This window comes from Planococcus versutus (assembly GCF_001186155.3).
GTDB lineage: Bacteria > Bacillota > Bacilli > Bacillales_A > Planococcaceae > Planococcus > Planococcus versutus.
The window spans coordinates 632,763-690,433 of sequence record NZ_CP016540.2; the positions used below are offsets into that span (position 1 = coordinate 632,763).

A 57,671-nucleotide genomic window follows, 5' to 3' on the forward strand; every position below is an offset into this window, starting at 1 on the left:
GAGTAGATGCTAAAGGAGATAAATTCAATCTGATGGAAGTTCAGTATGGCGGGCTTCCCGGAAGACCAATTGGTGATGGATTGGATGGTCACTCATGGTGGCCGGCATTTGTAAATATCCCTACTGAATATTTGGAAACATATTATCCGTTAATTGTAGATTCATATAAAACAGGTACAGATTCTGGAGGCGCTGGATTCTACCGTGGCGGAAATTGTAACGAGAAACTTTACACAATTTTAGCAGACGGCATCGTTTCTATTCACGATGACCGTGCATTAATCCAACCTTGGGGAATTAATGGTGGAGAGCCAGGATCATGTTCTTCGAAAACATTGATCAAACAAGATGGAAAAAGAATTCATCTTGCTTCAAAAATTGATGATGTAAAAGTAGAGAAAGGCGATCAAATCTTATTCATCACTGCTGGAAGTGGTGGATGGGGAGATCCTCTTGATAGACCGGCTGGAAAAGTACAGTCGGATGTCAGAAGAGGGCTTGTAAGTAAGGAGAAAGCTCTAAAATCTTACGGAGTTTATCTTAATGATTATCTTGAATTGGATGAAAAACAAACAGAAGCTATTCGCGCGAAAATCAAAGTTGACAGAGGTACTTTGGAATCGTTCAACTTCGGAGAAAGAAAAGAGCAAGTGCACGCGTAAAGAACATTTGAATGAAGCACTTGTGCGTAATAACACAAGTGCTTCACAAGTGTATAATGCGAAATATGAAATGTTATTGGAGGACTACTTATGACAGATGATAAAGAGAAATTACCATTAGAAGGTGTACGTGTTTTGGAGCTCGGTACATTATTAGCCGGACCTTTTACTGGTCGTTTGCTTGGGGATTTCGGTGCTGAAGTAATTAAAGTAGAAGCGCCTGATAAGCCAGACCCAATGAGACAGTGGGGACAGCAAAAAGATGGAGAAGCTCTTTGGTGGCCTATTCAATCCAGAAATAAAAAATCGGTGACGTTGAATTTACGAACTGAAGAAGGACAACAGATTTTTAAGGAATTGGTCAAAGAATCGGATATTATTATCGAGAATTTCCGCCCAGGCACAATGGAGAAGTGGGGGCTCTCATACGAAATATTATCTGAGATCAATCCTGGAATTATCATGACAAGAACTTCAGGCTTCGGCCAGACGGGACCTTATAAAGAAAGAGCAGGATTCGGAAGTGTAGGAGAAGCAATGGGTGGACTGCGCTATGTAACTGGTTTCCCGGATCGTCCGCCATCAAGAATCGGTATTTCAATTGGCGACACATTAGCAGCACTTTTCGCAACGATTGGTACATTAACAGCATTACAGGAAAGACATAATTCAGGCAAAGGACAAGTTGTTGATACTGCGATTTACGAGTCGGTATTCTCTGTTATGGAAAGTATTATTCCCGATTATTTATTGGCTGATTATGTACGTGAACGGATGGGGAATATTTTACCTGGAGTATCACCGTCTAATATCTACATGACACAAGATGAAACGTATATTGTAATCGGTGCAAATGCTGATGGTGTGTTCAAGCGTTTGTGTAAAGCAATGGGACAACCTGAATTAGCGGAAAGTTCGAAGTATGCAACGCATCACGCGCGGAGCGATAATATGACGGAACTCGATGAATTAATTGAAGTATGGACAAAAACACAGACAGCAAAAGATGCGTTATCTATTTTGGCTGAAGAAGGCGTGCCGTCAGGTTTGATCTATTCTGCTAAGGACATTCTTGAAGACCCTCAGTATGAAGCGAGAGAAATGATCATTACACGTGAACACCCAGTATTGGGCGATTTCCCTATGCCTGGTGTTGTTCCGAAACTGAGCCGTACTCCTGGTGAAGTGAAAACTGTAGGCGCGGAAGTGATTGGCAAGCACAACGAAGAAATTTACGGTGGCTTATTACGCTATGATGCAGAAAAACTAAAAGCGTTAAAAGAAAATAACGTTATTTAAATTGAGTTAGGTGGGATAGTCGTGGGACAGACTCTATATCAAAAACTCTGGAATCAGCATCTTGTGGTAAAGGGAGTTTCGCAGCCTGATATCGTCTATATCGATCTTCATCTTATCCATGAAGTTACGTCTCCCCAGGCATTCGATGGTCTGAGGGAAGAAAACCGAAAAGTACATCGGCCGGACAGAACACTTGGCACGATGGATCATGGTGTTCCGACAACCGATCGTAGTTTACCGTTTGAAGACGATATTGCAAAGAAACAAGTGGATGCACTTCGAAAGAATTGTAAAGATTTTGGTATTAAACTATATGATCTATTTAGTATAAATCAAGGTATTGTTCATGTAATTGCACCTGAATTAGGTTTTACACAACCTGGTCAAACGATCGTCTGTGGAGATAGCCATACGGCAACACACGGTGCATTCGGTACACTGGCGTTTGGAATCGGTACAAGCGAAGTGGAGCACGTTTTGGCAACTCAAACGCTAAAGCAATATCAATCAAAATCGTTAGCTGTAAATTTTGATGGTGAACTTTCTTTAGGTACGACAGCGAAAGATATCATGCTTGCGCTGATTGGTAAGTTCGGTCACGATTTCGCTACAGGATATGTTATTGAATATCGTGGAGATATCGTGCGCAACTTAACGATGGAAGAACGTATGACGATTTGTAATATGTCGATCGAAATCGGTGCTCGTGCCGGCTTGATGGAGCCTGATGAGACAACATTCACTTATGTGAAAGGTAAACCTCATGCACCAAAGGAAAGCGAATGGGATGAAGCACTATCTGAATGGAAAAAGCTCTACAGTGATACGGATGCAATTTTCGATTTGGAAGTCAGCTTGGATTGTAGCGTAGTGGAGCCACAAGTGACATGGGGTACAAATCCTAGTCAAGTTGTATCGATCAATGATTGTGTTCCTAGTGCAGAAGGATTGTCTAAAGTACAAGCTGAGATGACTGCTAACGCATTGGAATATATGGCACTTGAAGCAGGTACACGAATCGTTGATATTGCTATAGATACAGTATTCATAGGTTCATGTACAAATAGTAGAATTCAAGATTTAAGAGAAGCCGCGCATATAGTACGCGGCTATAAAGTTGCGAAGGGTCTCAGGGCACTCGTTGTACCTGGATCACAAAATGTTAAAAAACAAGCTGAAGAAGAAGGCTTGGCAGAAATTTTCATCAATGCCGGCTTTGAATGGCGTGAAGCAGGATGCAGTATGTGCTTGGGAATGAATCCTGATGTAGCACAACCTGGCGAACGAGTTGCGTCTACTTCCAATAGAAACTTCGAGGGAAGACAAGGACGTGGTGCAAGAACACATTTGGTGAGTCCTGCAATGGCAGCTGCAGCTGCAATAGAAGGACATTTTGTAGATGTGCGTAACTGGCACGTAAAGCTTGAAGAGGAGGTAGTTGAATGAAACCTTTTCTAACACAAACGGGTATCGTAGCACCGTTAGAGCGTTCTAATATTGATACGGACGCAATTTTGCCAAAGCAGTTTCTGAAGAGAATCGAAAAAAGTGGTTATGGCCAATTTCTATTTTATGACTGGCGGTATACAGGTGACGAAGAAAATCCGGATTTTGTTTTGAATAAGCCGCCTTATCGGAATGCCAGCATTTTATTGACTGGTGAAAACTTTGGCTGTGGTTCTTCTAGAGAACACGCACCTTGGGCATTGAAAGATTTCGGATTTGAAACGATCATTGCTTCTTCATTCGCAGATATTTTTTATAACAATTGTATTAAAAATGGAATACTACCTATTAGAATGTCAAAAGAGTATATCCAAGAGCTTTTTAAGAAAGTTAATGGACATGAAGGATACGAGCTAACTATTAATCTTGAGTCCAAAACAATTGTAGGTGATAGTGGAGAGTCAGTATCTTTTGAGATAGATGATTATATGAGAAATATGTTGTTGGAAGGTTTGGACGAAATCGGATCTACAATCAAGCATATGCAGGAAATTGAGAAGTTCGAAGAAACGCATAGAGTTTTTTATAGTATCACATAACCTGGACTTGAATGATCCAGCTAAATACGAAGGGGTGGATTATAGTGACACATGAATATTTGATAGTTGAAACTGAAAATAACGTCATGACGATTACATTAAATAGAACAGATGCAGGAAACGCAATTAATATACCATTTGCTAAAGAGTTATTTGAAGCTGCGTTATCAGCTACTCATGATTCTGAAGTGGATGTTGTAGTCATTCAGGGGAGTGGAAAAGCCTTTTCATTTGGAGGTGATTTGAAGAGCTTTAGTGATGCAGGAGATAAAATTGATTCCAGTTTAAAAGAAGTTACAACGTATCTTCATAATGCAACTAGTTTGTTAGCAAGAATGAAGAAAGTCGTTATTGCATCAGTCAATGGTACTGCTGCAGGAGCAGGATTGAGTTTACTTTGTGCATGTGATCTTGTTATTTCAAGTGATAAGGCGAAATTCACATCGGCTTATACAAATGTCGGATTAACGCCGGACGGCTCCTGCACATACTTCCTACCACGTCTTATCGGCCTTAGAAAAACACAGGAACTTCTGTATACAAACCGAGTATTATCTGCGCAAGAAGCAGCTGACTGGGGAATAGTCACGCAAGTAGTGGCGGCAAATGAATTACAGCAAAAAACAAAAGAGCTAGCAGACAAAATCGCAAACGGATCTACATCAGCGAATGGAACGACGAAGAAGTTGCTAAGCAGTAGCTTCTTAGATCGATTGGATTCACACATGGCATTAGAATCTGATTCAATTTCCGATATGACCGTAACAGCTGATGGTAAGGAAGGGATTGCAGCATTTTTAGAAAAAAGACGTCCTAACTTTTCTAATTGAAGACAAATAACTTAGTAAGAGAAACAGTTACTTCATATTGAATCCATTTTATAACTCTGATACTTAAATAGTTTCCCGTGTAAAAAAATATTCTAAACGATTCTGACAATACATGACAATTTATATTCCATACATTGACACGCCTGCTACATCAACATCGCGGGTGTGTTTTTTCATTTTACTCATCTCTATAAATTGTATGGGAATTTTGCGGAACACAGGGAACAATTGGGAAGTGCTGGAGATTTTTCAGGAGCTGGGAGACCAGGAAGCGGTCGAAGCATTCTTTGCGCGGCACCATGGCTATTCAGCAATCCGTAAGGCGCAGATTCACCAGACACTGGATGCCGGTGAATTGAATAAATCGCGTCCCAGGTAAAGAAACAATTCTAAACGATATTGACAATACACTTCAATTTATACTGTATACATAGCAACAACGTCTACATTAACATTTCGGCTATGGTTTTTTCTTTTTATTAATCCGTATAAATTGTTGGGAAATTGTATGGTTCCTAGGGAAGCGAATTAATGAAATTGCTGATTATTTTGACTACTGTACATAAACTGCTATTCTAGATTCAGAGGGTATGCTAATAAGCCCTAAAGAGGAGGAATCGGAATGACAAATTTTCAAGGGAAAGTAGCGATTGTAACAGGAGGGGCATCCGGAATCGGATCTGCGATTACGCACCGTTTGCTGGAAGCGGGAGTAAAGGTGGCCGTGGCTGATTTAAATGAAGCGAAACTGAAGGAAATGGAAGACGCAAATGCCGGCAATTTGATCGGCGTCGTAGCTAATGTCACCAAAGAAGCTGATATTGAAGCATTGGTAAAGAAAACAGTGGAAGCTTTTGGTAGCCTCGACTTTGCGTTTAATGTGGCCGGAGCTTCAAAAGCTGGAGCAATCACCGAGCAAAGTGAAGAAGACTGGGACTTTACAGTAGATTTATGCTTGAAAAGTGTCTTTCTTTCAGTAAAACATGAAGCCAAATACATGAAAGAGCATGGCGGCGGAGCAATCGTCAATATCGCATCATTAAACGCACATGTGCCGATGTTTTACGGAGCGGCTTATTCTTCTGCAAAAGCGGGCGTGGAAATGCTGACGAAAAATGCAGCACTCGAACTTGCACAGCACCAAATTCGGGTCAATGCCATTCTCCCAGGACTGATCTCAACACCGCTGACAAGTGATTTGACGAAAGTGGAAGCGATTAATGATGCTTACATGGACCGCATACCGATGCGCCGCGCGGGGGAAGCGGATGAAATGGCCGGTCCGGCACTGTTCCTGGTCAGTGAAGACGCCTCTTATGTGAACGGCGCAAGTCTATTGGTTGACGGGGCGTGGGCTGTTTCTGGTTACCCGGATCTGAGTAAGTTTATGTAAAGCCATCATCAGCATTCTGAGAAATGGTTAAAATCACGTTCCTGGGAAACAAACAAATCTAAACGATTTTGACAATACACTACAATTTACATTTTATGCATGGCCACGCCATATAACGTAGCATTCCGGAAGTGGTTTTTTCTTGTTATTCATCCGTATAAATTGTGTGGGAATTGTGTTGCTCTCTGGGAAGCAAAGCTCAAAATATAAAACACCCCGACCGTGAGTCTCTGATTTACCAGACTTTCTCACAGGTTAGGGTGTTTTTTTTTATACATTTTTCACTCCATTTTGTTATACATTTTTGACACAGGGAACATTTGGGGACTGCTGGAAATCGAACTTTAATTCACTGCGGCTTTCTTTAAAAGCCTTTTAATCTCTCCCAATTTAATCTTGTTCCTCAAAATCTCCTGACAAATACTTCCTAATAATGCTGAACTGAAAAGAAAGAAAACGCTTGGAACGAGCATGAAATGGAGGACATGATGTCCTACTGACTTGAGCATTCCAAAGCGTTTGCTCGGCTGCACCAGAAGTTCCATCAATTCAACCCGTTAAAAGTGTTACGGGTGAATCAGTTTAAAATGGGACGAAGATGATGAGAGTTTCCATGCCCGCATGCCGCATCAATATTTCGGTCCTGGTTTTTTTATTATATTCAACTATATAAATTGTTTGGGAATTGCGTCGCTCCTAGGGAAGCGGAATTAATAACGAGCTTGCCGTCAGGAAAACGCACCTGGTGCACTGGATCTTCTTCCCGCAACCGGGTATAAGTCGAGTATAGATTCTTTGTGAATTCCAGTGTGAACAATTCCATTTCATCAGCGTCATGGAAAGCCATTTAAACGACTCCTTTCCAGTTTATACCCTGAGCAGGATTGGACTTTCTTGTTCAATCCGTTTATTTTTCAGAAAGTTCTTGCAATAATTTATTGATATATTTAAACTGGTATTACCAGATGGATTATTGGTAATACCAGTTTAGAGGTGGAAGTGTGAAAGCGACCGATCGAATAGAAAAGATATTCATACAAAAAGTGTTGAAAGGGGAATTGCCGCCGCAGTCATTGCTTTCATCCGAACGGGAGCTGGCTTTGGATTTCGAAGTTGGCAGACCCGTAATCCGGGAAGTGATGCAGCGCCTGGAAAGGGACGGTTGGCTGACAATCCGCAGCGGCAAGCGAGCAGTGGTCAATGATTACTGGGAACAAGGCAATTTAATGACCTTGAATCATTTGCTGACAGATGAAGAACATATACAGGAAGAATTTATTGTTTACTTGATGGAACTGAGAAAAAACCTTGCTCCTGCATATACAAAAGATGCAGTGAATCACAAAGCTTTAACGGTGGCTTCGTTATTGAGTGAAAGTGAAAATATTGCCGATGAGCCGCAGGGTTTTGCCGAATATGACTGGCATCTTCAAAAAGGGCTGGCGGCCGCTTCGCCAAATCCGATTTACTTATTGATGTTAAACAGTTTTCAGCAGCTTTACATCAAAACGGCTGTCCATTATTTTCAAGATGGACAGTCTCGTCAAGCGACCAGAAAATATTACCGCGATTTGATGGAAACTGCGATGGCGAAAGACGGTAATTGGGCGGAAATCCTGGTGAAAAAAGAAATGGAAGACAGCATCAAAAGGTGGAAACAGCAATTGACTACGAAGAAAAAAGGAGAAGATTAACATGAAAAAAATCTACAAAGAATTCTTTTTGTTTCCGGATATCGCTGTTCTTCTGGTTATTCTCGCTGCCAGTATCTGCGTTCAGGTGTGGCACGGCTTGACTCTGCCGGCAATCGGCTTATTCGCTTTCGGTATGCTGGTCTTCATGTTCAGTGAATATTTGTCGCATCGGTTTTTCTTCCATTTAAAAGCGCCGAAAAACTCTTTTTTTCTGAAATTATTAAAGCGCTTACATTATGACCACCACAAAGATCCGAATAATCTGCACCTGCTGTTTTTGCCATTATGGTACAGCCTTCCTCAAATTTTGCTCATCTCTTTGGTTTTTTATCTGGTATCCGGGAGCTTTTGGCTCACCCTGGCTTTTGCGGCAGGATTAAAAACGATGCTTCTGCTGTATGAATGGAAGCATTACGTGGCGCACCGGCCAATAAAACCGAAAACCAAATTCGGCAAAAATGTGAAGAAATTGCATATTCTCCACCATTTTAAAAATGAAAATTATTGGTATGGCGTCTCAACGCCCTTTGTGGATGTCTTGTTCGGAACGTTGAAAGATGAAAAAGATGTGGAAACGAGCCGAACGGTAAAAGATCTGGAAAAACGGCTGTAGATGAAAGTTTGCGTTTTGCTGTTGGTACTATTTAAAAAATCGCGCCCCTGTGTAAGAAACAATTCTAAAAGATTCTGACAATCCATACTTCATACAAAGTCACACCTGCAGCAACATCGCGGGTGCGGCTTTTCCAGTTTATTCATTTCCTCATCCAATAAACGCTTGTGTAAACAGGACCAAAACAGGGAACTCTTATATCAATAGGTTAATCACCTGACTTGATCAGAAAAGGAGCAGTTCACCATGGCAGAAAAAAGAGATGAAATCATCCTGAGAGGGTTGCAGGAAAACAATTTGAAGAATGTCGATTTGAATATCCCGAAAGAAAAGATAAATGTGTTTACCGGCCTGTCGGGTTCAGGTAAAAGCTCGGTTGTCTTTGATACGTTAGCGACAGAAAGCAGAAGGCAAATGACGCTGAACTACCCGCTGTATATCCGGCACCAGATGCCGAGGTACGAGCGGCCGCATGCCGACTTGATGCAGCATTTAAGTCCGGTGGTCGTTGTCGAACAGAAACCGGTAAGAGGAAATTCGCGTTCGACTGTCGGCACTTATATGGATATCGATCCGTTGATCCGCTTGCTGTTTTCGAGGATCGGCAGCCCGCCGATCGGCTCAGCCGCCGAGTTTTCGAGTGACAGTTCTTTCGGCAAATGTCCGGAGTGCAGTGGGCTCGGCGAAATTATTGCGCCGGATGTTCACAAACTCATCGATCATACAAAGTCGCTTCGGGAGTCTGCGGTGAGATTCAGACCGCTCGCGCCGCCCGGCTGGCAAGGCAGATGGATGGTGGACGGTGGATTGTTTGATCCCGATCTTCCCATCAAGGATTACACGGAAGAAAAATACAATCTTCTGGTCTATGGTCCGCGGGAAGGCGAGCGGGCATTTAGCACTTACTACTACAAAGTAGGTAATCGGGACATCGAATGGGACGGCATCCTTCCCCGGTTTATTCGCTTGTACATTAACCGCGACCTCTCGAAACTGAAAATAACGTCACAAGACGATGTGCTGGCGGTGACGGCACGTACACCGTGTCCGACCTGCGAAGGATCTGGGTTGAATCCAAAAGTGCTGGAAAGCAAAATCAACGGATTGAATATCGCGCAATACGACCGGCTTGAAATGACGGATTTGCTGGGTGAACTGGCAAAAATAAACGATCCGGTTGGTACATCGATTGCGCAGCAGGTGTTACCGGGTGTCAAGCAGCTGGTTGATTTGGGACTTGGTTATTTGTGTCTGGCGCGAAAAGTGGGCACTTTGTCTGGAGGGGAAGCGCAGCGCGTGAAAATTGCGCGCCATCTGGGCAGTAGCCTGAACAACATCACGTATATATTCGACGAACCAAGTGCGGGTCTGCACCCGGAAGAAATCGAGAAGCTGACGCACATGCTGAAAAGTTTGAGAGACAATTACAATACCGTCGTCGTCATCGAACACAATTTGGCCGTCATCCAAACAGCGGATGAAATTATCGAAATGGGTCCGGGCGCAGGTGTGACCGGCGGTCGAGTGGTTTATCAGGGAGCGCAGGAAGGCTTGCAGAAAGCATCTGCGATCACCGATTTGAACCATAAAGTCGCTGTCAATAAAAACCCGCGACAGACAAAAAATAGTTTTTCGATTAACAATGCGTTTGCTAATAACTTAAAAAATGTAAGTGTGGAAATCCCAAAAAACGTGCTGGTTTCCGTATGCGGTGTGTCGGGTTCCGGGAAGAGTTCGTTAATGTTCGACGCCTTTACTGAGAATTATTCCGAAACCATTTCGGTGAGGCAAAGCAGTATTGGAACTTCAAGCCGTTCGACACTCGCGACCTATATGGGAATCATGGATGACATTCGTTCGATTCTTGCCAAAGAAACAGGGCAGCCTGTGGGCTTGTTCAGCTTTAATTCAATAGGAGCCTGTCCTGTTTGTGAAGGAAAAGGCGTCACCACGCCGGACGTGGCATTCGCAGATCCCGTTACCGTTACTTGCGAAGCATGCAAAGGAACACGCTATTCCGATGAGGCACTGTCGTACCGCTATTTAGGAAAAAATATTGTAGAGATTTTAGAACTGTCGATTGACGAAACCAATCACTATTTAAAAATGCCGAAAATCGTTAAAAAAGTGGATACTTTAAAAGATGTCGGTTTGGGCTACCTAACACTAGGCCAAACGACCAGTTCCTTGAGCGGCGGCGAAGTGCAGCGGCTTAAACTCGCCAGTCACCTGAAAAAAGAAGGCCAGATTTACTTGCTCGATGAACCCTCATTGGGGCTGCATACAAAAGACAATGCCCATCTATTAGTTGTATTCCAGGGGCTCGTTGACAGAGGGAATTCCGTTATCCTCATCGAGCACAATCTGGACTTTATCGCGGCAAGCGACTGGGTCATCGAAATGGGTCCAGGTGGCGGTAAAAGAGGAGGAGAAATCCTATTTGAGGGAACACCGGAAGCGATGCTTGAGTCGGATACGGTGACAGCGAAGTGGCTGAGAAAAGATGCGGAGAGATGAAAAAATTTTCTGTGTGAGGCGGTATAAAATCGCGCTCCTGTGAAGAAAACAATACACGACAATTTGTTTATACATTGCTGCACCTATCACATGAAAAATAGGGGTGCAGCTTTTTGATTTTATTCCCCTCTATAAACTTGTGAGAATTATGCGGAACACATCGAACACAACATACTGAAAATGCTTCATTTATGCTAAATAAATCGGTTTGTTGGAGTGGTTTTAAGGGAAAGTTGGTATATAAGGGAGTTTTTAGCCATAATATGCAATCCTTAACCGATTTTTGGTAATTGGCTTCTGGTAACTGAATCTACTAGTGATTCAGTTAAAAAATTTAAAAAAAGGGAGGAAAAATGATGACGAAAACTTCGTGGTCTAGATTTATGTTCGTTACAATGCTGATGTTCGTATTAACTTTGGCAGCGTGTGGCAATGATGATACATTAGACAAAAAATCAACTGATGACTCGGATGCTGCAACAGAAAAAAGTACTGAAGAGAGCACTAATGAAAGTGCAGAATCTCAACCAAAAGTTACGGAGTTTGAACCAGCATTTCCAGAACAAACACGAGCACCTGCAGTAAAGACTGAAACAGAAATTGATACGGAAGTGGTTGTTGAGGGGCTTGGCGTGTCTTGGGGGATGGTAGAGTTTGAACCCAATCGCTTACTTGTAACGCAACGAGATGCAGCAGAACTTTTGATTGTAAACCTTAAAGACGGCGCTGTTTCAGATCCAATCAAAGGGACACCGGAAGTAAATAATGAAGATCAAGGTGGTTTACTTGATGTCGCTATTGCACCTGATTTTGACGAATCTAGATTAGTGTTTCTGACGTTTGCTCAAGATGTTGAAGGGGGTACGGTAACGGCTGTCGGTAAAGGTGTTTTGTCAGAAGATGAAGCCTCACTTGAAGATTTTAAAGTCATCTTCCAAGCGACACCGGCATATGAAGGTACTTTACATTATGGCGGACGGATTATCTTTGACGAGGATGGCAACCTATTCCTAACAACGGGTGAGCGTTCAGATGACGAAAGTCGCGATCGTGCACAAGACTTGGATGCTTACCTAGGTAAAGTCATTCGCATTACACAAGACGGAGAACCCGTAGAGTCGAATCCATTTGTCGAAGATGAAAAAGCACTTGATGGTGTTTACAGCTATGGTCATCGTAATATTCAAGGGATAGACTACAACCCTGCAACAGGAGACTTATGGATTGTTGAATTTGGTCCGCAGGCTGGGGATGAACTGAATATTATTAAACCTGGTAATAACTATGGTTGGCCCATTGTTTCTTATGGCATCGAGTACACGGGTGAATTGATCAATGGGGGTGTTTCAGAACACGAGGCGCAAGGCTTTGTGGAACCGCGCTATTATTGGGATCCAACAAGTGCACCAAGCGGTATGGCATTCTATGACAACGATGCCATTCCTGAGTGGGAAAACAACTTGTTTATTGGCGGTTTAGTGTCGAGCTATATTGCACGTGTCGTTATTGAAGGAGACACCATCGTTGGAGAAGAACGTCTGTTAACTGATGAAAATGAACGTTTCCGTGATATTCTTGTAACGGAAGATGGCGCGCTTATTGCCATCACGGATGGCGGCAAGGTTTATAAGCTTACTGCAGCAGGTGAATAAGTTATGATTCTTTAACATCACTTAAGCTTATGTCAATGTTATTAATTTAAGGTGCACGACACTATTGAAGAAGCAGGCAATCATGAATTCTCGTGATTGCCTGCTTCTTTTTTTTCTCTAAACATTTTGGCCACGCAGTAGATTCCAGCATCTCCATTTTGCAGTTCTTTTCTTGCTGTCCTCACTGAACATCGCTACGATTAAAGAAAAGATATAGAAGCAATCGGAAAATGCGGGAGGGGAAGAAGTGAAGAAAAACTTATGGATGGGAAGTTTGCTGATGCTGATGCTGTTGTTGTTATTGGCGGCTTGCAGTGAAGATGACAAAGACGCGACAACTGAGGAGGCAAATTCAATGGAAAAAATTACAGGAAGTTGGGAAGGGGCCATTCAAGTTCCCAACCAGCCGCTGCCGATACTTGTGGAGTTCGAAAAAGATGGTGGTACATTGAGTATTCCGCTGCAAGAACTTAGTGCTGCTCCGTTTTCAACCGTGGAATTTAATGATCCGGAGTTGGTTTTTGAACTGAATCTTCAAGGACAGGTGCTTGTTTTCGATGGGAAACTTGAAGACGGGAAAATTCGAGGTGATTTTACACAACAGGGCCAGGCCTTTCCTTTCGAGTTGATACCGCGGACGGCTGAAGAAGCGGTTGATGAGAGTGAATTTATTGAAATTGAAGTGGCAGGTGGCCTGATGAAAGCGGAAGTTGAAATGCCGAAAGGAGAAGGACCATTTCCGGTCATGGTGATTTTAGCGGGTTCTGGGCCAACAGACCGCGATGGCAACTCGGTAATGATACCTGGCAAAAACGACAGCCTGAAGATGGTAGCAGAAGAAATGGCGGCGAATGGCATTGCCAGTATCCGCTATGATAAGCGCGGTGTCGGGATGAACCAGGCACTGGGTGGTAACGAAGCGGACTTGCGTTTTGACGATTATATCGCTGATGCGGCTGCCTGGGTAGACCATTTAAAGTCGACTGACCGGTTTACGGATGTCGGAATTATCGGCCACAGCGAAGGTTCGTTGATTGGCATGGCAGCAGCAAAACGTGCTTCAGCCGATCTGTTCATCTCCATTGCGGGAGCAGGGCGCCCCATTGATGAAGTGCTAATGGAGCAGCTGGCAGCACAGCTTCCGGAAGATCTCATGAATGAAGCCTGGGAAATTATCGACCAGTTGAAAAGAGGCGAGCAAGTGGCGACGGTCAGCCCCCACTTGCAAAGTATTTTCCGTCCATCAGTCCAGCCCTATTTGATTTCCTGGCTGGCATATCATCCTCAAGAAGAAGTGGCGGCACTTAACATGCCGGTTCTGATTATTGGGGGCATGGCTGATTCGCAAGTGCCGGCATCCGATGCTGAAAGTTTACATGCAGCGCATCCAAAATCTCAACTCTTGATTATTGACGACATGAACCATGTGCTGAAAATGGTATTGGATAAAAGCGAAAATGAGGCAGCTTACAGTAATCCTGATTTACCGCTGGCGGATGGATTGATGGAAGGGATTGTTGAATTTTTGATTGATTGACCAAAACGTTTGGAAAGGGGTGTTCCATTGGCTAGTCAGCATGATTTTACACAAGGGCCGATTGCCCGGCAGCTGTTCTATTTCTCAGGGCCGATCATTTTGGCGAACCTCTTACAGGTTTCCTATCAGCTGATCGACAGCTTGTGGATCGGTAATCTGATCGGAGCCAATGCACTCGCGGCTGTCAGTTTATCGGGGACGGTGCTGTTTACGGTCCTGTCGTTTGTCATCGGCTTGAATAATGCGGCGCTGACCATCTTGTCCCAGCAAAAAGGGCGGGATAGCGGAGAAGGGCTTCGCCATTATTTGAACGCATTCGTTGTCCTGCTTGCAGGGATGTCGATTGGTCTTGGTATGATCGGTTTTATCTTCGCTGAACCATTGCTCCGGCTTATAGGAACGCCGGAGGAGATTATGCCCATGGCTGTCGCTTACTTGAAGATCAACTTTATCGGCATGCTGTTCTTGTTTGGCTACAATTTCATCGGCACCGCACTCCGATCAGTCGGCGATTCCAAGTCTCCGCTTTATTTTGTGGCGATTGCGGTTGGCTTGAATACAGTGATGGATCCGCTTTTCATCTCCGTCTTTAACTGGGGCGTCGAAGGGGCGGCTTATGCAACCATCATTTCGCAAGGCGCCGCATTTTTTATCGGTTTCTTCTACATACGTCGTAAACGGATTCTTCCATTCACGCGTCCGACAGTACCTGCAAAACGCGAGGTGCTTGATATTCTGAGACTGGGCATACCCGCAGGACTTCAGATGAGCGTCATTTCTGCCGGGATACTCGCCATCATGAGTGTCGTCGCTTCGTTTGGTCCCGCAGTGGTTGCCGGATACGGTGCGGCACAGAGACTCGACAGCCTGATTATGTTGCCGGCGCAGGCACTCGGCACGGCCATCAACTCGATGGCCGGACAAAATATCGGAGCGGGGCAATGGGACCGTGTGGCGCTTGTGACGCGCTATGGTTTTTTCTATAACCTGGCCATTATGTTCGTCATTGCAGCCATCCTTTACATCTTTGCTGAACCCGCTGTCCGGCTGTTCCTAAAAGAAGAAGAAGCCGTGGAATTCGGCACCCAGTATTTACGAGGCGTCGCATTCTTTTATCCATTCCTTGGCATTAATTTCATCTTGAACGGCACCGTCCGGGCAGCTGGCGCCATGTTCCAAGTGCTGATTTTGAATATCCTGTCCTTTTGGGTGCTTCGCTACCCGCTCACTTATTTATTCGCAGAATGGTACGGACAGAGTGGCATCGCGCTCGGTATAGGTGTTTCTTTCGTTATCTCCAGCAGCTTCGCGTTCCTGTATTACCGTTACGGGAAATGGCGAGAAATCAAGGCGATTAGTGAGAAATGAGAATGAACTCTATTACATTTTATATTTTATAAATTGCCACATCCGCTAGATGAACTTTGCGGGTGTGGTTTTTTCATATTACTCATCTGTATAAATTTTGTGGAAATAGTGCGCTACACAGGGGTGATCTGGGAGCTTTGAATTGAGATGAGGGAAACGGTGACAAAAACAGTTTTTTATTTACACGCTTAATCATTTTGTCCTCTATTAAGCATGCGCTTTTCGAATAAGAAGTGTAAGAACGAAGTATAGCATGCGAAAAGTAGATGAGTTAGTTTAAATTAACTCTTCGATCTTAAAATACTAAATATTCACACTTTTTTAATCTTTTGACTGGTAATCGAACGTAAGTTCTGGTATATTAAGTGCATACCACTATGGAATGAGGTGTATTTCGATGGTGCTTGCGATTAAAGAAGTGAACGGATTTGAAAAAGGGCAGAAATATACGAGGGATCTTAAGCTTTTGTCGTGCTTTAAAAACGACGAACACCGCATAGTCGCTTTGGTGGATAAAGATGGCAATGTTCTTTATTGGACAACCACCAAAAATTCACCGGAATATCAAAACTTCCGTATAAAAGCTACCTATACATTTAAAGTGAGCTATATTTCTACAGTATTTGACCCTTCTACTCCTAAAGTTGTGATTGCCGAATTGAATGACCTAACAACTGAGAACGGCATGTATGGTGTGGCAGAGCAATATAAATTAAATGCTTAATATATATAATTGTAAAAAGAACCTTGGCAGTTTTAAGGTTCTTTTTGTTTAGCAATATAATTGTGTCGCTCCCTGGGAAGAGAAAATGAAAATTAGTTATAATTAACGCAGGGGGGAATTCTCATGAACTTACGCAATTTGAACACCTATGTACCGACAGTGCTTTACAAGCGCGGCTTAGATTATTTTGAGCGAGATTTTGTGGAGCAACTGGCGGAAGATGCGCCGAATCGCTGGCATGCGTTTGTGGCGGGTACCCATGATTATGAGGTGATAGTCAAGCTATCGGGGGAGAGTCCGTGGCGTGGACTTCTTGTACGTGTCCGTTTGAATCGGATTCGCTGTGCAAGCATGAAGTGGCCGTATGTCTGGCGATTCGTGAAGTTAAAAAAGAAAACAGTTCGGCGAGCGTAGATGTGCTGGCGCAATTAAAAACACTGAAAAAAGCAGAGCTACTAGACATTTTAGAAGAGTTGTTAAAGAAACAGCCAACAGTAAATCTTTACTTAACGGAGAAATTTTCGAATGCGGACGGTATGGATGAACAAACTGCGCGCAGACTTATCCAGAAATCGGCTAACCACGCAAGTCGTAGTGGGTTTATCGAATGGGACCGGGCAAGTCTGGCGATTGAAGGGGCAGAAGAAGTTCAAGAATATGTAGATGGCTTGCAGATAGAACAAGATGCTGAGAAAATAATCTGCCTCAGTTTGATTGTCATTGAGGAATGTAGGGACATGTTGTTAAGGGCAGATGACTCAGCTGGCGAGATTAGTTCGACAGTTTATGAAAGCCTTGAGAAGATTAACGAAACATTGGCAAACTGGCCGGTAGAGCTCGACGAATCTATTGTGGCTGGTATGCTCAATTTACTTTATCCGCATATTCTTTTAAATTTAGAAAAAGATATTACAGACGCTGCGGGGGATTTACTGGTATCTGTATTGCAATGGAATGACAAAGGCAATTTCACGGACAAATTCTATGATTTTATTGAAAAAGTGATTGGCAGTAGGGAAATGAAAAGTAAGTCGTATTTGTATACCGAAGAGCGGTTCCGCATGTGCCAACTAGTGGTTTTACAACAGGCAGAGGACCAGCAAGCGATTGAGTCGTTTTACATAGAGCACCGTGGTTATCCAGAAGTTCGTAAAGCACAGATCTTGCAAGCGTTAAATGCAGGTGAATTTGAGAAAGCAGCACAACTGTGTGTCGAGTCGGAACAATTAGACGCGAAACTTGCAGGATTGGTACATGATTGGGAAAAGCTGCGCTTTCGAGCTTATGAAGGCATGGGTAACACGGCGGAGTTGATTGATTTAAGCCTTCAGTTTGTGTTGGATGGGGAAGAAGAGTATTACCATAGGTTGAAGAGTCTAGTAGCTGTGGAAGACTGGCCGGAAAAGAGGGAAGCGATGCTTGCGGAGATGAAAATGCGTCCACGGTGCCGTCCACTTTATCTTGGCATTTTGATTGATGAAAAGAGGTTTGATGAACTGCTGGACTATTGCCAAAAAGATGTCGCTGCCATCGAACATTTGCACCCGCATCTGTTAGCTGAATATCCACATGAAGTGAACGAGATTTATACAAGTTATATTTACCGAGTAATCGAGCAAGCTTCCAACCGAAAAGCTTATTGGAGTGCATGTCAGAAAATCAAGGGTTTCCAACAAGCATTAGGAGCTGAGGCGGCAACGGGGTTGATCAAAGAATTGAAGTTTATGTATCCAAAACGACCCGCGTTGTTGGATGAGTTGGGGAAAATTCAGTAGCAGCAATAACGTAGTGAAAAAAGCCGGACCGGTTGACCTGAAAAGGTAACCGATCCGGCTTTTATTTATTATGAAATGGATTTGTTACAGTAATTGCTCTGCTAGTAGTTGATAAACAGCCAATCGTTTTTCTTGAGAATGCGGAATGCTGCAGATCATGGCTTCTTCAAAACCGTATTTCGTTTGTTCGCGCTGCAATTGATCGGCGACGTCTTTGGCGGAACCGACTAAATGAATGTTGCGGCTTTCTTTGATCTGCATGCGGTCCATTTCAGTTAACGCAGAATTTTGTGCTTGTTCGGGTGTCAGGAGAGGCATGATGCGACCTTTCATCAACATGAGGCGTGAAATGTCTTGTGGCAGTGCTTCGTATTCCGCTTCTTCGGCGGTTTCAGCTGTTGTCACTAAATAGGATACCGAAATTTCGGGTTTTTCCATAAAGGCGGAAGGGACGAAATTAGCCCGGTAGGAATCTAATATGTTTTTCGTCATGCCGCCGTTGAAAAACTGGGCAAATGAATAGCCGACGCCCATACGACCTGCTTCTAATGCACTGTTGCCGCTTGAACCGAGTAACCAGGCTTCTGGCAACTGAATATGTGTAGGAGCCGCGATGGTTTTATTGTACATCGTCTCTTCGGGTACTTCGTCGTTGATCAATTTTAATGCGGTGTCGAACTTCCCGTACATGTCGTCTGTCATCGGGCGACGTCCTTGAGCCAACGCGTAAATGGCGCTATGGTCACCACCAGGGGCTCGGCCAACGCCGAAATCAATACGACCAGGCGCAAGGGCGGCCAATGTTTTAAAAACTTCTGCCAGTTTTAACGGCGAATAATGCATCATCATCACACCGCCTGTTCCGATGCGAATATTTGTTGTTTTGGCACTCAAATATGCGGCCGTGACTTCAGGTGCGGAGCTGGAAAATGCGCTGGAGCCATGATGCTCAGCCATCCACATCCGGCTATAGCCTAACGTGTCGGCAAGAACCGCAAGTTCTACCGCATTTTGCATCGCTGCTGCGGCTGTGTTTCCAGTCGTAACAGGCGCTTGGTCTAAAACACTTAGTTTCATTTTGATAACTTCCTTTCTTTCCCTGCAAGTTTGCTCATTGAGGAGTATAGCAGTCTGGTGTAGCGAAATCCTTTCTTTTGTCTTAAGGGTTTTTATTCGACTGTATGAATAGTTTTGAATAGATTTGCTAAGGGAGTTGTAGAAATGGAGCATTCCAGTTGGGTAGAGGTACTTTTTGAATTGAAATGACTGTATAGTAATAGCAAGAGAGAAAAGGTTTGCTCTAATTGGATACATTGTATTTTTGGAAAGTCGATCAAGGAGCAAAAGCTGACTCTCGAACCGTTTTCTTGTGTAAGAAAAATTTTAAACGACTTTGACAATACATTACACCGCCACACCCACTGTGACCATGTTGTGGGTGTGGTTTTGTGCTTTATTCTTTGAAATAAATGGTTCATTTTTTAGGAATATTTTGATAATTGTGGGATAATAATATATAAAGTGATTTTAAGGAATAGAAATTAGTAGGGGATGATACTTTGAGTAATCTTGTTGATAGTAATATAACGATATATAAAGCATTAGAGAATATCCAAACTGGAAAATACGTTATGCCAGCTTTTCAAAGACAATATGTTTGGAGCATGGGGCAGATAGAAAAACTTTGGGATTCAATTTTGCTGGATTATCCAATTGCTACATTTTTATTTTGGCATATCGATGACGCTAACGTAACTTGGGATACATACTTTTGTAATTTTTTAACTGATGTGACATTCGACAGTAGAAAATCAGCTGACAGCACTAATTATGAACTGACAAGTGTGAATGTAAAAAGTACAGATACCGCCATACTGGATGGTCAACAGCGCTTGACGTCATTATATCTGTCATTGTTTGGTGAAGCATTTATCCGTCCAAAAAATGCTCGGAAAGTAGGCGGTGGGAAAACAATAACCAAGTTGCTGATTGAACTGAATAAAAACAAAATTGATGTGGATGAAGAAGAGTATAACAGCAAGAAATTTGATATAAAGTTTAGTGAAAAGATTGGCAGAATCAGTCCCACTCAGTTTGAGCTGAAAAGCATTCTTCATGAAAGATTTCAAAACGAAGAAACTAGGGAAGTTGCAATTGCAGAGGCAATTGTAAATGTTCCTGCAGATAGTAAAGAGTATTCCCGAAATATTTTAGAGAAGTTGTATAAGAAAATTTTTGAAGAGAAACTGATTAGATATGCTGAAATTACAGATATGAATCAGGACGATGCGCTAGAGATGTTTGTCAGATTTAATAGTGGAGGCAAACCGCTCCGGAAATCTGATATTACCATGTCAATTTTGGAGGCATACTGGCCAAGTGCAAGAAGTGAATTCGGAAAAGTATTGATTGATTCGTACGAGGGATTTGGTACAGACTTTATTATCCGGGCGGCATTAATGCTTTATGGAGATGTGGTAAAATCTAATATTAACAAAAGTATTGCAGAAACTTTAAAAAATGATTGGATCGACTTTAAGAAAGCACTAAATAATCTTGAAAATATGCTTAAAAACATGAAAATTGAGATCAGCCATTTTTCAAACAGTTGGAACGTACTGCTACCGATTATCTATACTATCTATTACAACCCGGACTATAGTAATAATCTAGCTGCAATTCGTGCTTACCTGCTTAGGGCAATATTCTTTACGTATTTCCAATCAGGAACCACAGGGAAATTACAACAAATGAAGAGCAATATTAATAGTTTTGATTATGAAATCACGATTGAAATGCTTAATCAAATAAATGACTTGCGGGTAACAGAAGGGAAAATTGAAGATGTATTAAATTCGGAAAAAGGCAGCAGGGTTGCCGGTGAAGTCCTTTACTACTTAAATTTGGAATGGAGAAACAAAAATTTCAAATACGAGCAGGATCATCTTCATCCTGATAATCGCTTTAACAGCAGTAAGCCGATAACGGTGACTGCAGTGGACTGGAAAAACTGGCGGAGTTTACGAAACAAACTCCCAAACCTTCATTTACTGGAAGGCAGGAGCAATGGTAGTAAGAGTGATATGAGGCTGATTGATTATTACAATGATATGAATGATGAACAAAAGACAAGGTTTTTTGAAGAAGCGATGATTTCGAAGGAAGTTGACTTAGAATTTGATAGTTTCGATAAGTTCTACGAAGCACGTAAGCAACTGTTAGCTTTGAAAATTCGTGAGTTGCTAGGCTGACTTCAAAAGATAACTTTTGTAAAATAATAACTTAATAAATGAAGAGAAAATGTACACTCACTAAAAATCTATATTTGTTATACAAATAACAGCTCCCTTGTGTGAAGGAATCTAAACAATAAATGAAAATTTATACTAAATACAATGCAACAGAACTAATTAATATATAGTAAGTTTATATAATAGGGAAAAATGGAGGGGACAAAATGGAATGGATTATTCCTGCTAATAGTAAAATCTATAATTATGAAAAAGCATTCAGTACATATGAGCAAATAGATTGGAAGCAAAGCGCAAATTACCAAGTGGGCGATATCATTTATATATATGCAACGATGCCGGTTAAAAAGATTCTTTACAAAACAAATGTAGTTGAGGTAGATTTGGGACCAAGTGAGGGTTATCAGAACCCTGGTGATTGGATTGATAAAAATGGGTTTGATAGTTTTAAAGAAGTTAAAAGGTTCGTTCGTTTGGAAATTGAAGATCATGTGGACAATGAGGCGCTTTCACTGGATGCTCTATTGAAAAACGGATTGAACGGAGCGCCACAGGGTCCATTAAAAGTAAGTACGGTATTATCTAGTTATATAGAAAAGCATATGAGTGGCCAGATCTTTCCTGATGAAGTCAGTGAAGAGTTGGAAGAAGGACAAAAAGTCAAAGTAGCAGTGAACAGATATGAAAGAAATCCAATTGCCAGAAAAAAATGCATCGAAATTCACGGAGATAGCTGTGCAGTTTGTTCAATGAACTTTGGAGAGATATATGGTGAGGTTGGAGAAGGATTTATTCATGTGCATCATGTTAATCCTTTACATGAAATCGGTAAACAACACGTAATTGATTATGAAAAAGATCTTGTCCCAGTTTGTCCGAACTGTCATTCAATGTTACATCGCAAAGTGAACGGGAATGTGTTGAGTGTAGATGAATTAAAAAAAGAAATAAGTGAAAAAAGTATTCTATAAAGAAAATGTACTAACAACATAAGCGAGTGAATTTATATAATCGCGTCCCAAGGAAAGAAAAAATTCTAAACGATTCCGACAATGCACTATAACTTATATCATATACATTGCCACGTCCGATGCGTCTACATTACGGGTATGGTTTTTCATATTATTCATTTGTATAAATTGTTTGTAATGTGCGGCTCCTAGGGAAGCAATAAAAGAGATTTATAAAAGAAGTATTTGCCGAATGATCGAACAAGCTTCCATCTGGAAAGCATTGTTGGATGAGTTGGTGAAGATTTAGGAGTAAGAAGCGGTGACGACCTACTAACAGTAAGGAATTTATCACAAAAAGCCGAATTCCTCCTTATTTCTAGTGAGGGACTCGGCTTTTGGTTTTAATAACTACATCTGATTATCGATAAGTTAAATAATCTGTAAAGTTCTTTTTCTAGTTCCTAATTGAGATTAGATAAGTTTTATGAAAGGTGTGACTCTTATCTTATTTCAGTAGAAATTGGTTTAATAAAGAAAAGCCCAGGGTTTTCATCGTATTCGTCAACTATGGCTGTAATGAAAAGATTCTGTCGATAACCAATAGTGTCTGGTATTTCAGAACCGGTAAGGTTTAAATCTAACATACCGACATCGTCAAACTTAAAGTCAGGTCCGCTAAAATTGGTTTCCCTATAATCACCTACGTTAATTAATATGTCGTATCTTGTTTTATACTTTCCATGAGGCATCATGTTTGCTATATAACCATCAAATTCAATGGTTCTACCCGCGTATTTTTTTGCGAATTCAGCAATTTTTGGATCGGTAGTATCCTTTAATGCCAGAATGACTGCAAGTTCCTCATTATTATTTGCAGTTAATATTTCTGTGCTACTCTCAGCAGGTTTGTCACTAGTTACTTGTTTATCTTTCTCTGGACTAACTTTGTCAGTTGTACTTGTTTCTTCTTTATTACTTTCAGCAGACGTATCAGTGGTTGGTTCTTCTACTTTCTCAACATTTGTTTCCTTGGATTTTTGATTAGTGTTCGTTTCTTCTTTTTCAAAAGTGTGATAGGTGATAACTATTTTTGAATCTTTTTGAAAATCATCTTGCGCACTAAACTCGGTCTTTCCATCAATATCTACTTTTTCAATTTCACCATCTTTAGTTAACCAACCAGTAATTAAGTCATCTAATATCTTCGTTTCAATATTTGTGAATCCTATTTCTTCTAATTCTGAAATTACGGATTCATAATTTTCTCCAACTATGTCATCTGAAGAGTTGCTTACTTTTAGCACATTAGGATCCTTTTCTTCAGAACAAGCAGATAAACCAATAGTTGAAACCATGATACTCAAAAATAGTAAAGTTTTTTTCATAATACCTCCATAAGAATAAGTATAATATTAACATTTTAATTTAAAATAATATAGCACACTGATTTGAATATTTATTCAATTATAATAGGTATTCACGTGAAAGGAGAACTCTAACGATTCTAATAATAATTTTAGCCTTTATACATAAATCTACTTATTAGATCGACATTGAGTAAGATGAATTTTTATATACAACCAAATTAATTTCATTTATTCAGTTCAATCCATAAGAACTATTTGACAATACAATCTTGCAAGCGTTAAATAAACTTCCATAGAAAGTTTATTTAAAGATTATAAAAAGCGTTGAACCTTTCTTCCTCTTTGTTTATTTCTTCATCAATTCTCTTTTTACAAGTTGCTAAATCTTTTTTCAACTTTTCTATTTTTTCATCTGTTGCATAATAGCTTATTGTCTCGTTACCAGCGTCATCAGATATGAGTTTTACAGTAGCCTTTGCTTCTATAACAAACATATTAATGATTTTTTTGATTTTCATTATTTCTGAGAATGTCTTTCCACCGCATGGAATAGCTTTCACTCTTAAGATATCAATCTCAGTTGTGGAGAAGTCTGGTACGTCAACACTAAATCAAACAACTTTTTTAAGGGCTGCGTTTCGATAAGTGACAGGGCTGGTATAGCCCAGACTGCTGTGTAGACGGACATGGTTGTACCAATTCACGTAATCAAACAGTTCAAGCGCTAGCTGGTTAAGCGTGTCAAAGCACATTCCGTTGATGAGTTCCGTCTTCAAAATCTTGAACGTGGCTTCCGCCACCGCATTATCGTAAGGGGTTCCTTTTTGGCTCAGCGACCGTTCGATTTGGTGCGTCTTTAATAGCGCATCGATGCCGGTGTTCTTGAATTCAGATCCGCGGTCCGTATGGAACAGCTTCACGGCTCCCAAGTCGCCTTTGACCGATGCGAAGGCACGTTGAACCAGGGCAGCGTCTTTACGCTCGCCCAGACTGTACCCCACAATTTCACGGTTGTATAAATCGAGAAGGAAACAAATATAGTTCCAGCGGCCGCCAACCTTTACATACGTCAGGTCGCTGACCAACACGGCGTTTTTCGCTGCCGGATTGAATTGGCGGTTCAGCACATTCCGGTATGTCGCTTCATTGGGAGGCGTGACCATCGGTTTGTAGGATGGCAGCGCGTATTTCGATTGGATGCCAAGTGACGCCATGAGGCGTCCAATACGGCGTCTCGAGATCACCCATTTCTTTCTGTTCGCCAACTCTTTTTTCAGCTTGCGTGTGCCATAGACGCGGCGATTCTCGTGAAAGATCGCCCAGAGTTCGTCTTTCAACTCCTGTTCTGCTTGGGCTTTTTGGTGTGCTTTTTCTACCGAAACGGAAGTCTCATAGTAAAAGGTGCTGCGGGCAATTTGGAGGACAGTGCACATTGCTGATACTGAATAGAGGTGTTGATTCTGTTGGATAATCTCTATTTTCGTCCCATGATCAGCGCCGCTTGCTTTAAAATATCCACTTCCATCTCCAACTGCTTATTTCGTTTTTTGTAGGCAAGCAATTCCGTTTCCAAAGGGCTTCGGTTATCTTTTTCCTCGAACGAGCCAGTTTGATTGGATTGGGCAATCCACCGATCGAGGGCGGAAGCCGTCAGGTCGTATTCCCGGACAATATCCGGTCGGCTTTTTCCGCCTGCGTGCAGCGCGACGACCTGTTTTTTGAATTCTGGGGAAAATGTTCGTCTTTTTTGTGGCATGGTAGATTCTCCTCACGTATAGTGGACTATTCTACGCCCCCTTATTTTTTCTGTCCAACTAAGTGTAGACTATCCAGTCAATTACAGATTGTATAAGAGGTTTTATACTTTTTTTATTATTAGAGTTTAGAGAAACAATAAGAAATTCGAGTGACTCTAATATTTCTTCAGTATTATTTTTGAGTTGAGGATACGCATTTAAAAAATCTTTTGTTTTCTGTTGTTCGATAGTTAAATATACGCCAAGTAAAGTTAAGGACCCTCCGATTATTCCTCCAAGAATAGCGCCAATTAGTCCGGTGTTTTCGGGACTTGGATTGAAAGATGAAACTACTGTGACAGTTACCGCTATTAATATTACTAAGAAAATTACTAATGTATAGAATGTACTAAGGTCTTTAATGTCTTTCTTCAAACTTGTTATTTTCATATTTTACCTGCTCTCTAATGTAATAAGATTTACCATTAGTTAGAATACGAGATAGCTTATAAAAAAGATTCAGTAAAACTAAATAAATTATATATATAATATCCTATCTTTTTTAAAAAATACAAACTCGTGTAAAAACAGATTCTAATCGATTCTGAGAATACAATAAAATTTATAAATCACAGATTGCTGCATCTGCTAAATCAACAGTGCGGGTGTAGCTTTTTCATTTTATTTATCTTTTGTTGAAATATTGTATTCTTTGAGCTTCGCTGACAAACACTCCCTGAGAATGATAAAATGAAAAGAAAGAAAACGCTTTAAAAGAGTTAGTAAGGAGCAAGAGGTGACTTATGCGCTGGAGAGAATCTCGCTATTAGAGCATTCAAAGGAATTTACTCGACTGCATCAGAAATTTAATCCGTTTAAAGTTTTCCTGGTAGATCAGTTTGAAATATGCCATTCGAATATTTTAGTCTGGCTACTGAATCCGAATGAAACGCATGATAAAAACGCATCCTAGAGGAAATCTGCAATTCTAAACGATTCTGATTACACTATATAACTTATGTACATATATGAGAAAGTCTATAAAGCTTGTATTTCTAACTAAAACTATTCATGAGTATAAACTCTTTAAGAACTACGTGTTTGGGAGCGGCATGTGAGAGAAAATTAGAGTTTGATTGGTTAAAACAAGTTATGTTAAATTGGAATGAAATTTATTTATTCTCAGGGAATATCTAATAAGTAAAAATTAAGGGGATATTAAATTAAATGGAGTTTTTAAAAAGTATATTGAATTTGCTTACTATAAGTGAGTGGATAATGCTATTAACTGGATTAGCTACAATAATTACTGCAATTGCTACTTTATCTAATGTGAAGGAATTACGTAACCAAAGAATAGAGTCGCAGCAACCTTCACTAGTTTTCGAGCATAAAGAAGTTCGAATTGATATTAAATCAGATGACTCTATTTATCATGATAATCAGCTTATTAAAAGCCCTTTGGAGTATTTTTATCATTTAGAATTAAATGTAGAGAATATAGGGAGAGGGCCTGCTAAAGAAGTCATATTTGAATGGGAATTTGCTGAGGAAGTTTTGAACAAAGTTAAAGAAGCTAATTCATCAAAAATTAATATAGAAGTTTCTCAAAAAGACGAAAAAGAGAGATTGTATTTTTTTCAAGTATACAGTGATGTATTAATGGGAGAAAATGAATACAATATGAATTTTATGAATTACCACCCTCATCCTGAGAACCAGTTTGATCCAATGTATTCATATAAAAAGTCGAAAGTACACTACCGAACAGATACTCTTTACAAAGTGAAGGTAGAAAGAGAGTTTGCTATACTATCTTTTCTATATGGTTTTTCTAAAAAAGATGCAAGACAAGATATGGATTATAAATATCTTCCTTCAGTTAATTTCAGTGTAAAATATAAAGACAGCCATGGGTTTCCTCACAAGCAAAAATTCCAATTAGAATGTCAATCTTACTTAGATGCCGAAGAGAATGAAGGAACTTTGTTCTTATTGTATGAAGTCCATGAAATTCCTATAGATTAATAGAAAATCGTGTCTCTAGGAAAAGAAAATTAAGATAGAAAAACAGCCACTGTAATTAAAAGTATGCGCAAGGGTAGGGAGTAAGATGGATATATTTTTAGCAGTATTATGTTAACAATGTACCAATAAAAGCAGCAAGTAAATTTAAAGGAGTGGCAGAATGGACGGATTAGTCGAACAAAAATTGAAAGAAATACGCGAAGTGTTTGAGGGGCTCTCTCATTGCAAGATTGAAACGAACGAAGAGGATCAACTTGTAATCATCAGTGACAAACCGGTTCTTTGGAGTGACTCACTCGAAAAGCAGGACGCGGTATCTATACATAAAATAGGGACCATTAAACCTCATAAACTTTCACTTGGTCTGTATATCGATTTTCCGCACGGATACTTGGATGCGGACAAGTTGGAAAAAATTATAAACCCGGAAGAAACATTGACGTATTACCCGCCTGGGACGAAAGCGCCTACTGTGAAAAGCTGGTGGCGTTTCCGTTCTGATGAACAATTTGACAGCCTTCACTTGGTTCTCAGAAAAATCGAGTTAGCCTATTATAATTTTAACCGAGAAGACTGGGTGGAGTTAATGCGAGAGATTACGGAAGCTAATAAACAAAAATAAAAATTGGCTTCTTGGTAAGAAGTAATTCTAAAAGGTGCCGACAAAACACAATAATTCATACATTGCTACATCTGCTAAACTAACAGCGCAGGTGTAGCTTTTTCATTTTAATCGTTTTCAAAAATTATGTGCAATCTAGAGAATAGTAAGGTAATCGGCTGTAAAATTGGGTAAATATAAATAAAATGAATTGAACTAGCTGAAACTTATAAGAGCAACTAAGGAAACTTTATTGGCATGCTAGGACGACTTAAGAAATGAGGGGTAGTTCATGGAATACATTTTCATCTCGGGTGCAGTGGTGCTGACTTTGCTAGTTGCGATCTTTATTTACATTAGAAAGGATAGGCAGACCATAGCGCGAGTAGAAGAGCCGTACGTTGAAGAAGCGACAGAAGAAAGTAGTGAGGTTGAACCAGAGCCAGAAGATGATGACAGCTACTTGAACCCTACAGTATCAGAAGTAGATAACGAGGAGATCATCAAAGGCGATTATAAAAAGATCGAGCTTCCTGGGAATATGATTCCAATTATTGCACAGACCTTAAAAGACGGAGCGGTAGTTCTCCAACAAAACCGGACATTCCGCGTGAAGTTTAGCCCGGAAGTGGTGAAAGGTCTGAAGGACAAGAGCATGACCTTGATTGAGCGGAAAAACGGCAGAGGCTATGTACCGGCAGTGAACAAAGCCGGCATGAAAGGGATTTATGAACAAGCGGTCCTTGTGAAGCGTGTGAATCCAGGGCTCTTAGCGCATGCGAGCATGAACCTATTGACGACAGTCGTTGGACAGCAACAACTTATTGAAATCCAAAGTTCTTTGAAAAGCATGGAACGGCAACTCGAAGCTTTGATTCAACACCGGGAAAATGATTTTGCGGGACGGATCGAGGCGCGCTTTAGTTATTTCAAGGAAGTTATTGAACGGTTTCGCCGAAATGGCATTACGCTTGGCGGTGTGGAAGATGCAGAAATCGAAGGGTTTTATACGGCGACGCTGCAGGATTTGAAAGTGTTGACGAAAGACTTGAAAACGATTGTTGCAAACATTGAAGGATTAAGAGAGCATGAAACGCTTCGGAAATGGGGAGATGCTCCTATAAAGAAAGAGTACCAGCAGCTCATTGGACAGTTTAACGCCAAGCAAGAACTTGTGCTGCTCAATGTGCAGTTTATAGAGGAATGCTACGAACCGTATCTCCGGACAATCCGGAACTACGCGGAAGAGGAGGTTAAATCACAGGCTTTGGCGGCAATTGTTGTAGAAAACCATACCATTATCAGAGCTATCGAAGAAAAAGTGAGGAGTATCGAAGAAAACTACCGAGTAAAGATTAATTTTGGCATTAAGGCCCTGAAGTACCGCGATTTGGAAAGCTTGAAGAAACTAGAGCCTAAGAAAATCAGTCAGCAAAAAATATCAGAAAAAGAAGTTCCAGCCGAAGTGCTCGTCGAAGTAATGGAAGATGACAAAGCATATGCGTACGTTCCCCAGAAAAATCAATAGTCAAACTAGACTAGAAAACACCCTCCGCTGAGCGGTTGGCTTTTGCCAACTTTTCATGAAGGGTGTTTTTCGGTGTATTTATTAAACTCAGTAAGACTCCAAATCCGGTGCTTTGCGTTTCAAGCTTGCCTGTTCATAAGAAAAGGCGAGCTCGATCAAACGTGCTTCGCTAAACGCTTGTGCACTAAACGTGACACCAACAGGATGTCCGCTGCTCGTGTACCCCGCCGGAACGGTGATGGACGGATAGCCTGCTTTTGCGGGCATATCGGCACCGCGGTTGTTTTGGAATAACAGTGCGTCGAGTTGGTGTTCTCGCATGACGAGATCCAATCCTTCTGAAGTAGAAGTTCGCAAATCCGTTTCGCGATGTTCTAAATAAGTCGAGTCGTTCGGATCGTCGCTTAACTTTTGTGCTTTTTCTAGTTCGGCCTGACCAAATTTCATGCGACGCTCAGGGTCTTTTTTGTTGAATTCGATCACGTCTGCTAAGGATTTGACTGGCACTTCAGCAGGTGTGGTACGCAAATAGTCGTTAACGTTACGCTTGAATTCGTACCACAAGACGTCTGACTCAAATGTTGACTTTGGAATTGTCACTTCAACAACCGTGGCGCCGAGTGCTTTGAATTGCTCAATCGCCTCATCTATAATGGCACGTTCTTCTGGTGCTTTGTTGTTTAAAAAGCTAAGATCGACGCCAATGCGGGCACCGTTCAAACCGTCTTTTTTCAAGTGCGGCGTGTAATCAGTGAGCGCATGTTCCGCGCTTGTTAGTGTTGCCGCGTCTTGCTCGTCGACACCGGTCATTGCGCCAAGTAAAATCGCCGCATCCGTCACAGTACGCGCCATTGGTCCGGCAGTATCCTGGCTTTCAGCGATTGGAATGATGCGCGAGCGACTAATGAGGCCTAAGGTTGGTTTGATACCGACAATTGAATTGGCACTTGATGGACTCAAAATTGAGCCGGATGTTTCCGTACCAACACCGAAAACAGCGAAATTCGAAGCGATAGCGGCTCCTGTCCCTGAACTCGAACCGCCAACGTCTTCTGCTTTAAAGACACCTACGCCATACGGGTTTAGCACTTGACCGCCGAGTGAACTATAGCCGCTCGGTCCATCTTGTGACATGAAATACGCCCATTCGCTCAAGTTTACTTTGCCGAAAATGATGGCACCTGCATTTCGTAATTGCTTGGTGACAAAGGCATCTTCTTTAGCGAAGTTGTGTTCGAGTGCAATCGCGCCGGCTGTTGTCGGCATTGGGTCAGCAGTTTCGATATTGTCTTTGAGCAACACAGGGATGCCGTATAGGGGACCTTGGTTATCTTGTCCGCGATTCTCATCTAGTTGTGCTGCGATTTTCAGTGCGTCTGGATTGATCGTCAAGACGGAATTGATTTTCGGGCCATTCTGGTCGAAAGCTCTGATCCGCTCAAGATAAGCTTCGACCAATTCTACCGAGGTAAGTTTATGATTACGGAAAGCTTGTTGAATGTCTTTGATTGTCGTTTCGTTTAACTGGAATGTATTTGTTTTCATATGTAGGCTCCTCACTGTAATGATGTTCTGTTGTTAATTGTACATTAATTCTTAATTTTACATAAAGTATAGTGTATCGTTGAACTCGAATAACAGTTCCGAAACCAAAACGTTTGAGTTTAGAGAGATGTAAGAGTAATCTGAAAATAAGAACGAGAGGAGTGATCGTAGATGGAAAAAGAAATACCCAAAGTGACATTAAACGACGGAACAACGTTACCCGTTATAGGACTCGGTACATACGGACTGTGGGGCAATGCTGGAGCAAACGCAGTTAGCAGTGGGATCAATGCCGGTTACCGGTTGATTGACACGGCATATAATTACGAAAACGAAGGAGCAGTTGGTGAAGGTATACGACGCAGCGGCATTCCGCGTGAAGAACTATGGGTAACGTCCAAATTACCGGGGCGTTATCATACGTATGAAAAAGCTCTAGTAGCCATTCAAGAATCGTTGTATCGTTTGCAATTGGATTATTTCGACCTGTACTTGATCCACTGGCCAATGCCAAATCAAGATTCCTACGTGGAAGCGTGGCAAGCGTTGATTGATGCGAAGAAATGGGGACTCGTTCGGTCGATTGGCGTCAGTAATTTCTTACCTGAACACTTAGAGCGGATTATTGGAGAGACTGGCGTAACGCCGAGTCTCAATCAAGTTGAATTGCATCCGTTTTTTAATCAGCAACAGCAACGGAACGTGCACAACGAATTCAATATTCAAACGCAATCGTGGAGTCCGATTGCAAAGGCAAAAGATATTTTATCGAATGAGGCAATAAGAAAGATTGCAGACCGTCATCATAAAACGATTGCGCAAGTAGTTTTGCGCTGGCAATACCAAATTGGCTCTGTATCGATTCCTCGTTCTACTTCTGCTAAACGGCAGCGAGAAAATTTAGCTATTTTTGATTTTGCCTTAAGCGATGCTGAAATGACTGCGATTGCTGAACTTTCTCGTCCGGATGGCAGACTGTTTGATATGGACCCCGCTACTCATGAGGAATTTTAAAACAAGCACAACCAGCATACCGAAATCACTTGTGAAGGAAAAAAGCGATTAAACTCAGAGGAGGAAAGTGTATGGAGTTCTTGAAAGTAAATGGCAAGATCAAACCGGGTAAACTGGCGCTGAGCATAATGGTGCCGGTTGTCGGTGGGTCACTGGCTGGGGCATTCGCAAACCGCAACACCCAAGAAGAATACAGTGTACTGAAAAAGCCGTCTTTTTCTCCACCTCCTTGGGTTTTTCCTTTGGCATGGACCGCTTTATACGCTTCTATGGGAATGGCAAAATACAGAGCAACGGAAAAAGCTGCCTTGAAAACAGCAGAAGAGAGCGTACTGCTGCCTTACAATTTGCAGTTGGGTCTGAATTTTTTGTGGTCATTCCTATTTTTCAAATGGGGGTTACGTGGCACTGCACTTGCGGAAATGGCTTTGCTGCTGGCGACAATCACTTGGACGACCTATGAATTTTACCAATACGATCAAACAGCTGGCAATCTCATGCTTCCTTACATCGCTTGGGTCATGTTCGCAATGGGCTTGAACTGCTCGATTTGGAAGCTGAATAAATGAACGATATAGCAGTAGTCGGAAATGTTTAGTTTTACCGAATACTCACAACTAAATACGAAGAAAAGCGGAGCCGCTTGGGCTCCGCTTTTTCATACGATCTTCTACGACAACAATCGATGGTAACTTCATTTTCACTGTGCATTAAAAATCTAAGTAGATAAACAGAATTTCAGAATTTAGCTGCTTGATTTGTTTGTTTAGACGTGAAAAATAAGGGAATACACTAATATTAGGGTTTTTTATTACTTAGAGGAGGAAACACAACATGGCAAAAGTATTAGCAGTCTTATCAAGTGGACATAAAGATACAAACAATAACTACGAAACTGGCTGGTGGGCAGAAGAGTTGTTCGCACCGAAAGAGATTTTAGAAAAAGCAGGACACCAAGTAGACTTAGCTTCACCACTGGGCGGTAAACCAACGCTTGACCAAGTCAGCATTAGTGAAGATTACGATCCAGAAGGCAAATACAAAAAAATGTATGAATCGGGAATAGCAGATAATACAATGGCTCTTTCAGACGTCACTGCAAAAGACTATGACGTGGTCTTCATCGTAGGAGGTCACGGAGCGATGTATGACCTCGCTGAAAGTGAAGAGCTGCGCAACATCATCAATACCGTCTACGACAACGGCAACATCGTTTCGGCTGTCTGTCACGGACCAGCGCCACTAGTATGGACAATGCGTCCAAATGGCAAAAGCATCATTGATGGGTTGGATGTAACTGGTTACCCAGAAGCGGTAGAACCTGAAGGCCTTCCAGAAATCTTACCATTTAGCTTGGAAGCGAAAATGAGCGAAGTTGCCAATTATAGTGCTGACAACAAAGTTGTATGGGGCAATGATCAATTGGTAACTGGCCGCGATCCGTTTTCTGCTGAAGAATTGGCTGAAGAATTAGTGAAGGCTTTAGATAAAAAAAGCAAGCAGGAGGACTGAGTGATGGAGCCCATCCTAATTACAGCTATTTTAAAACCTAACGAACACATGGCAGATCAATTATTAACAGAGTTGAACAAAGTACTAATTGCGTCACGCGCAGAAGCAGGATGCCTAAGCTATGTTCTCCATCAATCGATTGAAGACGACACGTTTGTTCTTCACGAATCATGGCAAGACAAAGACGCGTTGGAGAGCCATGTTGCTTCTCGTCATTATCAAGAATACCGGACGAACACAGCGGACTTGGTTTCAAAGCGAGAAGTGTTTAAGTTAAAAGCTCTGTGATTTAATAGAAGTTATAGATGAATAACTACCAAAAGTAGCCCTTTGCAGTCGTTGCAAAGGGCTACTTTTTTGTGCGGAATGGCATTTTGGCAGGACGGAGTTGGATTCCGAAAAGACGGACAGCGGGATGTACAAAAAAATGGAATGGAAGAAAACCCATCATGATAACTACCGAGTCATTAAAGACAAGCACGTGAAAAGTTAACGGTTGTTAGTAAACAAAAGTTAACTCTCTTTCTTGCGACTTTAACAGTTGAAAGAGACGAGTTTCTTTTTATGTAGCTGTATCAATTTCGTGATTTTATTTGTCGAGCTAGCTAGCTGGCTGTTTGGAAACGCCATGAAGTCATTCTAATTCAATCTTCAAGACCGCTGAAGCAGCAGAGCTTCTTTTTTTATTATGAATTTATTCAGAAAAATCAAAATAAATCTAGCGTTTTGCAAGTAAAATAGAGTACACTTTTTATTAACGGAATGATTATGGTCTATTTCCTTAAATCAGAAAAGTGGGTGAGGACGATGACAGAGCAAGCACAAGAGTTGTTTAATGAAATGCGCGCATTTCGGCGAGATCTTCATGAGAATCCAGAATTGAGCGGCGAAGAAACGGACACTTCGCGGAAGATACAAAAGAAGCTTGATGAATATGGCATCGATTATTCTACCGGATATGCTAAAACGGGTGTGCTCGGTGTTATTCAAGGAGGCAAACCGGGGAAAACGGTTGGTTTGCGTGCAGATATCGATGCATTGCCGATTTTGGAGAAAGCGGATGTTCCGTTTAAGTCTAAAGTTGATGGCAAAATGCACGCATGTGGCCACGACGCCCATACGGCGATGCTTTTAGGAGTGGGGAAATTGCTGCAAGATCGGAAACAAGACATGGCCGGAACGATTTTGCTCATTTTCCAACCTGCTGAAGAAAATGCGCCGACGGGCGGTTCAGAACAGATGATGGAAGATGGTGTTTTTGACAACTACCAGCCAGATGTCTTAATGGCTCAGCATGTTTGGCCGGGTCTTCCGGTTGGACAAGTGGGCATTATTGACGGAGCCATTATGGGGAATTCCGATCGTTTTCAAGTAACGCTGCACGGAGCGGGTGGACACGCATCGATGCCTCATCAAACAGTTGATGCTATTATCATCGCCAATCAAGTGATGTCCGCCATACAGACCATCATCAGTCGAAACGCCAACCCAATGGATTCCGGTGTTATCACCATCGGTAAAATCACAGGAGGCTACCGTTACAACGTTGTGGCGGATACAGTCGTGCTCGAAGGAACGATTCGCTCACTATCAGACGACACAAAGAAACTATTGAAAAAGCGTTTCCATGAAGTAGTCGAAGGAGCCGTAGCTATGATGGGCGGTACATGTGATATCGATTATTCGGACGGCTATCCAGCAACTATCAACACAAAACGTTGGGCTGAAGTGGTCCGCAAGTCGGCAAAACGTCAATTAGGAGATGGGGGCGTACCAGAAGTTATCGGCAGCATGGCAGGAGAAGATTTTGGACGTTTTTTGAAGAAATACGAAGGGATTTACTACTGGCTCGGGACTTCGATAGGTGAAAACCAAAAACCGCTCCATGATCCTGGCTTTATGATTGACGAACAAGCGATGTCGATTGGGGCAGAATTGATGGCGCAAGCAGCGCTCGACGTGCTAACAGAATTGAATGAATAGGAGGAACAGGAATGATAGATCTTGTTGAACAGTTCATGGCAGAAATCGAGCCGTATGTCATCGAGCAAAGACGCAAGCGGCACGGATACCCTGAAATTGGGTTTGCTGAATATGTAACCACTTATGAGTTGAGTGAACAGTTAACGGGGAAAGGGTTTTCGCTTTTTTATGGAACCGAGCTGTTAACGAGTGAAGAACGAATGGGTGTGCCAAGTGATGAATTCCTCAAAACAAACGAACAACGAGCGCTCGACAAAGGAGTGCCGCCTGCTTTTCTTGAAAAGATGAAAGGCGGACATACCGGACTCGCCGCCGTACTCGATACGGGTCGTTCGGGACCGAATTTTGCTTACCGTTTTGATATCGATGCATTGCCGATTGAAGAGTCTGATGTTGCTGAACATGTACCTGCACAACAAGCATTCCGCTCGCAAATTACAGGAATGATGCATGCATGCGGTCACGACGGACATGCGGCAATTGGGCTCGGACTGGTTGACTATTTGTCTAAAAACAAAGATCGGTTATGCGGCAAGTATACGATTTTGTTCCAACCTGCAGAAGAAGGAGGACGCGGAGCTAAGGCCATAGTGGATAAAGGATGGTTGGATGATGCTGATTTTTTCCTGAGCGGTCACGTTGGGCTTCATGATTTGCCAGCAGGTACAGTAGCTGCCGCCACATCGAGGTTTTTGGCCAGTTCTAAGATCAATGCAACATTTATCGGCAAATCGGCACATTCCGGTTTAGAACCCAATGAAGGACGTAACGCTTTGCTTGCTGCCGCTTCTGCCACGGTACATTTGCACAGCATTTCGCGTCATAAAGACGGAGCGACACGTATCAACGTCGGTACTTTGCATGCAGGATCAGGGCGCAATATCATTGCAGAAAAAGCGTTTATGGAAATTGAAACACGCGGTGAGACCAACCAATTAGATGAGTATATGCAACAAAATGCGCAGCGTATTCTTCAAGCGAGTGCGAGTTTATACGATGTCGAGCTAGAACTTGAATATGTGGGAAAAGCGATTTCGACATCTGCAGATCTCAAGTTTGCTGGCATCGTCGAACGGGCGTGTGCTTCGTCAAAAAACTTGAAAATTGTCCCGGATTTGGCAATTGGTGCTTCAGAAGACGTTACGTATATGATCGAGCGCGTCCGGGAACGCGGAGGACTAGCAACATTTATGATTTTTGCTAGTCCCTTGCCTGCTGGTCATCACCATCCCCGCTTTGATTATGATGAGCAGGCATTGATGGCTGGTTTGGAGACCTTGATTCGAACGACTGAATATTTGCTGAAGGAGGACGGTATATGTGAAAGCCTGGTTGATTGAGCAATTACAGCGATTGAATATGAGTGAGGCATTGGTGAGACCAGAAGGATTTACGCGACAAGGTTATACAACAGAAGAAACCAATGCCATTACGGTTTTTAGAGCGATTGCTGAAGAGCTAGGTTTGGCTAGTGTGGAAGATGCTGCGGGCAACATCATTGCGCGCTGGGAAGTTCCAGGAGGCGAAAACGCAGCAGTAGCGACCGGATCCCATCTTGATACTGTGCCAAACGGCGGCGCTTTTGACGGAGGTGCAGGCATCGTCTGCAGCCTAGGAGCAGTCAAACTGCTAAAACAAGCTAGTTTCGAACCACAGCGGCCAATTGAAGTGATTTGCTTTCGTTCAGAAGAATCATCACGGTTTGGCGTATCGACAATTGGCAGCAAAGCCATGAGTGGGTTGTTCGATCCCACAATCGGCAGTCTCAAAGACCAGCATGGCACGACGCTCGCAGAAGCTGTTGCCAGTCAAGGTTTTGACTGGGAAAATTTATCCAAAGCGAAACGTCCAAAAGAACAGCTTCAAAGCTTTGTTGAACTGCATATCGAGCAAGGGCTACACATTGTCGAACATCAAAAAAATTACGGAGTTGTTAAAAGCATCGCTTGCCCCATTCGGTTGACGGTCACGTTTAATGGAAAAGCGGGACACACTGGAACAACGCCGATGGATCGCAGACAAGATGCTTTGACAACAGCCGCTCTTTTTATTTCATTTGTTCAAGAAACAGCTCTTCAACTAAACGATGCATATGAGAAATCGCTTGTGGCAACGGTAAGTAAATTGACGTCGGCTCCAAACTCAATGAATGTGATTCCGCACACGGTCATAGCCGGAGTCGATATTCGCAGCGTGGATGATTTGTTGAAACAGAAAATGGCAAAGGCTATACGGATTGAAGCCGAGCGTATAGAACAAACAACAGGCGTTTCAATCGCAATCGATGTGTTGGTTGATAATCCATCTGTTTTGCTTGATCCACCTTTAGCCGAGCAACTAGCTAGCGATCATGAGACGTATTCGGTGCACCATATGGATAGCGGCGCAGGGCACGATGTGATGAATATGGCACAAGTCTGGCCGAGCGGATTGTTGTTTATTCCTTGTGAAGACGGCTTGAGTCACCACCCAGATGAATCTGCAACGGCAGAAGATTTAGTGATGGGTGCCGAGCTATTGGCCCGCTTTTTAATGGAGGCTACGACTCAATGACAGAACTAGTTAGAGTTGGATTGATTGGACCGAATGACTCGGTCAATGAAACGATGAAAGCAGCAAATAGTTTGGACGGAATCGAACTAGTTCCGTTTATTTATCAGCATACTGAAGAAACAAAAAACATTATCACTAAACACTCAGCACGCATCGAGCATTGGCTTTTTTCAGGCCCCGCACCTTATCATTTTGCACTAAAAGAAAAGTTAATCGATGCAGAACACGCAGATTACATTTTGCTACATGGGTCGAGTCTACTCGGGACGATGCTAGACGCTATTATGCAAGAAGGAGCGGTGTTGTCGAGCATCAGTGTCGATTCAGTTCCGCGTCAAGAAGTATTAAAGATGCTCAAGGACTTTGATTTGGAAAAAATGAACATTCACACCGCACCGGAACTCGGCTATATTCCTGCCGAAGAGCTGATCGATTACCACGAGAAACTGTATCGCTCAGGTGAAATACAAGCAGCTCTCACGTGTGTCCATGCTGCCTACAACAGCTTAAAACAAAGAGGTGTGCCGGTTTACCGGATCAGCGTATCAGAACTGGCTGCGCATCGGGCGATTTCAGTTATTAAAGAAAGAAGCTTAGCCAACTTGTACCGCATGAAGCAATTGGCAATGATCGGCATTGAAATTATCTATCCGAGCCAAGCCCAACAACGCAAATCGCCATTTAAAATAGAACGTCAAGAATTGGCGATTAACCGAGTGCTTATTGATTTTACTGAAAAAGTCAAAGGTTCAAAAGTGAACGGAGGAAATGGCATTTATGTCATTTATACAACGCGAGGAGAGCTAGAGCTGTACGGCAAGTTTCATCACTTAAAAGAAGTGCAAGAAGAAATTTTCGTCAATAGCACTATGCACGTCCGCATTGGAGTAGGGTATGGCAAGACGGTTTTGGAATCCGAACAAAACGTCAGGTTAGCACTAGATTATGCTCGAGAAAAAGAAAACAGTATCATCATCAATCTTGACGAAGACGGAAAAGTGACAGAAATCAATTCACTTGGAGACCAACTCCATTATAATCGGCGCAGCAGTGAAGCAAAATGGCAAGAAGCGCTCAAAGGTGCGTCAATCAGCCAGACCATTATCGCCCGGATTGAGTCGCTGTCTCATCATTATGCAAAAGTGGAAGTGACTTCTCTTGAGTTGGCCGGGTGGATGAACAGCACAGAACGCAACGCACGTAGAATTTTAAAAGAACTGGAACAAGTTGGTGTTGCAGAAGTCGCAGGAGAAGAATCCGGCCAAAGAGGACGTCCGCGGATCGTATACCGCTTGCTATTCGGAACGGAAAAATGACAAAGGAGGAATGGCAATGACATCACCCGTAGAACAACAAGACAAAAAAGGATTTTTAAATTTTATCGAAAAATGGGGCAATCGCTTGCCCGACCCATTCTTTATCTTTGTCTATTTAGCTGTGTTTGTTGTCTTATTGTCATGGTTGGTCAGTGCGTTTGGCACCACGGTCATCCACCCAGGAACCGCTGAAGAACTGCCAATTCGAAGCATTGTCTCAGGAGAAGGAATTCGCTATATTCTAGCAGAGACAATCAATAACTTTACCGGCTTTGCACCACTCGGACTGGTCCTTGTTATGATGCTCGGAATCGGATTGGCTGAACGTGTTGGATTGATGGAAACGGCGATTAAGAAATCCATCTTGAATGCACCAAAGTCACTGATTACTTACGCAGTTATCTTTACAGGAATTATGGGGAACTTGGCATCAGATGCAGCATTTATCCTAGTGCCACCACTTGCTGCAATGGTCTTTGTGTCAGTCGGCAGACATCCGCTTGCAGGTCTTGCAGCTGGATTTGCTGGAACAGGTGCTGGGTTTACAGCGAACATGTTAATCACTGGGACAGACGCATTGCTGTCAGGGATCTCGACGGAAGCTGCACGAACTATTGATAAAACATTTGTAGTTACTCCTGTTGATAACTGGTATTTCATGAGTGCATCTGTTATTGTCATGGCGATTGTCGGAGCCATCATTACGGAAAGGTTGATCGAGCCGCGACTTGGTGAGTATGCAGGCAGAACGGATAAATCGTTCGACCCGGTGACAAAGCAAGAAAACAAAGGGTTGTTAAACGCCTTAATCGCGGGAGCCGTGTATATTGGCTTAATCGCTTTACTGTTGTTCTTCCCAGACTCTCCAGTCAGAAACGAAGACGGCGGCATCATTCCGTCACCATTTTTATCCGGCATTGTGCCAATCATTCTATTCTTTTTTATCACGATTGCTGTGGCCTATGGAGTTACGGTTAAAAAAATCACAAATTCAAAAGACATTCCTGCTTTTATGGGAGATGCCATTAAAGACATGTCGGGCTATATCGTACTCATTTTTGCGGCTGCTCAGTTTATCAATTACTTTAATTGGAGCAATCTAGGGATTTGGCTAGCCGTCAACAGTGCAGAATTTCTGACGAGCATCAATATGACAGGTTTGCCAGTGATGGTCTCATTCAGTGTTCTTGCAGCATTACTGAATCTGTTGATTTTTAGTGGTTCTGCACAATGGGCATTGATGGCACCAATTTTCATCCCGATGTTTATGTTACTTGACTACCATCCGGCTTTTGTTCAGTTGGCGTTCCGTATTGCAGATTCTTCGACGAATATCATTACGCCGCTCAATCCGTACATTTTGATCGTTCTCGCTTTTATGCGAGAATACGATAAAAAAGCGGGACTCGGCACATTGATTTCGTTGATGTTGCCATACAGTCTTATTTTCTTCGGAGTGTGGCTCATCATGATGATTATCTTCGCATTGACTGGGCTTCCAATCGGACCGGGCATTGGCTTGCGTATCTAAATGAAAAAAATCGAGCAATGCAGTCTTTAATAGAAAACGGCCGTATCAGCAACTAAGTTGTTTCTGATACGGCCATTTTTCACTTTATTTTTCTGCTTCTTTCGCGATTTTGATACTAGTGGGATCAAAAAACTTATCCACTAACTCATAAATCGTGATGAGTTCGTAAAGGATTTTAAACGCTGCTGGAAAGTGGGTAGGGTGCAAGGCATCACTCGCTTTGATTCCTTTGCTGTCATCCCAGAACAAGTTGGTAATGTTCTTTAATTGGTGTTGATGCTTTTCGGGATCGTAGTCGATTGAATGCTGCAAATCGCGCGCAAGCTCCGTTACGGCATGCATAATAATTTCTCGCTCAGCTGTAGTCCACTGGATCGTGTGTAGTGGGATGTAGAGTAACGAACCCAAATGGAATTCGAGATTATGTATAAAGAGTAATTGCCTTTCCGCCATAAGCAGTTCGGCTTCTCTTCCGCGAATCCAAGGATAAAAACTAGACTCGTCACGCTGGAAATGGATTAATTTCTCCGTTTTTTTAATCTCAGTAGTCAGTTGCTTGACTAGCTTTTGCTCTTCTTGACGATTTACATCGCCCGCAAATAAGATCGTACGAAATGTCTGTTCCAACATCGTTCCAGCGTGTTCGCTAATACTTTGAATACTCGTTAAAATGTCTTTCCGGTAATCTGGTGGGAAGACCAGCATGTTTACCGCGGTAGACACGAGCAACCCAACAGTTGTTGTCCCTAAACGAATGAAGAACGAAATTAAAACGTCTTCGTGAATCACTTCAACCATCGCGACAGATGTCAATGTGGCGACAAGTAACCCAGCATGCAGGTTGAATTTATAACAAGCTAAGATTGTGGCGACCGCAGCGAGTGTATAGGTAATCGGGGAATTCCCGAAAAGTGTGATAAAGAGAACAGCGAATGCAGAACCAATTGCAGATGCCGGAAAACGAACCAGCCCTTTTTTTATCGAATCGCTAACTGTGGGCTCAATCGAAACAATGGCCGTGATCACCGCAAAAACAGGTGGCCAGTTAAACCATTCGCAAATAACAGCTGTTAAAAATATGGCTATCCCTGTTTTCACAATTCGACTGCCACTGAATTGAAAATATCGCTTCATGTTTTAACCACCATCTTCTTTACGTAGTATCTTTTCCTGTAGTCCAGTATAACATCCATTTCTATAGAGACTCTAACTCATTTAATAACTTGTCCCTGAAAATCATGTAACTTCTAAGAAAGCAACATCTTTGGGGCTTTAGTGAGGAGAATAAGAGTTGGAAGTAAAACTTCATCATATAATTTTTTTATAGTTGAAAAAATAATATCTATTTCCATCAATAGCATAATATTTAAAGCATATTGACTATTGACAACGTTTACATTAGCCTAAAGAAAATGAAAAATGTTTTCTTAATCGAAAATCGTACGAAAGCCGTCTATGTAAGACATGAAACAACAGTATACGTGAGATTGGTACGATTTTTTGTATGGCAACTAAGTAAGAAAGAAGGCGTGTCAATCGAGTCAAAAAAAGTGGAAGTCGTCAAAGCAATACAACAAGTGGATAACTTTATAAAAGGAGGAAATGAACATGAAGAGAAACTTTAAAAAAGATTTTACTTTACTTGCACTTTTACTTATTCCAATCGGGGTAGCTATTAACTTTGTTGGGTTTCAAGTAGCTCAAATTTTAAGGTTACCTATTTTTTTGGACACAATCGGAACAATCTTGGTGGGTGTTATCGCAGGACCGTTAGTTGCAATCGTAGCGGCATTTATAACAAACTCTATTACTGCGATTTTTAATCCGATTTACTTTCCTTATGTTATTACATCAATGGCAATCGGGTTAGGTGCAGGTTTGCTTTCTAAATTTGGCATGTTTCGCACTATCTATAAAGCTATAATTTCAGGACTTATCATCACAGCTATCGCGGTAGTAGCGTCTGCTCCTATTACAGTTTTGTTTTTTGGAGGAGCGACAGGCAATACATCGTCTGCCATTACGGCGACATTTTTAGCGATGGGTCAAAATATTTGGAGCGCGGTTTTTACTTCAACCATTATTACGGAAATTGCGGACAAAGTGATCTCTGTGTTATTTGTTTACTTTATCGTGAAAAGCATTTCGGATCGCTATTTATCAAAAATGAAGTATGGCCATATGTATATGAAAAAAAGTAACCGCAATCGATAAGTAGGTTTGTTGCTGTTAGTTAAGCGAAGAGTACGTTAAGGGAGATAATATAGGATGAAAAACTCACTAGTGAATTTGTATCCGTTAACCAAATTTTACTTTGCCTTATTTATTGCTGCTACTGTCATCATTGTTCCTAATTATGTGTTTGCCTTTGCTTGGTTTCCAGTGTTGATATTAATCGCAGTTGTTGCGGGTGTTGTAAAGTCGTTCTTATCGTTTATCTTAAAAACGTTGTTTATCTTGTTAGTCATTGTGTTTTTGATGCAATTGTTCTTTTATCCCGGAGATGAAGTTCTTGCCTCTTGGTGGATTTTTGAGGTATCCAGAGAAGGTTTGAATTACGGATTGACGTTAACTTCACGAATTCTGGCAATTGGTTCTGCTTTTATCTTATTTTTCCGCATTGTGGAAGTGAAAGATTTTGTGAAATCACTTGAAGATGTCGGTATGCCGTCTACAGGAGCGTACGTTGTTATGTCAACATTACAAATTATTCCAGAGATGCGTCGTCAATCGAATACTATAATGGAAGCTCAAAAAACACGAGGTGTCGAAACAGAAGGCTCGTTTGTAAATAGAGCAAAAGCGTTTTTTCCGACATTGACGCCACTCATTCTTTCATCAATAGCAAGTACGGAAGAAAGAGCAATTACATTAGAAGCACGAGCTTTTTCTGCACCTGGTAAAAAGACCAGTCTGCACCAGTTGACTAAGCGACCAATTGATCGTGTCTTGCCATGGGTTTATATCATCATCGTTATAGGACTTATTATTTGGAGGGTTTTCTGATGACATCAATCATCCAGCTAAAGGACGTTTCTTACAGGTATCCTGTAGGGGATGAATGGGTACTGAAACATCTAACAGTAGATATAAAAAAAGGTAGCTTTGTATCCATAGTCGGAAATAACGGATCAGGCAAAACGACACTTTGTAATATCATCAGAGGCTTTATTCCACATTTTCATAAAGGCGAATTGGAAGGTACAGTTATGTTAGATGGCAAAGATATGAGTGATTATGAACTGGGTCAATTAAGTGAAAAAATTGGGTATGTGTTTCAAAATCCATTTACGCAAATATCGGGTGTGAAAGATACGGTTTTTGAAGAAGTGGCATATGGTCTAGAAAATTTAGGAGTTCCAGTTGAAGAAATTTATCCAAGAGTAGAAGACGTGTTAACACTCGTTAACATTCAAGACTTACGTGAAAAAAATCCGTTTGAACTTTCAGGAGGTCAGCGACAACGTGTAGCTTTAGCTTCTATCATTGTAATGGATCCGGAAATTTTAGTAATAGACGAGCCTTCTTCCCAGTTAGATCCTATCGGGACAGATCAAGTATTTGAAATCATTCGTTTAATGAAGGAAAAAGGAAAAACAATTATTCTTGTAGAACATAAAATGGATTTGGTAGCTGAGTATTCGGATACATTAATTCTTTTAGACAAAGGAACCATTTCAGTGCAAGGCGAGACTAGAAAAGTATTGAGCGATCCTCTTTATGCAAGTGCAAATGTCCAGTATCCTCACGTGACAGAAGTGGCTCTTGAACTCCAAAAGGCTGGAGTTCCGTTGGCTTTTTTACCTATTAAGTATTCTGAGGTAGCGACTTGTTTTCAAACCAGCGTAGGAGGATTGCATGATGACTCATCTCGTTTTGAATAATGTTAGTTTCCAATATCCTGATGGAACACAAGCACTAGAGAATGTATCGCTAGAAATTCCACAAGGACAGCGAATTGCACTAGTGGGACAAAACGGCGCAGGAAAAACAACGGCAGTAAAACTGATGAACGGGTTATTAAAACCAACTACAGGCGAAGTTATTGTAGGAGAATGGAATACCACTTCCAAGACAACCGCACAACTGTCCCGAAAAGTAGGCTACGTTTTTCAAAATCCGGACGACCAAATCTTTCATAACGAAGTGATAAAAGAAGTTCGGTTTGGACCAAAAAATATGGGGTTTGATCTGGAGCGTGTTGAAGAAATGACTCAATGGGCATTAGAGCTTTGTGGCATTTCACAGTATGCAGAAGAAAATCCCTATAACTTGCCATATTCCATGAGGAAGTTTGTGACGGTAGCATCTGTCATCGCGATGGATTCTGACATTATCATTCTGGATGAACCAACAGCAGGGCAAGATAAAATTGGTTTGGAAATACTGGGAAATCTGTTGGAAACACTCGAGTCTTTGGGGAAAACTGTAATAACCATCACGCATGATATGGAATTTGTAACAACTCATTTCAAACGAATCATCGTGATGGCGAATCGACGCATTATAGCAGATGATCAAGCAATGACCATTTTCTATCAAGACGACATTTTAACAGAAAGTATGTTGAAACCGCCGGCAGTTGCTCAGATGGCTGCTTTACTGAATATTCCTCATGCGGTTTTGTCTAAAAAAGAATTGATCGCGTATATAAAAAGTCACTATCAGCCCTTAAGTAGTGAATAACGCTTATGGCACTGCGTGTAAAGATCATGTACTATTTCAGAAAAAACTTTAAACGATGCAGAATATGGAACGCAATTGATATTCTGTAACAGTCTTTACTCTTCTACATTTAAGATCTGTGTAGAAGAGTTTCTTTTTATGCCGTTATATAAATTGCGCCACTCCAGAAATAAAGTAAGAGGTGAAAAAATGAACCCGAGTGAAGTCATAACATTTTTACTGATCGGGCTTGGCGTGTTGTTGGTGATTGCAGGAGCTTGGATCATCTTTAGAAAACGAAGAAAATGGGCAATTGTTTTAACTACGCTATTGGTTGTTGGGTATATTGGGTATGTTGCGTATTACCCTTACTTAAAAGTCAGTATCCATGCAGAGAAGTATGAGCAAGTCAGTGAGTATTTAGCTACCACTTATCCAGACCGGGAATTCATGATTATTCCTGAGCAGTATGAAGAAGGCAATACGGTCGGGTATTTTGATGTTAATGATGAAGAAACTCCAGACATGGGTGTGAGTTTACACGTGGATAAAAATGGACAAGTCCAGCAAACAGGCAGTTGGACAACGGGTGAGTTTCCCACACAACAGGAGTTATGGCGAGGACTCGAATTTGATTATGGAGAAAGTTATACGCTAGACAGAAAGAATAGCGAGATAATAAAAAAAGATGAATGGATTGATGGGGAACTTACCGTGTTTGCATTAACGATAGATGGAATGCCCGCAATCGCAGTTTATGAATACTCAAGAGCTGGTTATGGCTTAATGGATTTGCAGGTAGCAGAAGATAAGTTATTCGTTTCTACTAGTGCAGAAGAACATACGTTTATCTATGTGGATGAACGCTACAAAGAGAAGACGGCAGCCTTTTTAGTGGAGAGCGGAGAAACGATGTCTGTGGATGCGACAGAGTATAAAGGAAAACTTCTTGTGGTGGAGTAGAATATGTGTGAATTGCTAAAACAGCAAGTAGCACAACAAGTTAGATCTAGTTTTAGAAAGGGTATATAATGAAAAAATCAAATAGGAGGGACTCTATGAAAAAAATAGTCGGTTTTGCATTGATTACTCTGCTGTTACTGGTAGTGTCGGCTTGTGGTAGACCCAGTGATCCGTCTTCTGCTTCAACAGAAGAAGATGGTGAAGATGTATATACTATCCGAATCGGTTACTTGGTTCCTGAAGAACATTCTGCTCATATCGAGTCGTTGAATTTTAAAGAAAAGCTGGAAACAGAATCAGATGGACGACTGAAAGTAGAGCTTTATCCGAACGGTCAACTGTACGGATCGGACCGAGAAGCGATTGAAGCTGTGCAGTTAGGAAACTTGGAAATGACTATTCCAGCAGTTGCGCCGTTGTCTTCATTTAATGAGAAATTCTTGGTATTTGATTTGCCGTTTTTGTTTAATGACTACGATGCCGCTTATAAAGCGTTGGACGGAGATTTAGGCCAGGAACTACTGGATAGTCTAGAGCAAAATGATTTAAAAGGACTAGCTTTTGGCGAAAATGGATTTCGACATGTATCTAATAATGAGGGACCAATTGAGTCGCCAGAAGACATGGAAGGGCTGAAGTTACGGACGCTCGAGAACCCACTTCATACGGATACGTTCAAAGCGTTCGGTGCGAATGCTTCTCCGTTTGCTTTCGGAGAATTGTATACGGCTTTGCAACAAGGAACTTACGATGCAATGGAGTGTCCAATTTCACTATACTACACAAATAAGTTCTACGAAGTACAGGATTATTTAACGTTGACTGGGCATGTATATGCAGCAGCCATTTTATTGGCAAATAACGATTTTTATAACAGTTTGCCTGATGATCTTCAAGCGTTGGTGATAGAGGCATCTGAAGAATTCCGTGATGACCAGCGTGAACTTGCTCAACAACAAGATGTAGAGTTTATGGAAAAATTAGAAGCAGAAGGCATGCAAATTAACGATTTAACAGTTGAACAGCGAGATGAGTTTCGTCAAGCAGCACAATCTGTTTACGAAAAATACGAAGATCAAATTGGTAAAGACTTGATTGACCGTGCATTAGCTACAAATGACTAGCTTAATGCCTTTAAAGTAGAGCTACCGACAGAGAGCCTCCATACTTTCTGCAAGTCTTTTGCGTATAGTTAACGTGTAGACAGACAGCAGAATTAGAAAAGGGAGGCAGAAAGAAATGATGAGACACGGATCAGGTATGGACTGGGGAATGGGAGGTGGATTTTTGATGTTTTTTTTACTATTAGTTATCGTTGGTGCCATTGTGTACTACGTTATGAAGAACAACAATGCAAATCGTTCTCAGAAAAATACAGGTGACGACGCAATGGAAATCGCTAAGAAGCGCCTGGCAAAAGGTGAAATCACGACAGAAGAATTTGAAGAAATTAAAAAAACACTTTTGTAAACACAAAAAACCACGATCTGAATACAAGAGTTCAGGTTGTGGTTTTTCGATATGGACAAACAGAAGAAATTACAATCTGCGTGATGAGATATGTTAAGTCGCCCTATCAATCATCCAGAAATTGCTAGAACGGTGCAATGCTACTGGCCTGTTACAATTACACACAAACGGAAAGTAAGGTAACCAAAAGATGAAATCATACATTATCCGAATTGAACTAGAACACTCAGATCCACTCGTTTGGCGTAAAGTGGTTATGCCAGCAGGAGCTACGTTTAATATGCTGCATGATATCGTGCAACAGGTCAGCAATTTTCAAAGCGGCTATCCATCAGAAGGCTATCACTTGTTCGAATTTGATTTGACTGAAGACGGAATCCGCGTGACAAATGACGAAGAAGCGTACCAAGAACATCAGCATTTTAAAAAGAATAAAAAAATGTTCGCGGAGCGACTAAAGAATATGGAGCCGAAGCATAAAAAGTATGAAGAGGCTTATCAAGAACGGCTATCGTTAGTTGTGCGAAAACCTTCAAGTATTAAAATGGATGAGTTTTTGGAAAAGCACAGAGAGCTAGTTTATAACTACGATTTTGGAGACGGCTGGCAGTTCCGTATTAAACTAGAGACAATCGTTGATGATTATTATTTCGGTTTCCCAACGCTGCTGGATGGTGCAGAAACGGCACCGCCGGAAGACGTGGGTGGCATTCCTGGATTTTATGAATTCCTACGAATATATAGAGACAAAAAGCACGCGGAGCATAAAGAGATAAAAGACTGGGCAGATAGCCAATATTTTATAGAGTATGATCCGGATGCCACTAACAGCCAACTGAAAAGCCGGATGTATAAAAAGACAGAATGGGATAAAATACATCATGAAAACTATAAGGTGATTGAAGACAAGTATCGGAAAAATTAGGGTTTTGGCGGTTTCATTAGAAAGAAGAATAGACTTGTTAGGAGAGGTAAGTTGATAAAGATACATACAGGCTCAAAAAATCTTATCATTGTACTCCACGAAATTTATGGAGTCAACTTGCATATCAAAGGAGTATGCAGGTCGTTAGCAAAAGAAGGTTTTGATGTTAGTTGTCCGAATCTACTACAGCAGCAAATGACTTTTGAGTATAACCAAGAAGAAGCGGCTTACCGCCATTTTACGGAGAATATAGACTTTGCAGATGTTGCGATCAAAGTCCAGAAAATCGTGTTGGATGCTCAGGACAAATATGAAGAGATTTACATCGTCGGTTTTAGCGTAGGCGCGACGATTGCTTGGCTATGCAGTGAGATAGACTGCATTAAAGGGGTGGTTGGCTACTACGGATCGCGAATTAGAGACCATTTGGAAACAAATCCGCAATGTCCAACTCTCTTGTTTTTTTCGAAACAAGAACAATCTTCCGGTGTGACTGAATCGCTACACCGTTTGAATAAGAAAAATGTGGAAGTGCATCAGTTTAACGCAGAACATGGTTTTAGTGATCCTTATTCGTCAAAACATCATGCACCGTCTCGAGACGACGCCTATAACAAGATGCTCGACTTTCTTCTAAAGCACGGCATTAGTTGATCGTTTTGCATTCATAAATACAGTGGAGTAATTAGTATCGCGGCATAGTGGAAGGCATATGTATACTTGCAGTTGAACCGATAGCCTCTAGGTTTACAAAATCCAGTCCCATTGGTATATTGAGCGTTAATACGATGACTCACAAATCGCACGAAGAAAAGAGGTTGGAAAAATGGATGTGAAATTCCCAATTGGAAAATTACAAGTTCCTGATCACGTAACAGCTGAGCATGTCAAAGAATGGCTTGAAAAAACCGAGACGTATACCACGCGACTCAGAAAAGTGGTTGATTCACTAGACGACGAGCAATTAGCTAAAAAATACAGAGAAGGCAGTTGGACCGTCCGCGAACTTGTGCATCATATTGCAGATTCGCAGTTGAATATGTATCAACGTTTGAAACTGGCTTTGACGGATGACAATCCAACAGTTCCTGCTTTTGATCAAGAAAAGTGGATCGCGCTTCCCGACAATGAGTTACCAGTAGAAAGTTCGGTTCGCATACTAGAAGGACTAAACGAACGCATTGTGGCACTTGGCAAGCAATTATCTGAAGAGCAATGGGCGCGCGTGTTTACACATGCGACAACTGGCGAAATCAGTGTCGCAACAAAACTCGCAAAATTGTCTTGGCACGAAGAACATCATTTGGCACATATCAAAATAGCTTTGGAAAATTGAAATTACCATAAAAGAAATTGAAAAAAGTAAGAAACCGCTGATGGAAGTTATTCCGTTTAGCGGTTTTTGGTTTGGAGAAAAGTCGTGAAATAGAGTTACTCTTTTCCTTTTAAAATTTTGTTCGCAATCCATCGCTATGAAACACACGATATATGGTAAAATAATCTTAATCGTAAATTTTCACAAAATTAAGTTAGTTGAACAAGAATATGGCAATTTAGTCAGTAAGCATAGTTGTTTTTTTGAATGAAATAAAGCTTACATTATACGAAGGTAGGGGCTGTTTGCATGTTAGGGGAAAAAGAAGAAAACACATTCACAAAGAAACCAGTAGAAAAACGCAGGCTCGGAGAACCAACAGGTGCGTTTAAAGGCGCAGCTTGGGGAGCATTGCTAATTGGCGTATCGACGTATTTGCTCGGCTTGTACAATGCGGCGATGGAATTGAACGAAAAAGGATACTACATTACCTTAATGATTCTTGGCTTGTATTCTGCGGTATCACTCCAAAAAGCAGTAAGAGATCGTGATGAAGGGATACGTGTCACTAACTTGTATTACGGCATTAGCTGGTTTGCATTGATCTCAGCGATTGCACTTATGGCAATTGGCTTGTTCAACGCAGGCAGTATCACTTTGAGCGAGAAAGGCTTTTACGGCATCTCGTTTGTCTTGAGTTTGTTCGCTGTTGTCACGGTACAAAAGAACGTCCGGGATACAGAAGAAGCAAATAATATGGAAGAATAATGAATGAGTGTTGCTCATAATATGCTTATAGTAACTGGTCTATTTTGACTTAATGATTACGTTCTAACTAAGAATGATAAAAACAAGAGAGTACATGAGAAATTCCTTTATGAACAATGTGCAAAAAGTTCTAATGTAATTCAATAGTGAAAAGTAAGTAGCCCTAATTTTTGATACTTCATAAAAGAAATATAAAAGGTTAGTAACGTTCTGTAAAAACCGCAATTCGGAGATACTTAAACCCGATTTGCGGTTTTTTTGCTTTTATGAGGAAAAAATTTGAAACCAATATCAATATGTTTTTATTCAAATTAATTTAATGAGGTTTAATGTGTTGTATAGATTATTTAAAAAATCATAACGGATTGTTGAACTGTCTTATTTGTCTTGAAATAGTATATAAAGAGCAAGAAAAGTTGTTATTTTGTTAGTATTAATAGAAATAGAAGTTTCTAAGGTATCAAAAAAACCCGAATTATCTAAATATTTTTAAAAAACTGTTGTAATGAGTTGGATTGTGATATATATTATTAGAAAATACAAACAAAGGGGAATGCTGACTATGGATGCAGAACATCTAGTAGATGTTATTAGAGGAAGGATGGTGGAAAGTGAGCATTGGGGACACATTGCGGTAGTAAATAGCGCTGGCGAACTACTTTATTCTAACGGAAATCCAGATAAAGTAGTATTTGCAAGATCTTCGATGAAACCTTTACAGGCGATTCCTATAGTAGAAACGGGCGCTGCAGATTCTTTTCAGTTAGAACCAGCGGATTTATCGTTGGCATGTGCTTCCCATAACGGAGAAAATCAGCATACAGACCGAGTAAAAGAAATTTTAAGTAAACTGGGTTTAACTACGGATAGTTTGAAATGTGGTACACATCCACCACGTTGGCAAGAAACCTACGAGAAACTGATGCGATCAGGTGCGGAAATCACAGCTGTGTACAATAATTGTTCGGGCAAACATAGTGGAATGCTGGCAACTACTATACATATGGGAGAAAGTGTGGAAGATTATTACAAAACGGATCATCCAGTTCAGCAAAGGATACTCGAAGTCATTAGTGACATTACAGAAACCCCAGTGGAAAATATTGAAATTGGCATTGATGGGTGTGGTGTTCCAGTTCATGGAATTCCACTTAAAAATCTAGCGCTCGGCTTTGCAAAAATGGCCAATCCAACTTCGTTTCCAGCTAAACGAAAAGAAGCTATTGAACGAGTTACTTCTGCCATGATGGAAGTACCAGAAATGGTTGGTGGAACCAATCGTTTTTGTTCAGACTTCATGAGGATTGAAGAAGGTCAAATGTTTGGGAAAGCTGGGGCAGAAGGTGTTTATTGTATTGGAGATCTTAAAAGTGGATTGGGAATAGCCCTTAAAATTGAGGATGGGGCAGGTCGTGCAACTTCTCCTGTCGCGGTTGAAGTTCTACATCAACTAAAACTAATTTCTAAAGAGCAAAATGAACTTCTAAACGAGTATCATTATCCCAATTTAAAAAACGCTAGAGAAGAAATTATCGGGCATTTGCAGCCAGTATTTACACTGAAAAATGCATAATGCATTTTATCATAAAAAATTTAGGGGGAAAAAAGATGAAAAGAAGTTATGCTTTACTTTTGTCGCTAGTTCTACTACTTGTACTTGCTTTAGCAGCTTGTTCAAGTGATTCGAAAGATGAAGCCGATGGTGGAGGAAAAGAGCAAGAGCAAGCAACAAAAGAAGGATCAGACATTGTAGTAGCAGTAGCTAGTACACTTACAAGTATGGATCCGCATGACACGAACGATACATTGTCTGGTTCTGTTCAAAGAACCATTTTCGAAGGACTTCTTGGGTTTGATGAAGAGATGAACGTCGTTCCAATGTTAGCAAAAGAATATTCTGCAAATGATGAAGCAACAGAATTTACGTTCATTTTAAATGAAGGCATTAAATTTCATGACGGAACGCCTTTTAATGCAGAAGCAGTAAAAGTGAACTTTGATCGGTTAGCAGATCCTGATAGTGGTCTGAAAAGACATAGTCTTTATAGTTTAATTGCAAATACAGAAGTTGTTAGCGAATATGAAGTGAAATTTACGTTATCAGAACCATTTGGTGCCATGATCAATACATTTGCACATCCAGCTGGATTGATTCACAGCCCTAAAGCTTTAGAGGAATTTGGTAAAGATGTTGCTACAAATCCGGTAGGAACAGGTCAATTTAAGTTTGTTGAATGGAAACCGGGTGAAGGTTTAGAAGTTACTAAAAATGAAGATTATCGAATAGAAGATCAACCAAAAGTTGATGGTATCACGTTTAAGCCAGTTACAGAGAACGGTTCGAGAATTGCTATGTTGCAAACAGGCGAAGCAGACTTTATTTACCCAGTGCCGACAGAACAAGCGGATAGCATAGACGGAGAAAATGGTATTGAAGTAGATAGTAAGCCTTCTATCGTTGTCCGTTATATGACAATGAATACATTAAAAGAACCGTACGACGATCTTAAAGTACGACAAGCTTTAGACTTAGCTGTTGATAAAGAAGCATTTATCGAAGTTGTGACAAACGGACATGCCAGTGTATTAGATTCGATCATTGCACCTGCTGTTCAATATTATTCGAAACAAGAAACTACAAAACCCGATATTGAAAAAGCGAAGAGCTTATTAAAAGAAGCGGGACTTGAAGATGGTTTTAAAGCTAAGATATGGGGCGCGAACAATTCTAGTGCTATGAAGGCTATGCAGTTTTTGCAACAACAATTTGCACAGATAAATGTTGAAGTCGAAGTGGTTCCAATGGAGGCAGGAACGCTTTCTGATAAAATTTGGTCTGTACAAGATCCAAAAGATGCTGAGATTGAGATGTACTACGGCGGTTGGTCTCCATCCACTGGAGATGCGGATTGGGGAATTCGACCACTTCTAGGAGGAGCAGAAAACTTCCCACCAAAATCTTATAACGTTTCTTACTATGATAATCCAGAAGTAAATGGATTGATCGCAGAAGCATTAGAAACAGCAGATTCAGACAAGCGCGCAGAAGCATACGAAAAAGCTCAAAGTTTATTGTGGGATGACCTTCCATGGATTAGTTTATCAGCAGAAAATACAATTTCTGGTAAGAAAAACTATTTAACAGGCATCTATTTATTGCCTGATGGTTCACTAGATGTTAGGAATCTTGAAATCAAGAAATAAGATATGAATGAAGCGCTATATACATTATATAGCGCTTCTATTTTTAACAAATAGGAGGGATGATTTTGTTTCGTTTTCTTATTAAAAGACTAGTAGAGATTATTCCGATTTTAATAGTTGTCTCCATCCTTATCTTTCTATTCGTACATATGATTCCAGGAGATCCTGCACGTCTTGTTGCAGGTCCGGATGCAACAATAGAAGATGTAGAATTGGTTAGCAAAGAATTAGGTTTGGATAAGCCTTTAGTTGAACAATACATTACATATATGGGGAACCTTTTAAAGGGTGACTTAGGGACGTCTTTAAAAACAAATCGTCCTGTCGCTGAAGAAATTGGAGCTCGGTTTATGCCAACTTTTTGGTTAACACTTTGGAGTATGGTGTGGGCGACAATTGCTGGACTTATAATTGGAGTTATATCAGCCACTAAAAGAAACAAATGGCCCGATTATTTAGGAATGTTTGGAGCTGTTTCAGGTTTGTCATTGCCAGCATTTTGGTTGGGACTCATGCTCATCCAACTTTTCGCAGTAACACTTGGCTGGTTTCCTACTGGAGGGCTCGAATCATGGAAAAGTTATGTCTTACCTGCCTTTACGCTAGGAACTGGCGTTGCAGCAGTAATTGCTCGTTTCACAAGATCAGCATTAATGGATGTTCTGAAAGAGGATTATGTTCGAACTGCTAGATCAAAAGGATTAAAAGAAAAAAATGTTATTTGGGGGCATAGTTTAAGAAACGCTATGATTCCAGTTGTGACCATGACAGGTTTACAATTTGGCTTTTTACTAGGTGGATCTGTAGTTATTGAAACAGTATTCAGTTGGCCTGGTCTCGGAAAGCTATTGATAGACTCTGTTGCTTTTAGAGATTATCCAGTCATTCAAGCTGAAATGCTTATCTTTGCATTAGAATTCATTATTATTAACTTGATTGTGGACTTGCTTTACGGAATATTAAATCCACAAATTAGATATGAGTAAGGAGGGATCTCTGTGACAGAAGTGAAACTATCTAAAAAAGAACAATATATACAAATGTCTTTAGAAAACATTGAAGCTCGCACGCCTTTCTCAGAGTTTTGGAGAAAGTTCAAAAAGCAAAAACTTGCGTTTATATCATTCTTTTTTGTTATTTTTTTAATTGTACTTTCGATCATTGGTCCTTCCATAGTGCCATATGACATTACTGAACCCGATTATGTGAATGTGTTATCAGGACCGTCAGCAGAGCATTGGGCAGGTACAGACGCATTTGGTCGTGACATTTTTAGTCGAGTAATAGCAGGTACACAAATTTCTTTGATTGTTGGATTAAGCTCTGTCCTACTTGGTGCAGTTGGCGGGACATTACTGGGCTTGATTGCAGGATACTACGGAAAATGGGTTGATCGAATAATTATGAGAATCTGTGATATCTTACTTGCTTTTCCAGGAATTCTATTAGCAATTGGAATCATTGCCATTTTGGGTCCAGGTCTTAGTAACGTAGTAATTGCCGTAGCCATATTTGGTGTTCCAGTTTTTGCTCGGATTGTTAGAAGTTCAACTCTGGCAGTAAAATCAACGTTGTATGTTGAAGCTACAACATCAATAGGTGCGAGACCTCTTAGAATTATTTGGAAACATATTTTTCCAGGAACAGTTTCAAGTATTATTGTTTATTTTACGATGCGAATTGGATCAGCTATTTTGACAGCTGCTGCCTTAAGTTTCTTGGGGTTAGGTGCACAACCTCCAACACCTGAATGGGGGGCGATGTTAAGTGGAGGTCGCGATTATTTGAATATTGCACCACACGTCACACTTTTTCCGGGGTTAGCGATATTTATTACTGCACTTGCTTTTAACTTATTGGGTGATGGATTACGTGATGCACTCGATCCAAAGATTAAAGAATAGGAATGCAAAGAAAGGAGGATTTCGCATGGATAACGATTTATTGCTCGAAGTTAAAAACTTAAAAACTCATTTCATCAGCGATTCTGGTACAGTAAAAGCAGTTGATGATGTTTCTTTTAAAATTTCGAAAGGAGAAACCTTGGGGATAGTTGGAGAATCTGGAAGTGGCAAAAGTGTTACTTCTTTATCTATAATGGGGCTGCTAAAAGATACTCCGGGGAAAATTGTTGGTGGAGAAATTTTGTTTGAAGGAACAGATTTAGTTGGAATTAGTGAAAGTGAAATGAGAAAAATACGTGGTAATGACATTGCCATGATTTTTCAAGAACCTATGACTTCGTTAAATCCAGTGTTTAGAATCGGACGACAAATTGAAGAAGCAGTTATTCTTCATACGAAATTATCAAAAAGACACGCCAGAGGTCGTGCGATTGAAATCTTGACTGCAGTCGGTATTTCAAGACCCGCCGAAATTATTCATGATTATCCACATCAGCTTTCTGGAGGAATGCGTCAACGCGTTATGATCGCAATGGCGATGGCCTGTATTCCTAAAATACTAATTGCTGATGAGCCTACAACGGCTTTAGATGTTACGATACAAGCACAAATACTAGATTTAATGAGAAATTTAACAGAGGTATCAGAAACCGCAATTTTATTGATTACCCATGATTTAGGTGTAGTTGCAGAAATGTGTGACCGTGTAGTTGTTATGTACGGGGGGCGAGCGGTAGAAGAAAGTGATGTACATTCTATATTTTCAAATCCCAAACATCCTTATACACAAGGGTTACTTGCTTCAATACCAAAAATGGGGGAGAGAGTAGACCGTTTACCCTCAATTGCGGGCAATGTTCCGATTCCATCGAGAATGCCTGAGGGATGTAAATTCGCCCCGAGATGTCCTTTTGCAATGGATATCTGCTGGGAAGAAGAACCGCTGCTAAAAGAAGTTTCACCAAATCATTCGAGTAGATGTTGGTTACACGAGGAGGTGCCTGAAAATGACTCAGTATTTGTTGGAAGCCCAAAATATTAAAATGCATTTTCCTTTGAAAAAAGGAATATTTAGTAGAAAAGAGAATTTTGTTAAAGCGGTAGATGGAGTTTCTTTTGCTGTCAAAGCTGGTGAAACATTAAGCATTGTAGGAGAAAGTGGTTGTGGGAAATCGACTACCGGTAGAGTGCTGATGAAGTTATTAGATCCAACAGAAGGAAGAATTATCTTTGAGGGAGAAGATATTACTGATTTCTCAGCTGATAAAATTAGACCGTATCGAAAAGAATTTCAAATGATATTTCAAGATCCTTACGCTTCACTTAACCCGCGTTTGACGGTAAAAGAAATTATTGAAGAGCCTTTGATTGTTCATAATTTAGAAAAGTCAAAAAGACAGGAACGCGTAATTGAGTTATTAGAAGTTGTT

At 41.2% G+C, this 57,671-nt stretch carries 53 protein-coding genes (2 of these 53 cut by a window edge); 46 read left to right on the forward strand and 7 right to left on the reverse strand.

The window, feature by feature from the left end:
• The 14 genes from I858_RS03285 to I858_RS03365 form a co-directional block, all read left to right on the forward strand.
• On the forward strand, positions 1–662 hold the final stretch of the coding sequence (locus I858_RS03285; protein WP_049694935.1) for a hydantoinase B/oxoprolinase family protein. Its footprint begins 1,105 nt before the window's first position; 662 of the gene's 1,767 nt are visible here — the last part of the coding sequence; the start codon falls outside the window, past its left edge; it ends in the stop codon at positions 660–662.
• A gap of 90 nt (positions 663–752) precedes the next feature.
• Positions 753–1,961, forward strand: coding sequence for a CaiB/BaiF CoA transferase family protein (locus tag I858_RS03290; RefSeq protein ID WP_049694936.1), 1,209 nt, complete (start codon positions 753–755; stop codon positions 1,959–1,961).
• A 21-nt stretch (positions 1,962–1,982) separates the two neighbouring features.
• The gene (gene leuC, locus I858_RS03295) at positions 1,983–3,407 is read left to right on the forward strand and encodes a 3-isopropylmalate dehydratase large subunit (RefSeq protein ID WP_049694937.1); all 1,425 of its coding nucleotides are present in this window, start codon (positions 1,983–1,985) and stop codon (positions 3,405–3,407) included.
• Complete coding sequence (gene leuD / locus I858_RS03300; RefSeq protein WP_049694938.1) at positions 3,404–4,006, forward strand: 3-isopropylmalate dehydratase small subunit; 603 nt, start codon at positions 3,404–3,406, stop codon at positions 4,004–4,006. Before leuC ends, leuD begins: the two co-directional genes overlap by 4 nt.
• Positions 4,007–4,050: 44 nt before the next feature.
• Positions 4,051–4,836 (forward strand): enoyl-CoA hydratase/isomerase family protein, encoded by a 786-nt coding sequence (locus I858_RS03305; protein ID WP_204249438.1) that lies wholly within the window; start codon positions 4,051–4,053, stop codon positions 4,834–4,836.
• Between the two features lie 622 nt (positions 4,837–5,458).
• Positions 5,459–6,229: an SDR family NAD(P)-dependent oxidoreductase gene (locus I858_RS03310; RefSeq protein WP_049694939.1), complete on the forward strand. Its 771-nt coding sequence runs from the start codon at positions 5,459–5,461 to the stop codon at positions 6,227–6,229.
• 1,001 nt (positions 6,230–7,230) lie between these two features.
• Positions 7,231–7,923, forward strand: coding sequence for a GntR family transcriptional regulator (locus I858_RS03325; protein ID WP_049694941.1), 693 nt, complete (start codon positions 7,231–7,233; stop codon positions 7,921–7,923).
• Between the two features lies 1 nt (position 7,924).
• Positions 7,925–8,536 carry a sterol desaturase family protein gene (locus I858_RS03330; protein WP_049694942.1) on the forward strand — a complete coding sequence of 204 codons (612 nt, stop codon included), beginning with the start codon at positions 7,925–7,927 and terminating at the stop codon, positions 8,534–8,536.
• 246 nt (positions 8,537–8,782) lie between these two features.
• Positions 8,783–11,053 (forward strand): ATP-binding cassette domain-containing protein, encoded by a 2,271-nt coding sequence (locus I858_RS03335; RefSeq protein WP_049694943.1) that lies wholly within the window; start codon positions 8,783–8,785, stop codon positions 11,051–11,053.
• A 356-nt stretch (positions 11,054–11,409) separates the two neighbouring features.
• Positions 11,410–12,705: a PQQ-dependent sugar dehydrogenase gene (locus I858_RS03340; protein WP_049694944.1), complete on the forward strand. Its 1,296-nt coding sequence runs from the start codon at positions 11,410–11,412 to the stop codon at positions 12,703–12,705.
• Positions 12,706–12,952: 247 nt separating this feature from the next.
• Positions 12,953–14,242 carry an alpha/beta hydrolase gene (locus tag I858_RS03345; protein ID WP_239457212.1) on the forward strand — a complete coding sequence of 430 codons (1,290 nt, stop codon included), beginning with the start codon at positions 12,953–12,955 and terminating at the stop codon, positions 14,240–14,242.
• Positions 14,243–14,269: 27 nt separating this feature from the next.
• Positions 14,270–15,610 (forward strand): MATE family efflux transporter, encoded by a 1,341-nt coding sequence (locus tag I858_RS03350; RefSeq protein ID WP_049694945.1) that lies wholly within the window; start codon positions 14,270–14,272, stop codon positions 15,608–15,610.
• A 397-nt stretch (positions 15,611–16,007) separates the two neighbouring features.
• Positions 16,008–16,334, forward strand: a complete 327-nt coding sequence (locus I858_RS03355; RefSeq protein ID WP_049694946.1) for a hypothetical protein — start codon at positions 16,008–16,010, stop codon at positions 16,332–16,334.
• 299 nt (positions 16,335–16,633) lie between these two features.
• On the forward strand, positions 16,634–18,109 hold the full coding sequence (locus tag I858_RS03365) for a hypothetical protein (RefSeq protein ID WP_157886470.1): 1,476 nt from the start codon (positions 16,634–16,636) through the stop codon (positions 18,107–18,109).
• 84 nt (positions 18,110–18,193) lie between these two features.
• Here the strand turns inward: I858_RS03365 and I858_RS03370 are convergent, their stop codons facing one another.
• Positions 18,194–19,186 carry an MsnO8 family LLM class oxidoreductase gene (locus I858_RS03370; RefSeq protein ID WP_049694948.1) on the reverse strand — a complete coding sequence of 331 codons (993 nt, stop codon included), beginning with the start codon at positions 19,184–19,186 and terminating at the stop codon, positions 18,194–18,196.
• Positions 19,187–19,668: 482 nt separating this feature from the next.
• On the opposite strand from I858_RS03370, the gene I858_RS03375 reads away from it, so the two are divergent.
• Complete coding sequence (locus I858_RS03375; protein WP_049694949.1) at positions 19,669–21,360, forward strand: DUF262 domain-containing protein; 1,692 nt, start codon at positions 19,669–19,671, stop codon at positions 21,358–21,360.
• 206 nt (positions 21,361–21,566) lie between these two features.
• Entirely contained in the window at positions 21,567–22,331 is a 765-nt protein-coding gene (locus I858_RS03380) for an HNH endonuclease (RefSeq protein ID WP_049694950.1), read from the forward strand.
• Positions 22,332–22,813: 482 nt separating this feature from the next.
• Here the strand turns inward: I858_RS03380 and I858_RS03385 are convergent, their stop codons facing one another.
• The 4 genes from I858_RS03385 to I858_RS03405 form a co-directional block, all read right to left on the reverse strand.
• Positions 22,814–23,698 carry a DUF4839 domain-containing protein gene (locus I858_RS03385; RefSeq protein WP_049694951.1) on the reverse strand — a complete coding sequence of 295 codons (885 nt, stop codon included), beginning with the start codon at positions 23,696–23,698 and terminating at the stop codon, positions 22,814–22,816.
• 287 nt (positions 23,699–23,985) lie between these two features.
• Complete coding sequence (locus I858_RS03390; RefSeq protein ID WP_065524409.1) at positions 23,986–24,198, reverse strand: hypothetical protein; 213 nt, start codon at positions 24,196–24,198, stop codon at positions 23,986–23,988.
• A gap of 93 nt (positions 24,199–24,291) precedes the next feature.
• Positions 24,292–25,436 (reverse strand): IS3 family transposase gene (locus I858_RS03395; RefSeq protein WP_157886472.1). Its coding sequence is split into 2 segments (ribosomal slippage): positions 24,292–25,190 and positions 25,190–25,436, totalling 1,146 coding nucleotides; the frame shifts between segments, so codons are not numbered across the junction.
• Between the two features lie 58 nt (positions 25,437–25,494).
• Positions 25,495–25,866 (reverse strand): hypothetical protein, encoded by a 372-nt coding sequence (locus I858_RS03405; RefSeq protein ID WP_049694913.1) that lies wholly within the window; start codon positions 25,864–25,866, stop codon positions 25,495–25,497.
• Positions 25,867–26,643: 777 nt separating this feature from the next.
• Here I858_RS03405 and I858_RS03415 point away from each other — a divergent pair.
• The 3 genes from I858_RS03415 to I858_RS03425 all read left to right on the forward strand — a co-directional run bounded on the left by I858_RS03415 (position 26,644) and on the right by I858_RS03425 (position 29,573).
• Complete coding sequence (locus tag I858_RS03415; RefSeq protein WP_049694912.1) at positions 26,644–27,444, forward strand: hypothetical protein; 801 nt, start codon at positions 26,644–26,646, stop codon at positions 27,442–27,444.
• A gap of 160 nt (positions 27,445–27,604) precedes the next feature.
• Positions 27,605–28,066, forward strand: coding sequence for a hypothetical protein (locus I858_RS03420; protein ID WP_049694911.1), 462 nt, complete (start codon positions 27,605–27,607; stop codon positions 28,064–28,066).
• A gap of 271 nt (positions 28,067–28,337) precedes the next feature.
• Positions 28,338–29,573, forward strand: a complete 1,236-nt coding sequence (locus I858_RS03425; protein WP_049694910.1) for a hypothetical protein — start codon at positions 28,338–28,340, stop codon at positions 29,571–29,573.
• Between the two features lie 87 nt (positions 29,574–29,660).
• Here I858_RS03425 and I858_RS03430 read toward each other — a convergent pair whose 3' ends face one another.
• On the reverse strand, positions 29,661–31,118 hold the full coding sequence (locus I858_RS03430) for an amidase family protein (RefSeq protein ID WP_049694909.1): 1,458 nt from the start codon (positions 31,116–31,118) through the stop codon (positions 29,661–29,663).
• Positions 31,119–31,289: 171 nt separating this feature from the next.
• Between I858_RS03430 and I858_RS03435 the strand changes: the two genes are divergently transcribed.
• The 9 genes from I858_RS03435 to I858_RS03475 all read left to right on the forward strand — a co-directional run bounded on the left by I858_RS03435 (position 31,290) and on the right by I858_RS03475 (position 41,027).
• On the forward strand, positions 31,290–32,132 hold the full coding sequence (locus I858_RS03435; protein ID WP_049694908.1) for an aldo/keto reductase: 843 nt from the start codon (positions 31,290–31,292) through the stop codon (positions 32,130–32,132).
• A gap of 71 nt (positions 32,133–32,203) precedes the next feature.
• Entirely contained in the window at positions 32,204–32,701 is a 498-nt protein-coding gene (locus tag I858_RS03440) for a TspO/MBR family protein (protein WP_049694907.1), read from the forward strand.
• 265 nt (positions 32,702–32,966) lie between these two features.
• A complete protein-coding gene (locus tag I858_RS03445) occupies positions 32,967–33,644 on the forward strand; it encodes a type 1 glutamine amidotransferase domain-containing protein (RefSeq protein ID WP_049694906.1) in 678 nt (225 codons plus the stop codon).
• A gap of 3 nt (positions 33,645–33,647) precedes the next feature.
• Complete coding sequence (locus I858_RS03450; RefSeq protein ID WP_049694905.1) at positions 33,648–33,932, forward strand: putative quinol monooxygenase; 285 nt, start codon at positions 33,648–33,650, stop codon at positions 33,930–33,932.
• 519 nt (positions 33,933–34,451) lie between these two features.
• Positions 34,452–35,627 carry a M20 metallopeptidase family protein gene (locus tag I858_RS03455; protein ID WP_049694904.1) on the forward strand — a complete coding sequence of 392 codons (1,176 nt, stop codon included), beginning with the start codon at positions 34,452–34,454 and terminating at the stop codon, positions 35,625–35,627.
• Between the two features lie 11 nt (positions 35,628–35,638).
• Positions 35,639–36,967: an amidohydrolase gene (locus I858_RS03460; RefSeq protein WP_049694903.1), complete on the forward strand. Its 1,329-nt coding sequence runs from the start codon at positions 35,639–35,641 to the stop codon at positions 36,965–36,967.
• Complete coding sequence (locus I858_RS03465; RefSeq protein WP_049694902.1) at positions 36,948–38,180, forward strand: M20 family metallo-hydrolase; 1,233 nt, start codon at positions 36,948–36,950, stop codon at positions 38,178–38,180. The genes I858_RS03460 and I858_RS03465 overlap by 20 nt, the downstream gene beginning before the upstream one ends.
• Positions 38,177–39,496, forward strand: coding sequence for a hypothetical protein (locus I858_RS03470; RefSeq protein ID WP_049694901.1), 1,320 nt, complete (start codon positions 38,177–38,179; stop codon positions 39,494–39,496). Before I858_RS03465 ends, I858_RS03470 begins: the two co-directional genes overlap by 4 nt.
• A 16-nt stretch (positions 39,497–39,512) precedes the next feature.
• Positions 39,513–41,027, forward strand: a complete 1,515-nt coding sequence (locus I858_RS03475; protein WP_049694900.1) for an AbgT family transporter — start codon at positions 39,513–39,515, stop codon at positions 41,025–41,027.
• An 84-nt stretch (positions 41,028–41,111) separates the two neighbouring features.
• Here I858_RS03475 and I858_RS03480 read toward each other — a convergent pair whose 3' ends face one another.
• Positions 41,112–42,161 (reverse strand): FUSC family protein, encoded by a 1,050-nt coding sequence (locus I858_RS03480; RefSeq protein WP_049694899.1) that lies wholly within the window; start codon positions 42,159–42,161, stop codon positions 41,112–41,114.
• 278 nt (positions 42,162–42,439) lie between these two features.
• On the opposite strand from I858_RS03480, the gene I858_RS17115 reads away from it, so the two are divergent.
• The 18 genes from I858_RS17115 to I858_RS03570 form a co-directional block, all read left to right on the forward strand.
• On the forward strand, positions 42,440–42,652 hold the full coding sequence (locus I858_RS17115) for a hypothetical protein (protein WP_049694898.1): 213 nt from the start codon (positions 42,440–42,442) through the stop codon (positions 42,650–42,652).
• Entirely contained in the window at positions 42,636–43,241 is a 606-nt protein-coding gene (locus I858_RS03490) for an ECF transporter S component (RefSeq protein WP_239457213.1), read from the forward strand. Before I858_RS17115 ends, I858_RS03490 begins: the two co-directional genes overlap by 17 nt.
• Before the next feature lie 54 nt (positions 43,242–43,295).
• Positions 43,296–44,033 carry an energy-coupling factor transporter transmembrane component T gene (locus tag I858_RS03495; protein WP_049694896.1) on the forward strand — a complete coding sequence of 246 codons (738 nt, stop codon included), beginning with the start codon at positions 43,296–43,298 and terminating at the stop codon, positions 44,031–44,033.
• Positions 44,033–44,911 (forward strand): energy-coupling factor ABC transporter ATP-binding protein, encoded by an 879-nt coding sequence (locus I858_RS03500; RefSeq protein WP_049694895.1) that lies wholly within the window; start codon positions 44,033–44,035, stop codon positions 44,909–44,911. Before I858_RS03495 ends, I858_RS03500 begins: the two co-directional genes overlap by 1 nt.
• A complete protein-coding gene (locus tag I858_RS03505; RefSeq protein WP_049694894.1) occupies positions 44,889–45,713 on the forward strand; it encodes an energy-coupling factor ABC transporter ATP-binding protein in 825 nt (274 codons plus the stop codon). The genes I858_RS03500 and I858_RS03505 overlap by 23 nt, the downstream gene beginning before the upstream one ends.
• A 138-nt stretch (positions 45,714–45,851) precedes the next feature.
• Entirely contained in the window at positions 45,852–46,655 is an 804-nt protein-coding gene (locus I858_RS03510) for an LPXTG cell wall anchor domain-containing protein (protein WP_338046072.1), read from the forward strand.
• 95 nt (positions 46,656–46,750) lie between these two features.
• Positions 46,751–47,779, forward strand: a complete 1,029-nt coding sequence (locus I858_RS03515) for a TRAP transporter substrate-binding protein (protein ID WP_049694892.1) — start codon at positions 46,751–46,753, stop codon at positions 47,777–47,779.
• Between the two features lie 115 nt (positions 47,780–47,894).
• Positions 47,895–48,125: an SHOCT domain-containing protein gene (locus I858_RS03520; protein WP_049694891.1), complete on the forward strand. Its 231-nt coding sequence runs from the start codon at positions 47,895–47,897 to the stop codon at positions 48,123–48,125.
• Positions 48,126–48,315: 190 nt separating this feature from the next.
• Positions 48,316–49,050, forward strand: a complete 735-nt coding sequence (locus I858_RS03525; RefSeq protein WP_049694890.1) for a plasmid pRiA4b ORF-3 family protein — start codon at positions 48,316–48,318, stop codon at positions 49,048–49,050.
• Between the two features lie 51 nt (positions 49,051–49,101).
• A complete protein-coding gene (locus I858_RS03530; protein WP_049694889.1) occupies positions 49,102–49,704 on the forward strand; it encodes a dienelactone hydrolase family protein in 603 nt (200 codons plus the stop codon).
• Positions 49,705–49,876: 172 nt separating this feature from the next.
• On the forward strand, positions 49,877–50,386 hold the full coding sequence (locus I858_RS03535; protein ID WP_049694888.1) for a YfiT family bacillithiol transferase: 510 nt from the start codon (positions 49,877–49,879) through the stop codon (positions 50,384–50,386).
• Positions 50,387–50,674: 288 nt separating this feature from the next.
• A complete protein-coding gene (gene yiaA, locus I858_RS03540; RefSeq protein ID WP_049694887.1) occupies positions 50,675–51,133 on the forward strand; it encodes an inner membrane protein YiaA in 459 nt (152 codons plus the stop codon).
• Between the two features lie 562 nt (positions 51,134–51,695).
• A complete protein-coding gene (locus I858_RS03545; RefSeq protein ID WP_049694886.1) occupies positions 51,696–52,706 on the forward strand; it encodes an asparaginase in 1,011 nt (336 codons plus the stop codon).
• A gap of 35 nt (positions 52,707–52,741) precedes the next feature.
• A complete protein-coding gene (locus I858_RS03550) occupies positions 52,742–54,337 on the forward strand; it encodes a glutathione ABC transporter substrate-binding protein (protein ID WP_049694885.1) in 1,596 nt (531 codons plus the stop codon).
• Positions 54,338–54,402: 65 nt separating this feature from the next.
• Positions 54,403–55,323: a glutathione ABC transporter permease GsiC gene (gsiC, locus tag I858_RS03555; protein ID WP_049694884.1), complete on the forward strand. Its 921-nt coding sequence runs from the start codon at positions 54,403–54,405 to the stop codon at positions 55,321–55,323.
• A gap of 54 nt (positions 55,324–55,377) precedes the next feature.
• On the forward strand, positions 55,378–56,241 hold the full coding sequence (locus I858_RS03560) for an ABC transporter permease subunit (protein ID WP_049694922.1): 864 nt from the start codon (positions 55,378–55,380) through the stop codon (positions 56,239–56,241).
• A gap of 25 nt (positions 56,242–56,266) precedes the next feature.
• On the forward strand, positions 56,267–57,283 hold the full coding sequence (locus I858_RS03565; RefSeq protein ID WP_049694883.1) for an ABC transporter ATP-binding protein: 1,017 nt from the start codon (positions 56,267–56,269) through the stop codon (positions 57,281–57,283).
• Positions 57,249–57,671: the start of an ABC transporter ATP-binding protein gene (locus I858_RS03570; RefSeq protein ID WP_049694882.1), read on the forward strand. The gene runs 555 nt beyond the window's last position; only the first 423 of its 978 coding nucleotides appear in the window; it begins with the start codon at positions 57,249–57,251; its stop codon lies off the right edge, out of view. The genes I858_RS03565 and I858_RS03570 overlap by 35 nt, the downstream gene beginning before the upstream one ends.

Coding starts and splice junctions, on each gene's coding strand:
- I858_RS03435 (WP_049694908.1), top strand. CDS start 31,290: ATGGAAAAAGAAATACCCAAAGTGACATTAAACGACGGAACAACGTTA.
- I858_RS03545 (WP_049694886.1), top strand. CDS start 51,696: ATGGATGCAGAACATCTAGTAGATGTTATTAGAGGAAGGATGGTGGAA.
- I858_RS03445 (WP_049694906.1), top strand. CDS start 32,967: ATGGCAAAAGTATTAGCAGTCTTATCAAGTGGACATAAAGATACAAAC.
- I858_RS03420 (WP_049694911.1), top strand. CDS start 27,605: ATGGACGGATTAGTCGAACAAAAATTGAAAGAAATACGCGAAGTGTTT.
- I858_RS03565 (WP_049694883.1), top strand. CDS start 56,267: ATGGATAACGATTTATTGCTCGAAGTTAAAAACTTAAAAACTCATTTC.
- I858_RS03520 (WP_049694891.1), top strand. CDS start 47,895: ATGATGAGACACGGATCAGGTATGGACTGGGGAATGGGAGGTGGATTT.
- I858_RS03340 (WP_049694944.1), top strand. CDS start 11,410: ATGACGAAAACTTCGTGGTCTAGATTTATGTTCGTTACAATGCTGATG.
- I858_RS03560 (WP_049694922.1), top strand. CDS start 55,378: ATGTCTTTAGAAAACATTGAAGCTCGCACGCCTTTCTCAGAGTTTTGG.
- I858_RS03430 (WP_049694909.1), bottom strand. CDS start 31,118: ATGAAAACAAATACATTCCAGTTAAACGAAACGACAATCAAAGACATT.
- I858_RS03505 (WP_049694894.1), top strand. CDS start 44,889: ATGACTCATCTCGTTTTGAATAATGTTAGTTTCCAATATCCTGATGGA.
- I858_RS03380 (WP_049694950.1), top strand. CDS start 21,567: ATGGAATGGATTATTCCTGCTAATAGTAAAATCTATAATTATGAAAAA.
- I858_RS03495 (WP_049694896.1), top strand. CDS start 43,296: ATGAAAAACTCACTAGTGAATTTGTATCCGTTAACCAAATTTTACTTT.
- I858_RS03515 (WP_049694892.1), top strand. CDS start 46,751: ATGAAAAAAATAGTCGGTTTTGCATTGATTACTCTGCTGTTACTGGTA.
- yiaA (WP_049694887.1), top strand. CDS start 50,675: ATGTTAGGGGAAAAAGAAGAAAACACATTCACAAAGAAACCAGTAGAA.
- I858_RS03550 (WP_049694885.1), top strand. CDS start 52,742: ATGAAAAGAAGTTATGCTTTACTTTTGTCGCTAGTTCTACTACTTGTA.
- I858_RS03460 (WP_049694903.1), top strand. CDS start 35,639: ATGATAGATCTTGTTGAACAGTTCATGGCAGAAATCGAGCCGTATGTC.
- leuD (WP_049694938.1), top strand. CDS start 3,404: ATGAAACCTTTTCTAACACAAACGGGTATCGTAGCACCGTTAGAGCGT.
- I858_RS03470 (WP_049694901.1), top strand. CDS start 38,177: ATGACAGAACTAGTTAGAGTTGGATTGATTGGACCGAATGACTCGGTC.
- I858_RS03440 (WP_049694907.1), top strand. CDS start 32,204: ATGGAGTTCTTGAAAGTAAATGGCAAGATCAAACCGGGTAAACTGGCG.
- I858_RS03290 (WP_049694936.1), top strand. CDS start 753: ATGACAGATGATAAAGAGAAATTACCATTAGAAGGTGTACGTGTTTTG.
- I858_RS03355 (WP_049694946.1), top strand. CDS start 16,008: ATGGTGCTTGCGATTAAAGAAGTGAACGGATTTGAAAAAGGGCAGAAA.
- I858_RS03450 (WP_049694905.1), top strand. CDS start 33,648: ATGGAGCCCATCCTAATTACAGCTATTTTAAAACCTAACGAACACATG.
- I858_RS03480 (WP_049694899.1), bottom strand. CDS start 42,161: ATGAAGCGATATTTTCAATTCAGTGGCAGTCGAATTGTGAAAACAGGG.
- I858_RS03370 (WP_049694948.1), bottom strand. CDS start 19,186: ATGAAACTAAGTGTTTTAGACCAAGCGCCTGTTACGACTGGAAACACA.
- I858_RS03405 (WP_049694913.1), bottom strand. CDS start 25,866: ATGAAAATAACAAGTTTGAAGAAAGACATTAAAGACCTTAGTACATTC.
- I858_RS03330 (WP_049694942.1), top strand. CDS start 7,925: ATGAAAAAAATCTACAAAGAATTCTTTTTGTTTCCGGATATCGCTGTT.
- I858_RS03425 (WP_049694910.1), top strand. CDS start 28,338: ATGGAATACATTTTCATCTCGGGTGCAGTGGTGCTGACTTTGCTAGTT.
- I858_RS03390 (WP_065524409.1), bottom strand. CDS start 24,198: ATGAAAATCAAAAAAATCATTAATATGTTTGTTATAGAAGCAAAGGCT.
- I858_RS03525 (WP_049694890.1), top strand. CDS start 48,316: ATGAAATCATACATTATCCGAATTGAACTAGAACACTCAGATCCACTC.
- I858_RS03475 (WP_049694900.1), top strand. CDS start 39,513: ATGACATCACCCGTAGAACAACAAGACAAAAAAGGATTTTTAAATTTT.
- I858_RS03455 (WP_049694904.1), top strand. CDS start 34,452: ATGACAGAGCAAGCACAAGAGTTGTTTAATGAAATGCGCGCATTTCGG.
- I858_RS03535 (WP_049694888.1), top strand. CDS start 49,877: ATGGATGTGAAATTCCCAATTGGAAAATTACAAGTTCCTGATCACGTA.
- I858_RS03510 (WP_338046072.1), top strand. CDS start 45,852: ATGCCGTTATATAAATTGCGCCACTCCAGAAATAAAGTAAGAGGTGAA.
- I858_RS03500 (WP_049694895.1), top strand. CDS start 44,033: ATGACATCAATCATCCAGCTAAAGGACGTTTCTTACAGGTATCCTGTA.
- I858_RS03490 (WP_239457213.1), top strand. CDS start 42,636: ATGAAGAGAAACTTTAAAAAAGATTTTACTTTACTTGCACTTTTACTT.
- I858_RS03385 (WP_049694951.1), bottom strand. CDS start 23,698: ATGAAAAAAACTTTACTATTTTTGAGTATCATGGTTTCAACTATTGGT.
- I858_RS03335 (WP_049694943.1), top strand. CDS start 8,783: ATGGCAGAAAAAAGAGATGAAATCATCCTGAGAGGGTTGCAGGAAAAC.
- I858_RS17115 (WP_049694898.1), top strand. CDS start 42,440: ATGAAAAATGTTTTCTTAATCGAAAATCGTACGAAAGCCGTCTATGTA.
- I858_RS03415 (WP_049694912.1), top strand. CDS start 26,644: ATGGAGTTTTTAAAAAGTATATTGAATTTGCTTACTATAAGTGAGTGG.
- I858_RS03310 (WP_049694939.1), top strand. CDS start 5,459: ATGACAAATTTTCAAGGGAAAGTAGCGATTGTAACAGGAGGGGCATCC.